Annotated in this window: 64 protein-coding genes and 1 tRNA gene (1 of these 65 cut by a window edge); 21 read left to right on the top strand and 44 right to left on the bottom strand. The window is 65.6% G+C overall.

The annotated features are described in order from the left end of the window. From BHE75_RS09830 to BHE75_RS09790, 9 genes are all read right to left on the bottom strand, one after another. Positions 1-222, bottom strand: the 5' portion of a protein-coding gene (locus tag BHE75_RS09830) for a PepSY-associated TM helix domain-containing protein (protein WP_015460384.1). 825 nt of this gene lie to the left of the window's left edge; 222 of the gene's 1,047 nt are visible here — the first part of the coding sequence; its start codon is at positions 220-222; its stop codon lies beyond the left edge, outside the window. Continuing rightward, positions 219-614 carry a cupin domain-containing protein gene (locus BHE75_RS09825; RefSeq protein WP_015460385.1) on the bottom strand — a complete coding sequence of 132 codons (396 nt, stop codon included), beginning with the start codon at positions 612-614 and terminating at the stop codon, positions 219-221. The genes BHE75_RS09830 and BHE75_RS09825 overlap by 4 nt, the downstream gene beginning before the upstream one ends. 1 nt (position 615) lies before the next feature. Next, a complete protein-coding gene (locus BHE75_RS09820; RefSeq protein ID WP_438830618.1) occupies positions 616-2,625 on the bottom strand; it encodes a TonB-dependent siderophore receptor in 2,010 nt (669 codons plus the stop codon). Between the two features lie 236 nt (positions 2,626-2,861). Continuing rightward, entirely contained in the window at positions 2,862-3,668 is an 807-nt protein-coding gene (locus BHE75_RS23220; protein WP_188083566.1) for a helix-turn-helix transcriptional regulator, read from the bottom strand. Positions 3,669-3,819: 151 nt separating this feature from the next. Next, positions 3,820-4,419, bottom strand: a complete 600-nt coding sequence (locus BHE75_RS09805) for an AAA family ATPase (RefSeq protein ID WP_425506121.1) — start codon at positions 4,417-4,419, stop codon at positions 3,820-3,822. Then, on the bottom strand, positions 4,416-4,976 hold the full coding sequence (locus BHE75_RS09800) for a DUF1993 domain-containing protein (protein ID WP_070933750.1): 561 nt from the start codon (positions 4,974-4,976) through the stop codon (positions 4,416-4,418). Before BHE75_RS09800 ends, BHE75_RS09805 begins: the two co-directional genes overlap by 4 nt. A gap of 40 nt (positions 4,977-5,016) precedes the next feature. Then, positions 5,017-5,454, bottom strand: coding sequence for a GFA family protein (locus tag BHE75_RS23215; protein ID WP_084653076.1), 438 nt, complete (start codon positions 5,452-5,454; stop codon positions 5,017-5,019). After that, positions 5,448-6,131 carry a DJ-1/PfpI family protein gene (locus BHE75_RS09795; protein ID WP_084653073.1) on the bottom strand — a complete coding sequence of 228 codons (684 nt, stop codon included), beginning with the start codon at positions 6,129-6,131 and terminating at the stop codon, positions 5,448-5,450. Before BHE75_RS09795 ends, BHE75_RS23215 begins: the two co-directional genes overlap by 7 nt. Further along, positions 6,131-6,973, bottom strand: a complete 843-nt coding sequence (locus BHE75_RS09790; protein ID WP_070933749.1) for a PhzF family phenazine biosynthesis protein — start codon at positions 6,971-6,973, stop codon at positions 6,131-6,133. Before BHE75_RS09790 ends, BHE75_RS09795 begins: the two co-directional genes overlap by 1 nt. 107 nt (positions 6,974-7,080) lie before the next feature. Between BHE75_RS09790 and BHE75_RS09785 the strand changes: the two genes are divergently transcribed. The 3 genes from BHE75_RS09785 (at position 7,081) to BHE75_RS09775 (ending at position 9,330) form a co-directional block, all read left to right on the top strand. Further along, positions 7,081-8,469 carry a PLP-dependent aminotransferase family protein gene (locus BHE75_RS09785; protein ID WP_070933748.1) on the top strand — a complete coding sequence of 463 codons (1,389 nt, stop codon included), beginning with the start codon at positions 7,081-7,083 and terminating at the stop codon, positions 8,467-8,469. A gap of 70 nt (positions 8,470-8,539) precedes the next feature. Beyond that, complete coding sequence (locus BHE75_RS09780) at positions 8,540-8,800, top strand: HU family DNA-binding protein (RefSeq protein ID WP_070933747.1); 261 nt, start codon at positions 8,540-8,542, stop codon at positions 8,798-8,800. A 14-nt stretch (positions 8,801-8,814) separates the two neighbouring features. After that, a complete protein-coding gene (locus tag BHE75_RS09775; protein ID WP_084653071.1) occupies positions 8,815-9,330 on the top strand; it encodes a MucR family transcriptional regulator in 516 nt (171 codons plus the stop codon). Positions 9,331-9,437: 107 nt separating this feature from the next. On the opposite strand, the gene BHE75_RS09770 is transcribed toward BHE75_RS09775, so the two are convergent. From BHE75_RS09770 to BHE75_RS09750, 5 genes are all read right to left on the bottom strand, one after another. After that, a complete protein-coding gene (locus BHE75_RS09770; RefSeq protein WP_070933746.1) occupies positions 9,438-11,204 on the bottom strand; it encodes an ABC-three component system protein in 1,767 nt (588 codons plus the stop codon). Further along, on the bottom strand, positions 11,201-11,446 hold the full coding sequence (locus BHE75_RS09765; protein WP_015460380.1) for an ABC-three component system middle component 6: 246 nt from the start codon (positions 11,444-11,446) through the stop codon (positions 11,201-11,203). Before BHE75_RS09765 ends, BHE75_RS09770 begins: the two co-directional genes overlap by 4 nt. Then, positions 11,443-12,351: an ABC-three component system protein gene (locus BHE75_RS09760; protein ID WP_015460379.1), complete on the bottom strand. Its 909-nt coding sequence runs from the start codon at positions 12,349-12,351 to the stop codon at positions 11,443-11,445. The genes BHE75_RS09765 and BHE75_RS09760 overlap by 4 nt, the downstream gene beginning before the upstream one ends. Before the next feature lie 113 nt (positions 12,352-12,464). Continuing rightward, positions 12,465-13,832 carry a tyrosine-type recombinase/integrase gene (locus BHE75_RS09755; RefSeq protein ID WP_015460378.1) on the bottom strand — a complete coding sequence of 456 codons (1,368 nt, stop codon included), beginning with the start codon at positions 13,830-13,832 and terminating at the stop codon, positions 12,465-12,467. Between the two features lie 330 nt (positions 13,833-14,162). Further along, positions 14,163-15,056, bottom strand: coding sequence for a LysR family transcriptional regulator (locus BHE75_RS09750; protein ID WP_070933745.1), 894 nt, complete (start codon positions 15,054-15,056; stop codon positions 14,163-14,165). A gap of 108 nt (positions 15,057-15,164) precedes the next feature. Between BHE75_RS09750 and BHE75_RS09745 the strand changes: the two genes are divergently transcribed. After that, positions 15,165-16,277 carry an aldo/keto reductase gene (locus BHE75_RS09745; RefSeq protein WP_070933744.1) on the top strand — a complete coding sequence of 371 codons (1,113 nt, stop codon included), beginning with the start codon at positions 15,165-15,167 and terminating at the stop codon, positions 16,275-16,277. A 21-nt stretch (positions 16,278-16,298) separates the two neighbouring features. Here BHE75_RS09745 and BHE75_RS09740 read toward each other — a convergent pair whose 3' ends face one another. The 4 genes from BHE75_RS09740 to BHE75_RS09725 all read right to left on the bottom strand — a co-directional run bounded on the left by BHE75_RS09740 (position 16,299) and on the right by BHE75_RS09725 (position 22,320). Beyond that, positions 16,299-17,462, bottom strand: a complete 1,164-nt coding sequence (locus BHE75_RS09740) for a sulfotransferase family protein (RefSeq protein WP_070933743.1) — start codon at positions 17,460-17,462, stop codon at positions 16,299-16,301. Positions 17,463-17,475: 13 nt separating this feature from the next. Then, positions 17,476-18,510: an NADPH:quinone oxidoreductase family protein gene (locus tag BHE75_RS09735; protein WP_070933742.1), complete on the bottom strand. Its 1,035-nt coding sequence runs from the start codon at positions 18,508-18,510 to the stop codon at positions 17,476-17,478. Positions 18,511-18,538: 28 nt separating this feature from the next. Beyond that, positions 18,539-21,049, bottom strand: a complete 2,511-nt coding sequence (locus BHE75_RS24435) for a TonB-dependent receptor (protein ID WP_191225176.1) — start codon at positions 21,047-21,049, stop codon at positions 18,539-18,541. Between the two features lie 77 nt (positions 21,050-21,126). Next, positions 21,127-22,320, bottom strand: coding sequence for a cytochrome P450 (locus tag BHE75_RS09725; RefSeq protein WP_254684546.1), 1,194 nt, complete (start codon positions 22,318-22,320; stop codon positions 21,127-21,129). A 20-nt stretch (positions 22,321-22,340) separates the two neighbouring features. On the opposite strand from BHE75_RS09725, the gene BHE75_RS09720 reads away from it, so the two are divergent. The 4 genes from BHE75_RS09720 to BHE75_RS23205 all read left to right on the top strand — a co-directional run bounded on the left by BHE75_RS09720 (position 22,341) and on the right by BHE75_RS23205 (position 24,231). After that, positions 22,341-22,928, top strand: coding sequence for a TetR/AcrR family transcriptional regulator (locus BHE75_RS09720; protein WP_070935712.1), 588 nt, complete (start codon positions 22,341-22,343; stop codon positions 22,926-22,928). Between the two features lie 174 nt (positions 22,929-23,102). Further along, positions 23,103-23,405, top strand: a complete 303-nt coding sequence (locus BHE75_RS09715; protein ID WP_015460351.1) for a DUF1330 domain-containing protein — start codon at positions 23,103-23,105, stop codon at positions 23,403-23,405. 22 nt (positions 23,406-23,427) lie between these two features. Further along, positions 23,428-23,868, top strand: a complete 441-nt coding sequence (locus BHE75_RS09710; protein ID WP_070935710.1) for a MaoC family dehydratase — start codon at positions 23,428-23,430, stop codon at positions 23,866-23,868. A gap of 153 nt (positions 23,869-24,021) precedes the next feature. Then, on the top strand, positions 24,022-24,231 hold the full coding sequence (locus BHE75_RS23205) for a winged helix-turn-helix transcriptional regulator (RefSeq protein WP_254684410.1): 210 nt from the start codon (positions 24,022-24,024) through the stop codon (positions 24,229-24,231). Between the two features lie 28 nt (positions 24,232-24,259). Here the strand turns inward: BHE75_RS23205 and BHE75_RS09700 are convergent, their stop codons facing one another. The 7 genes from BHE75_RS09700 to BHE75_RS09670 are packed head-to-tail and all read right to left on the bottom strand — an operon-like array spanning position 24,260 to position 29,137. Continuing rightward, positions 24,260-24,715 carry a DUF1178 family protein gene (locus tag BHE75_RS09700; protein ID WP_070935708.1) on the bottom strand — a complete coding sequence of 152 codons (456 nt, stop codon included), beginning with the start codon at positions 24,713-24,715 and terminating at the stop codon, positions 24,260-24,262. 43 nt (positions 24,716-24,758) lie between these two features. Next, entirely contained in the window at positions 24,759-25,721 is a 963-nt protein-coding gene (cofD, locus tag BHE75_RS09695) for a 2-phospho-L-lactate transferase (protein ID WP_070933741.1), read from the bottom strand. Then, positions 25,718-26,494: a coenzyme F420-0:L-glutamate ligase gene (cofE, locus tag BHE75_RS09690; RefSeq protein WP_191225175.1), complete on the bottom strand. Its 777-nt coding sequence runs from the start codon at positions 26,492-26,494 to the stop codon at positions 25,718-25,720. The genes cofD and cofE overlap by 4 nt, the downstream gene beginning before the upstream one ends. After that, positions 26,494-27,162 (bottom strand): NADPH-dependent F420 reductase, encoded by a 669-nt coding sequence (gene npdG, locus BHE75_RS09685; RefSeq protein ID WP_070933740.1) that lies wholly within the window; start codon positions 27,160-27,162, stop codon positions 26,494-26,496. The genes cofE and npdG overlap by 1 nt, the downstream gene beginning before the upstream one ends. A gap of 42 nt (positions 27,163-27,204) precedes the next feature. Beyond that, entirely contained in the window at positions 27,205-28,032 is an 828-nt protein-coding gene (locus BHE75_RS09680; RefSeq protein ID WP_015460344.1) for a carbon-nitrogen hydrolase family protein, read from the bottom strand. Next, positions 28,032-28,289, bottom strand: coding sequence for a glutaredoxin 3 (gene grxC / locus BHE75_RS09675; protein WP_015460343.1), 258 nt, complete (start codon positions 28,287-28,289; stop codon positions 28,032-28,034). The genes BHE75_RS09680 and grxC overlap by 1 nt, the downstream gene beginning before the upstream one ends. Before the next feature lie 56 nt (positions 28,290-28,345). Then, entirely contained in the window at positions 28,346-29,137 is a 792-nt protein-coding gene (locus tag BHE75_RS09670; protein ID WP_070933739.1) for a ComF family protein, read from the bottom strand. 56 nt (positions 29,138-29,193) lie between these two features. On the opposite strand from BHE75_RS09670, the gene BHE75_RS09665 reads away from it, so the two are divergent. Then, entirely contained in the window at positions 29,194-30,081 is an 888-nt protein-coding gene (locus BHE75_RS09665; RefSeq protein WP_070935703.1) for a class I SAM-dependent methyltransferase, read from the top strand. Between the two features lie 74 nt (positions 30,082-30,155). Here the strand turns inward: BHE75_RS09665 and BHE75_RS09660 are convergent, their stop codons facing one another. Next, on the bottom strand, positions 30,156-30,779 hold the full coding sequence (locus BHE75_RS09660) for a PEPxxWA-CTERM sorting domain-containing protein (RefSeq protein ID WP_217494717.1): 624 nt from the start codon (positions 30,777-30,779) through the stop codon (positions 30,156-30,158). A gap of 235 nt (positions 30,780-31,014) precedes the next feature. On the opposite strand from BHE75_RS09660, the gene BHE75_RS09655 reads away from it, so the two are divergent. Continuing rightward, complete coding sequence (locus BHE75_RS09655) at positions 31,015-32,001, top strand: bile acid:sodium symporter family protein (protein ID WP_015460339.1); 987 nt, start codon at positions 31,015-31,017, stop codon at positions 31,999-32,001. Positions 32,002-32,069: 68 nt separating this feature from the next. Further along, positions 32,070-34,010 carry an acetate--CoA ligase gene (gene acs / locus BHE75_RS09650; protein WP_070933737.1) on the top strand — a complete coding sequence of 647 codons (1,941 nt, stop codon included), beginning with the start codon at positions 32,070-32,072 and terminating at the stop codon, positions 34,008-34,010. 31 nt (positions 34,011-34,041) lie between these two features. Here the strand turns inward: acs and BHE75_RS09645 are convergent, their stop codons facing one another. After that, entirely contained in the window at positions 34,042-34,332 is a 291-nt protein-coding gene (locus tag BHE75_RS09645; protein ID WP_070933736.1) for a plasmid stabilization protein, read from the bottom strand. Between the two features lie 85 nt (positions 34,333-34,417). Continuing rightward, positions 34,418-35,287 (bottom strand): alpha/beta fold hydrolase, encoded by an 870-nt coding sequence (locus BHE75_RS09640; protein ID WP_070933735.1) that lies wholly within the window; start codon positions 35,285-35,287, stop codon positions 34,418-34,420. Between the two features lie 37 nt (positions 35,288-35,324). Between BHE75_RS09640 and BHE75_RS09635 the strand changes: the two genes are divergently transcribed. The 7 genes from BHE75_RS09635 (at position 35,325) to BHE75_RS09605 (ending at position 42,212) form a co-directional block, all read left to right on the top strand. Further along, on the top strand, positions 35,325-36,722 hold the full coding sequence (locus BHE75_RS09635; RefSeq protein ID WP_070933734.1) for a protein adenylyltransferase SelO family protein: 1,398 nt from the start codon (positions 35,325-35,327) through the stop codon (positions 36,720-36,722). A gap of 102 nt (positions 36,723-36,824) precedes the next feature. Further along, the gene (gene astD / locus BHE75_RS09630) at positions 36,825-38,237 is read left to right on the top strand and encodes a succinylglutamate-semialdehyde dehydrogenase (protein WP_070933733.1); all 1,413 of its coding nucleotides are present in this window, start codon (positions 36,825-36,827) and stop codon (positions 38,235-38,237) included. An 84-nt stretch (positions 38,238-38,321) separates the two neighbouring features. After that, the gene (cobA, locus tag BHE75_RS09625; RefSeq protein WP_015460333.1) at positions 38,322-39,110 is read left to right on the top strand and encodes a uroporphyrinogen-III C-methyltransferase; all 789 of its coding nucleotides are present in this window, start codon (positions 38,322-38,324) and stop codon (positions 39,108-39,110) included. Then, on the top strand, positions 39,107-39,403 hold the full coding sequence (locus BHE75_RS09620) for a DUF2849 domain-containing protein (protein ID WP_070933732.1): 297 nt from the start codon (positions 39,107-39,109) through the stop codon (positions 39,401-39,403). Before cobA ends, BHE75_RS09620 begins: the two co-directional genes overlap by 4 nt. Next, entirely contained in the window at positions 39,403-41,037 is a 1,635-nt protein-coding gene (locus BHE75_RS09615) for a nitrite/sulfite reductase (RefSeq protein ID WP_070933731.1), read from the top strand. Before BHE75_RS09620 ends, BHE75_RS09615 begins: the two co-directional genes overlap by 1 nt. Then, on the top strand, positions 41,030-41,455 hold the full coding sequence (locus tag BHE75_RS09610; RefSeq protein ID WP_015460330.1) for a DUF934 domain-containing protein: 426 nt from the start codon (positions 41,030-41,032) through the stop codon (positions 41,453-41,455). The genes BHE75_RS09615 and BHE75_RS09610 overlap by 8 nt, the downstream gene beginning before the upstream one ends. After that, positions 41,448-42,212, top strand: a complete 765-nt coding sequence (locus tag BHE75_RS09605) for a phosphoadenylyl-sulfate reductase (protein WP_070933730.1) — start codon at positions 41,448-41,450, stop codon at positions 42,210-42,212. Before BHE75_RS09610 ends, BHE75_RS09605 begins: the two co-directional genes overlap by 8 nt. Positions 42,213-42,355: 143 nt before the next feature. Here the strand turns inward: BHE75_RS09605 and BHE75_RS09600 are convergent, their stop codons facing one another. The 7 genes from BHE75_RS09600 to BHE75_RS09570 all read right to left on the bottom strand — a co-directional run bounded on the left by BHE75_RS09600 (position 42,356) and on the right by BHE75_RS09570 (position 48,721). After that, positions 42,356-42,829: a nuclear transport factor 2 family protein gene (locus tag BHE75_RS09600; protein ID WP_070933729.1), complete on the bottom strand. Its 474-nt coding sequence runs from the start codon at positions 42,827-42,829 to the stop codon at positions 42,356-42,358. Then, positions 42,826-43,908, bottom strand: coding sequence for a DUF1214 domain-containing protein (locus BHE75_RS09595; RefSeq protein WP_070933728.1), 1,083 nt, complete (start codon positions 43,906-43,908; stop codon positions 42,826-42,828). The genes BHE75_RS09600 and BHE75_RS09595 overlap by 4 nt, the downstream gene beginning before the upstream one ends. Before the next feature lie 134 nt (positions 43,909-44,042). Then, complete coding sequence (locus BHE75_RS09590) at positions 44,043-44,822, bottom strand: SDR family oxidoreductase (RefSeq protein ID WP_070933727.1); 780 nt, start codon at positions 44,820-44,822, stop codon at positions 44,043-44,045. Next, positions 44,812-46,068 carry an NADH:flavin oxidoreductase gene (locus BHE75_RS09585; protein WP_015460325.1) on the bottom strand — a complete coding sequence of 419 codons (1,257 nt, stop codon included), beginning with the start codon at positions 46,066-46,068 and terminating at the stop codon, positions 44,812-44,814. Before BHE75_RS09585 ends, BHE75_RS09590 begins: the two co-directional genes overlap by 11 nt. Before the next feature lie 12 nt (positions 46,069-46,080). Beyond that, the gene (locus tag BHE75_RS09580; RefSeq protein WP_070933726.1) at positions 46,081-46,839 is read right to left on the bottom strand and encodes an SDR family NAD(P)-dependent oxidoreductase; all 759 of its coding nucleotides are present in this window, start codon (positions 46,837-46,839) and stop codon (positions 46,081-46,083) included. Next, entirely contained in the window at positions 46,836-47,624 is a 789-nt protein-coding gene (locus BHE75_RS09575) for an SDR family NAD(P)-dependent oxidoreductase (RefSeq protein WP_070933725.1), read from the bottom strand. The genes BHE75_RS09580 and BHE75_RS09575 overlap by 4 nt, the downstream gene beginning before the upstream one ends. 164 nt (positions 47,625-47,788) lie before the next feature. Beyond that, positions 47,789-48,721, bottom strand: coding sequence for an alpha/beta hydrolase (locus BHE75_RS09570; protein ID WP_015460322.1), 933 nt, complete (start codon positions 48,719-48,721; stop codon positions 47,789-47,791). Positions 48,722-48,838: 117 nt separating this feature from the next. On the opposite strand from BHE75_RS09570, the gene BHE75_RS09565 reads away from it, so the two are divergent. The 3 genes from BHE75_RS09565 to BHE75_RS09555 all read left to right on the top strand — a co-directional run bounded on the left by BHE75_RS09565 (position 48,839) and on the right by BHE75_RS09555 (position 51,594). Next, a complete protein-coding gene (locus BHE75_RS09565; RefSeq protein ID WP_084653061.1) occupies positions 48,839-49,984 on the top strand; it encodes a helix-turn-helix transcriptional regulator in 1,146 nt (381 codons plus the stop codon). A gap of 84 nt (positions 49,985-50,068) precedes the next feature. After that, positions 50,069-50,144: transfer RNA gene (locus tag BHE75_RS09560), tRNA-Lys, on the top strand. A 157-nt stretch (positions 50,145-50,301) separates the two neighbouring features. After that, on the top strand, positions 50,302-51,594 hold the full coding sequence (locus BHE75_RS09555) for a tyrosine-type recombinase/integrase (RefSeq protein WP_070933723.1): 1,293 nt from the start codon (positions 50,302-50,304) through the stop codon (positions 51,592-51,594). Here the strand turns inward: BHE75_RS09555 and BHE75_RS09550 are convergent, their stop codons facing one another. The 9 genes from BHE75_RS09550 to BHE75_RS24430 all read right to left on the bottom strand — a co-directional run. Beyond that, positions 51,595-51,789: a helix-turn-helix transcriptional regulator gene (locus BHE75_RS09550; RefSeq protein ID WP_368073072.1), complete on the bottom strand. Its 195-nt coding sequence runs from the start codon at positions 51,787-51,789 to the stop codon at positions 51,595-51,597. It abuts the gene before it with no gap. Further along, positions 51,789-52,040 carry a hypothetical protein gene (locus BHE75_RS09545; RefSeq protein ID WP_070933721.1) on the bottom strand — a complete coding sequence of 84 codons (252 nt, stop codon included), beginning with the start codon at positions 52,038-52,040 and terminating at the stop codon, positions 51,789-51,791. The genes BHE75_RS09550 and BHE75_RS09545 overlap by 1 nt, the downstream gene beginning before the upstream one ends. Before the next feature lie 125 nt (positions 52,041-52,165). Next, the gene (locus BHE75_RS09540; protein ID WP_070933720.1) at positions 52,166-52,375 is read right to left on the bottom strand and encodes a hypothetical protein; all 210 of its coding nucleotides are present in this window, start codon (positions 52,373-52,375) and stop codon (positions 52,166-52,168) included. Continuing rightward, positions 52,375-53,085 carry a Lar family restriction alleviation protein gene (locus BHE75_RS09535; RefSeq protein ID WP_070933719.1) on the bottom strand — a complete coding sequence of 237 codons (711 nt, stop codon included), beginning with the start codon at positions 53,083-53,085 and terminating at the stop codon, positions 52,375-52,377. Before BHE75_RS09535 ends, BHE75_RS09540 begins: the two co-directional genes overlap by 1 nt. After that, positions 53,085-53,297: a hypothetical protein gene (locus BHE75_RS09530; RefSeq protein WP_202192025.1), complete on the bottom strand. Its 213-nt coding sequence runs from the start codon at positions 53,295-53,297 to the stop codon at positions 53,085-53,087. Before BHE75_RS09530 ends, BHE75_RS09535 begins: the two co-directional genes overlap by 1 nt. A gap of 28 nt (positions 53,298-53,325) precedes the next feature. Beyond that, the gene (locus BHE75_RS09525; protein ID WP_070933717.1) at positions 53,326-53,556 is read right to left on the bottom strand and encodes an Acb2/Tad1 domain-containing protein; all 231 of its coding nucleotides are present in this window, start codon (positions 53,554-53,556) and stop codon (positions 53,326-53,328) included. Continuing rightward, positions 53,546-53,860, bottom strand: coding sequence for a hypothetical protein (locus tag BHE75_RS24030; protein ID WP_139181691.1), 315 nt, complete (start codon positions 53,858-53,860; stop codon positions 53,546-53,548). The genes BHE75_RS09525 and BHE75_RS24030 overlap by 11 nt, the downstream gene beginning before the upstream one ends. Next, entirely contained in the window at positions 53,857-54,234 is a 378-nt protein-coding gene (locus BHE75_RS09520) for a hypothetical protein (RefSeq protein ID WP_139181690.1), read from the bottom strand. Before BHE75_RS09520 ends, BHE75_RS24030 begins: the two co-directional genes overlap by 4 nt. Positions 54,235-54,290: 56 nt before the next feature. Next, positions 54,291-54,508: hypothetical protein (locus BHE75_RS24430; protein WP_191225174.1), on the bottom strand; the 218-nt coding region annotated here is incomplete at its 5' end.

Raw genomic sequence — 54,508 nt, 5'->3', positions numbered from 1 at the left:
CAGGCCCAGTGAGGTATCGCCGTAGCGCGCCCGAAGCGCTGAAATCGCCACATCGACTCCGGCCAGAGTGGTAACGGGACGATCAAGCCGTGGTCCCGCGGCCGTTTCGGTCGCATGACAGATGAGCAGGCCAAGTCCCGTGACGGCCAGGAGCGCAAACGGCATGGCGCAGGCGAGCCCGATCCATCGGTGCAGCTTCCAGAGCAGGATGCGCGTTTTCATACTTCATGCGGACGCATGCGCGTGCCGCCGGCCGGGGTCAGGAACATCAGCCGTGAGGGCGCGCGCAGCAGGAGGCGGTGCCAGGTCCCACGCTCGACCACGCAGCTCTGTCCGCGCGCGAGCGGCAGCAGGATTTCGCCGCTTTCATCCTCGACGACGAGATCGATATCGCCTTCGACGAGATGCAGGATCTCGTCGCCGTCGGGATGCATTTCCCAGTTGTCCGGATGCAGGTCCTCGGGCCGTTTCGGTTCGCTCATGCCCAGAACGCGCGAGGCTTTCGCCCGATTGACCTGCCGCCAGGCGTCCGGCGAGCGCGGCAAGGCATCGGCACGGCCGTCGACATCGAGCCGGACGAGCGTGCCCAGCGGATCGAACAGGGTGACGCCCATGTCAGTAGCGCGCGCGGAGCGTGGCCATGACGCTGCGCGGCTCACCATACCAGTTGTTCCAGCTGGTGCCGCCGATCGACGCGAAATAGCGCTTGTCGAACAGGTTGTTGGCGTTGAGCCCGACGTCGATCCGTGGCGTGATGGCATAATCGGCGCGCAAATTGACCACGGCATAGCTGCCCTGCGTCATGCGAACGGCGCCCTGCTGGCTGTAGAAGCTGCTCTGCCAGTTGACCCCAGCGCCGAGTCCGAGCTTTCCGTCGAGCACGGGCGGTCGATAATGGGTCCACAGCTTCACCATATGTTTTGGCGTGAAGCTGGAGAACGGCTGGCCCTCGTTACCGCTGGGCACGCCGGTGGCGGTGCGGTCCCGCAGATTTTCGGTGTCGACATAAGTATAGCCGGCCTGGATGGACCAGCCCTCTGTCAGGTCGCCCTGGACCTCGGCATCGAAGCCTTTGCTCTCCACCTTGCCGTCGGCGATATAGGCGCATACCGATCCGGGCATGCAGGGATGATCGGGGTCGAGCTGTGCCCGGTTGTTCTGCCGGATACGGAAGGCGGCGAGCGATGCGTTGAGTTTTCCGCCGAACCATTCACCCTTGATGCCGGCCTCGATATTGCTGCCGGTCATCGGATCGAGCACCTCGCCGTCGTAAGTCAGGTTGTTCTGCGGTGTGAAGATCGAGGCATAGCTCGCATAAAGCGAGAAAGGGCCGCCCACCTTCCAGACGAGACCGCCATAAGGTGTGAACTCGCGGTTGATCCGGTATTTGCCGGTGGGCGTCTGCGGCCCGCCGATCGTGGCGCGGCGAACCGTCTCCGTACGCCACCAGCTGAGCCGCCCGCCCGCGATCAGCGTCAGGGGCTCGGCGAGACTCAGGCGAAGCACCGCATAGCCGCCATATTGGGTGGTATCCGTCGTCTGCTCGCCGCCCCAGCTTTGCGTCGTCGGCTCCGGCGTGGTGACGGGCGTGTCGGAGAAAAGGTCGACGGGCTGCATCAGCCCCGGCAGGTTGTATGAAATCTGCCTGGTGTGGCCGTCCCAGTAATTGGCCCCGGCCAAAATCTGGTGTCGACGGCCGAGCAGGTCGAAGCCGCCCGAGACATAGCCGTCGAGATCGGTCTCGCGATTCCTGAAATCATAGGCCCCGCCATAAAGGATCGGTCCCATGCCGGTCGCACGATCCACCGCGCCCATCGCGCTGGCATAGGTCATGTCGCTGTCGCCGGAGATGCGGCTCACGGCGACCTTGGCTTCCCAGTCGCCGCCGAACTCATGGCGTAGCTCCGCGAACATCTGCACATTGTTCCAGTTGCGGCTCGACCAGGGCGCGCCGGGATAGCGCGAGCGCGGGATCGGAAGTTCGCCGCCATCCGTATAGCGCGGCACACCCATCAGCGTGCCGTCATCGGCGACGTCCTGCCATTTGATCGTGGCGGCCACCACCGTGCGCGGCGCGAGATTCCATTCGATTGTGCCATAGGCGAGATATTTGCGCCGATGGCCTTCATCGTAGAAATAGTCCCGATCCTCGAAGATGCCGACAAGGCGAGCGCGCAGATCGCCGGATGCGACCAGCGGAACGCTGATGTCGCCCTCCGCCCGATAATTGTTCCAGCTTCCGGCGCTCAGCGTCGCTTCCGCCGCGAAATCGCTGCCCGGGCGCTTGCGGACGAGATTGATCGTGCCCGAAGGGTTGCCGGTCCCCTGAAGAAGGCCGCTCGCGCCGCGCAGAAGCTCCACGCGATCATAGATCGCCATGTCCTCGGTGTTGACCGCCTCGTTCCAGCCCGAGGTCGGAATGCCGTCGAAGTTCAACGTATCGATGACGAAGCCGCGCGAATAATATGCCGTCCGCAACCGCGTGCCCGGCTGAACGGTAACGCCGGGCGCATTGGTCATCACGTCGTCGAGCGTGATANGCCGCTGTTCGTCGAGCCGGTCGCGATCAATGATGCTAATCGTCTGCGGGGTCTCGGAAAGTGTCAAAGGCAGCTTGGTGCCCACGCCCACACCTTCGGCGAACGCGGCCGTGACGATGATCTCGTCGGTTTTCGAGTCTGTCTCTTCCGCCCGCGCGGTTCCGGCGGTGGCCCAGCCAATGGCGAGGCAAGCCACGCCCGCGGTCAATCGCACGATAATCTTCCGATCCACTCTTTGCCCGATCTTCGCTAATTACTCGCAATAGCGGAGCGAATAGGAGCTGAGTGGCGATCTGTCTTTCCGATCGCCGGACGGAAATTTCAGATTCCGGGCGGCTCGAGACCGGAACGGTTAAGGGTGCTCGGCAGGATACCGAAACGCTGTCGGAAGGCCGTGGTGAAATGCGGCAGCGTATAGCCGACCTGTTCTGCCGTCAGCGTGACGCTAAGCCCGGATTCGAGCAGCCGCCATGCCTCGCGCAGCCGAGCCTCGCGCAGATATTCCCCGATGCTTTGACCGAAGAGGCGCCGGAACCCGGCCGTCATCCGACGTACGTTCATGCCACAGTCGCGGGCCAGGCGATCCAGCCCCGGCATGTTGGCGGGGTCGCGGTTCAGGCGATCGCGTAATTCGTGCAGCCGCCTGACTTCGAGCGGCGTTGCCAGACTTACCGAGCTGTTGGTGGATGGTCGCGCCAGCGTGTCGAGCGCCAGTGCTGCCAGTTCGAGCGCCTTGCCGGCCAGGTGAAGCCTCCGGGCCACGCCCACATAGGGCGCGTTCAGAATTTGCTCCGCAATAGCCTGCATCGCGACGGGGCACGTCGCTCGATGATGGGCCATGCCCTCCGGCAGAAGAGCATCGGCATCACCGAGCAACTCGTCGGCAGCCTCTGCGTCCAGATGCAGGGTCAGATATTGCAGCGAGCTGAGGCTGGAGAAGCGATGGTGAAGCTGCCATTCGTGACGGCTGACAAACAAGTTCACGCTCGGGCCGGACTCGCTGGCGTGTGTCTGACCAGCAATTCCCACTTCGATCGCCCCTTTGAGCAATAAAGCCAGCTTGATCCCCGGGCGCAAATTCTCGATCGCCTCGGCTTCTTCCCTGAAGCTGCGGGAACCCGCGCCCACCGACAGCCCTCGCGCCGCATTGCACGACCAGAATGTCGGTGTGAGTGAACCCGCTTGCACAGTGTCATGAAACCCCTTGCAACGCGTCATGTATACTATTGAGAATTAATTGCAATATACTCAACGGCAGTCGAAGCCTATGCCGGCAAGGTCAGCGCGTGGAGATGTGCTGGCGAACGAACGATACACGCTCGGAAACGCTGGCAAGGGGTAGCGGCACGAGATCATATTCCAAGGCAGCATAGGTCTCTGTCATCACCTGATGCGTTGCTCTCGCCTCCGCCATGCTTTGCTTTCGTTCAGCATCCTGGATGAAAATCTCCGGCCAATGGGGGGCGATGAATACGGTACGGTTATACCGGAAGAGCTCCGCAGCCCGGCATATGTGGGCCGGTGCATCAAGTCCGCACAAAGCCAGATAGCCTAACACGTCCGGAATGCCCCGATCACACAGCACAGGTCCGGCCCGCCTGCTTGCCTCGCGATAGGATCTCAGATCCCAGGTCAGCATCAGTTCCGCGAACGCCTGTCGGTCGATCCATGGAAGCGCGCTACCGCCGATGGTGACCTGATCCTGAATGATTGCGCGGCCTGCTTCCGGCGTGTGCCGGAAACCCTCCAGAGCAAGAGCCTCGATGAGAGAGGTCTTTCCCGATCCCGGTCCTCCGGTAACGATGAACAGGTGATCCGCATGTTCCGGGGATCGATCGAAGCTCTTGCCGACTGTCGGCCGGGGAACCGGTATCCTCACGCCGCGGTCGGGGAACGAAGATAGTTGAACATATGCGGCACATAGTCGGCCTTGCCGATCTCGATCCCCCGGCTTCTGAGGATCGCGTAAGCGGTTACGACGTGAAAATAGAATTGGGGCAGCGCCCAGTCCCTGACATAGTCCTGGCCGGTCATATCGAACGTTGGACCGCCCGGCAGTTCAAGGATCACTCGCCTATCCTCGGTTCCGTCAAAAGCGTCTGGCTCAAGGCTGCCGAGAAACGATAGGGCGTCACCGATGCGGGTTTGCGCTTCGACCATCGATCCTGGTTCTTCACCGGCCGCATGCCCTTCCTGTCCGAGTTGCTCCAGAGCTTGCGGCAATAGTTGACCTTTGAGGCGGAATACGGCTTCCTGCGCCTGCAGACAGGCGAACCGCACCTGCGCTGACAGGGGGAGCATGTCGGGCGCGAGGCGTTGGGCAAGGAGCGCTTCGGCTTCTGACTCCGACGATTGCTGGCGCGCCTTTTCCAGCAATCCTGCGAGCGTTTGCAACATATGCGTATATGTCGGCACGAGAAGATCGGTCGGGGACATGGAAGCTCCTGTAGATGCAAGGAAGCAAGGATGATCGCGTCTAGCACCGACGGGATACAGCGGGCTTTTCTGATCGCATGGCCGGAACTCGCGGGCCAGGCCATTCAGGTCGCGGATCGTCACAGACAAGGTTCATCCCCGCGCCCTCGGTGGCCCGGACGGGAAGTGCGGTCGCGTCGAATCCGTCGAGGCAGAAGATGTTGACCCCGAAGTGATCGGGCGCCGCGCGCTTGCGGTGGAAGACGTAGATGCCGCAACGCCGGCAGAAATAATGTTTCGCGCGGCCGCTGTTCCATACGTAGAGCGAGAGCAGTTGCTCTCCCTGTTCGATATGCAGCGCTACTTCGGGCACTTTCACCATCAATGCGTTGCGCTTCACGCATAATGAGCAATCGCATGTCGTCAATTCGATCGGATCGCTGTCTAGGGTGAAGCGGACCCCGCCGCAGTGGCAGGAACCGGGATGACGGCTTACCATCGGCTCGCTTCTTCCGCGCCGAATGGGTCGAGCATCCTAGCGCCTGAACCGACGCCGGCCGTCTCGTGCTGCGCTGCCGCCAATATGGCCGGTTCGATCACCCGCAGCGCATGATCGACATAGAAGCTCTTCTCGCCCACCGGAGCGACATAATGCATCGCTTCGTGCGTGATGTCGATCGACGCGCCGCGCGCGATGATCCACGCGGCGAGATAAGGCGCGGCAAGGCAGCCGCCCGCTGTCGCGACATTGCCATGAGCGGCGAACGGCGCGTCGATAACGTTGACGCCCGCCTCCACGACACACGGCTTCGTCGTCAGGTCGGTGCAGGCCGGCAGGTCGCCGATCAGACCGAGCCTGGCCAACAGCAACGTGCCGGAACATTGCGCGGCGATCAGCTGACGGGTGGGATAGAGCTGCAGGCGAGCCAGCAAGGCGGTGTCCTCGGCAATCTCGCGCGTCCGAATACCGCTGCCGATCAACACTGCATCCGCCTCACAGGCAAATTCCAGCGGGCGCTGGCGCTGCACGGTCACGCCATTCATGGACGTGACCTGTTTTGACGGGGCAGTGATATGGGCCTGCCAGCCTCGCGGCCGGAGACGGTTGAGGATGGCAGCGCCAATGAAGGAATCGAGTTCATTGAAGCCGTCGAAGGTCAGGACCGCGATTTGCATCAACTGGCACTCCGGCCGCTAAAGAGCGTACGGGTGGCACCGGCAACCCATATCTGTCCGGCATCATCCTGTTCGACGTGGATGCGACCGCTCCTTCCCAGCCGCGTGCCTTGTGCTGCAATGTAGGCATCGTTCACGCGGCCGCTCGCGAACAGCCATTGGCCGAGCGCGGCGTTGAGGCTGCCCGTCACCGGGTCCTCGATCAGCGCGCCATGGGCGTCGCTGAAAAAGGCGCGGACCTCGAATGCTGCGTCACCGCCTGCCGCATAGGGGCCGAGAATGCCGATATCGATTCGCTGGCTCTGATTCCTTTTCGGTTCCACCGCCAGCACGGCATCGGCCGATTCCAGCATCACCGCGATCCAGCCGGGACCATTATCCGCCCACGTCGCACCCATGATTGCGCCACGCTCGATACGCAAAACCTCCGCCACCCGGGCGATGTCTGCTTCCGTGGGAGTGCCGCCGCGCAGCAGGGGCGGCGCAGCGAAGGCAAGGCGTTCGCCGTCGTTCCGGATCTTCACCAGACCTGCGCCGCATTCCTGCACGATCATGTTCCGATCCCTCGGTTGTCCGCCCGCCTCCATCCAAGCATGAGCGCTGCCCAGCGTCGGATGTCCGGCGAAGGTCAGTTCATGCGCAAGCGTGAAGATGCGCACCCTGTAGTCCGCTCCAGGGTCGGTCGGCGGCAGAAGGAAGGTAGTCTCCGACAGGTTCAGCCAGCGGGTGATGGCCTGCATCTCCTCGGTCGAGAGAGCTTCGGCATCGGACAGCACGGCGACTGGGTTGCCGGTAAAAGGGTCGACGCCGAACACGTCGACGAGGTGGAAGGGATTGTTCACGCTGTAACTCCTGTTGCGCAGACGGCTTTTCTAACTGGCGGCACCGGCATCGACAGGCACGGATCGATACGATATCGTCAAACTGTACTGGTCATGAAAGCAGGACGGTGGCGGCAAACCCCAATGAAACGCGGACAGGACGTATCGTCCGCCATATTCGCGACCGGATCGAAGCCCGCACGCTGACGCCCGGCGCGCGGCTGCCATCCATCCGCGCGATGGCGGACACGATGAGCGTCGCGCGCTCGACCGTGGTCGAAGCTTATGAGCGTCTTGCAAGCGAGGGTATGATCCGCTCGCGGCCCGGATCGGGCTTTTATGTCGCGGCTCCGCTGGCTCCGCTGACGCTTGAACGGTTGACGCAAACCGCCGAGCGGGAGGTCGATCCGTTATGGATGCTCCGTCAGTCGCTGGGGGAACGGCGCGCGGAACGGATGCCGGGGTGCGGCTGGTTGCCGGATGACTGGCTCGCAGGCGAGGCGCTGCGCAAGGCCATGCGCGCAATGGCGCGTACAAAGGATGCGGGCGCTCTCGCGAGCTATGCCTCGCCGTTCGGTTCACCTGCGCTGCGCTCGCTGCTCGCTCGCCGCCTCGCCGAACAGGGCGTGGCGGCCTCGCCCGACCAAATTCTTCTCACCGACAGCGGCACCCACGCGCTCGATCTGGTCTGCCGCTTCCTTCTCCAGCCCGGTGACACGGTGCTGGTCGATGATCCATGCTACTTCAATTTCCTTGCCTTGCTGCGAGCGCATCGGGCCAAGGTAATCGGTGTGCCGATGACGCCCAGCGGCCCCGATCTCGCCGCGTTCGCGGAGGTGGCCGTCACGCACAGGCCGCGCCTGTATCTGACCAATTCGGCCGTCCATAATCCGACGGGTGCGATGCTTTCCGCACCTGCGGCGCATCGGCTGCTCCGCATCGCCGAAGCCCATGACATGGTCATCGTCGAGGACGATATTTTCGCCGATTTCGAGCATGTCCCGGCTCCGCGCCTCGCCGCCTTCGACGGGCTGGAAAGAGTGATCCGGATCGGCAGCTTTTCCAAGTCCCTGTCCGCAGCCGTGAGATGCGGCAACATTGCCGCGCGCGGCGACTGGATCGAGGCACTGGCCGATCTGCGCATCGCGACCTCCATGGCTGGTAGCCCCTTGTCGGCAGGCTTGCTCCACACGGTCCTGACGGATGGAAGTTATCGCAGGCACCTTGAATCCGTCCGCTCCCGCCTTGCCCGCGCCATGCCGCGCGTGGCGAAGCGGCTGCGCGACCTCGGTATTGAGCCTTGGGCTGAACCGGGTGCGGGCATTTTTCTGTGGGCACGATTACCGGATGGCGTCGATGCGGTCGCTCTCGCCCGCTCTGCGTTGGCCAAGCAGATCGTCCTTGCACCGGGTGCGGTGTTCAGCGCCAGTGGCGGCTGGCGCGATCATATGCGCTTCAACGTGGCGATGAGCGATGATGATCGCCTGTTCGGTTATTTACGTATGGTGCTACAGTAGGGATTTGCGAGATTTCGGCCGCACACTACAGTCACTTCCATATGTCAGGCTACGATAAGACGCTGCTGACATCGTTGACGCCCTTGCAGCATCGCAGGGCATTTCGAAGGCTGATGCGAAGAAATCTCTCGATACCGTCCTCAGCCTTATCGGCGATGCGCTGGTGAAGGGCGACGAGGTCTCCTTGAACGGCTTTGGCAAGTTCCGCGCAAAGGACAGCGCCGCCCGTGAAGGCCGCAATCCTCAGACCGGCGAGACGATCGTGATCCGCGCTTCCAAGCGCGTTGGCTTCACCGCCGCGAAGGCCCTGAAGGACAAGGTCAACGGATGAACGGGCAGGCAGCAATGACCGACAACCACAACGTCGATGAGTCCACATTGCTGTCGCTCACCGCAGAGATCGTGGCCGCCCACCTCGGCGCCAACCAGGTCACGGCCGCCGACGTTCCGCAGCTGATCGCATCCGTTCATGGCGCCCTCGCTGGCCTGGGCGCGCCCGATACCACGGAGCCTGCGCCGCAACCCGCTGTCTCGGTGCGCGCGTCGGTCAAGTCTGACCATCTGGTCTGCCTGGAGGATGGCAGGAAGCTGAAGACGCTCCGGCGTCACCTCATGACCGCCTATGGCATGACGCCGGACCAGTATCGCGCAAAGTGGAACCTGCCTGCGGACTACCCAATGGTGGCGCCGGCTTACTCAGCTAGGCGCAGCGAACTCGCCAAGGCGGGCGGCCTCGGAAGACGGAAGGGCGCTGCGCCTGCCCACAACCAGATCGCGAAAGACCAGGCTCTGATTTCAGCAAGCAGCGAGGAAAAAACACCGCGCCGCACCCGGCGGAAGCTGGGGATTGCCGTTTCGTAATCTCTGAGTGCCGAAAGCGGTTGGATCGCCGTTCGATCAGCTCAATGCCTCACCCTCAAGATAGCCCTTCCGAGTGTTGCGGTGGGCGTCTCTTGACCCTGAACAACTCAATTAAAGCGCATCCCGAACAATCCGCCGGAATCGGTCGCATCGGTGAGCTTCACGTCAATGACATGCGCGCTGACATCGAAGCCTTCCCGGAAGCCGTCCCTTGGCAACGCGTCCGAGTTCATCGTCACGATGTATTGAAAACCGACACTCGCTGCGTGATCCGCGCCCAATTGCAGCGCCTTCGCCACCTGGCGTTCATCAACACCGTCGAAAAGATGGCTGTCATGCACTAGGAAGCCAGGACCGATACCTCGACGCGCGGCGAGTTCGGCAATCATCAGATCAAAGCAGAATATCTGCATGTTCGTGATGCCCTTACTGCGCTGCCCGTCGATACGAACATCGACTTGGGGGCCGTTGGTGGTTGCGCTGATCGTGAGGCTTCCTGCTTTCTCGTAGAGAGCGTTCGAGAGGTCCTCGAAAACGAGGATGGCCTCTTCAATCAGGCTTTCGCGCTCATGGTGATCGTCCTGGAGCGTCTTGAGCAGCCGGGCGCGCTCGATGTCGAGTTCGGCCTTGGTGCTCTCGATCTCCTCCGCAGTCTTCAGCCGCTGCCGCAGACCCTCGGCATCCGCTTCGGCTCGGCCAGCTTCCTGCTGGAGGAGTGCATAGTGCTCCAGCGCACCGCCAGATTGCAAAATGCCCATCAGTTCGCGGCGTCGCTGGTCCAAGCTCTCGCGGGTCCGATCCCGCTTGCTGATGCGATCTTCGGCAGCCTGTACTTCCGAAGTCAGATGTGAGCGGCGGTTCTGCACGATCGCCTGATGGAATTCTTCCACCTCTTCGAACCGCTTTCCGACCGAACCCGGCAGAACCACGCCTGCCTCACGATAAAGCCGATCGAGGCTGGTAGAAGCCGGCGGAGCCTCGCTGTCGATCGCAGCCTGCAACTGAAGGATTAGCTCTCGGTCGGCGGTATTGTCATCGTTCAGAGTGGAAATCTCGCGTGTTATCCGCGAGGCCTCCTTTTCCATCTCGGTATACTCGGGAACGACGGTGAAAGTGCTGACCTGATCCCGCAGACGCCGGGCGCGTGCCTCCGCAACGGTCATTTTCGTCCGCAAGTCGGCAGCGGTACCAAAATAACGGCCCAGCCCGCCGTCCTTCGCTGCCTTCCGCAACTCGCCCATCGCGCGCTCGCGCGTCCGAACTTCCTGAAATTGCTGCGGGACGGCCGCATCCAGGCCCAGCAGGAAGCTGATGGCGACCTGCTGGTCCCATCCTTGCTGCTTGGATGATTGCTGGGTTGGCGACAGGAAACCATCGCTGTTCTGTCGGCGCACGAAATAGGAAAACAGGGAACGAAACGAGGGCCGGTAACGGACGTTCTCGTCTCCATCGGAATCGGCGTTTAGGCCGAACATCAACGCCCCGAGGACACTCCGCCAGTTCTCGTTGCTGATGATCTGGTCGCCAGTTTTCACGTCCAGCGACGGCGGGATGGGCCAGCTTGCAGCGTCGCCCTGGATCACGACGCGCGATGGCTTGGCTCCGGAGCGGGCCACGTCGACGAGGGTGGTGCCAACGTCGACCCTCGCCTCGAATGTGTGCCCCACCAAAGCACTGGATCGAAAGATGCTGTCCTTCCCGGCATTCGCCCCGAACAGAAAGTGGATCAGCTCGACGAGACTGGTCTTGCCCGCTCCGTTGCGCGATTGCCGATCAGTCGCCCCGGCGCTCTTGTCCGCGAGCAGGATATTAAGGCCGGGACGGAAGGTTAGGCTCTTGAACGTCGGAAGATCACTGCTGAGGCCGTGGATCATGACGCGGTCTTCTGGAGCAGGCCGCGATCGAAATGCACGGCTTTCACCATGAACAGCAGATCGAGAGCCAGCACGAACCAGTCATAGCTGATCGGTGCGGACACCGCCCGATCGGCCCGCGCCGACCTGATCTCATCCCACAACCGCGACACTGTCATCGGCTCGCGCAGACAGCCAAGTACGTCGGCGCCAACCGCGAGAAGCGCCCGATCCGGACGGATATGTTTGGTCGGCAGTATCATGTCACATCGACTCGAATCACATCCTCGAAAATGTCGCAACGCTCAAAAAAATAGGACAGCACGGCAAGAACCGCGCCTTGCCGGGCCGGTTCTCCCGTCATCCCGCCGGCAAACGCTTGAAGCTCGCCGAAGATTTCGTCTGCCGGCAAGCCGGCACCCTTGAGCGCCTGATAGCGCAGTCGGAAGCCCTGCGCGATCTCTTCTCCAAAATCAGGGTCGGGCCATGCCGCGAAGAACGCCTCGACCAGTTGTTCCCGCCGCCGGCCCTGCCGGAGCAGCCCGGCAGCATCCTGCGACAACGCATTGTAATCGAGTTTGGCAGCCGACGGAGCGGCCAGCGGTGGATGGGTGTCTGGCTCCTTGCGTTGAATTGCGAGCAGGACCGGCCGCAAAGCAGCAAAGTCTAGTCGTTCCAACGTCCGATCTGACGGGACAGCTCCGAAAAGATCTTCGAGCTGGTGAAGGGCCAAGCTCATCACGATGGCACGCAATTCCGCTTCGCCGCAGACCGCGAGGACCACGTTCGGGTTCGCCGTCCCTAAATCGGCCAGTTTCTGGACCGCTTGAGCAGCAAGGCCCCGCTGATCGTTGTGGACGAACTCCCACCGCTGCATCCTCGCAGCCCAGTGCTGAATGGCGCCATTGAAGTCTTCGTCAATCTTCGCGAGGAGTGGATCGACTCTCATGGCATCCGGCGCGTAGCATTGGAAAACCGTTCCATCGCTGGCCCGATAGCCGTCACATTTCAAATCGCCGCGCGGACCGTAGGGGCGAACTGGCTGGAAATCGCCGGGGTGGGCGTGGGCCATGATACGGGCGAACAGCGTTTCAAACGCCTTACCCCGCTCCCGCAAGAAGGCATTCTCAAACTTCAGCCCGTACCCAAAGCGTTGCGTGTTATCCAAAACATCCCCCCGTCACCGCCATAGCCGTCCACGGCGCGGTCGATCAATTCGAATTGCAGTCGACCAGACTGGCTATGTGTCGCCGTCCATACTGCGCCTGCAGAAATCGAGCCTCAGGCCGCCATCTGCGCCGCTGCCGCATCATTCGCACCGAACGCATTCTCCCCATCGTCAAACCCGAGGAATCGCGACAGCGCAGCTTGCCGCGACTGGCGATCGAGCGCGTAGGACGTGTGCTTGAACGCCATGCCGTGCAGCAAGCCCTGAATGTAGCCCGAGATCGTATCGGCCGCCATGATGAGCGCGGTGTCGAGCGTGTGGATGTATTTACTCGTCACGCTGTGGCGCGAGTGCCCAACGATCGCGGAGATTGTCGCCTCGGTGAAACCGAGATCATTGCCAAGGCTGGCGAAGCTGTGGCGCAGGACATGGGGCGTCATCCATTCCAGCTCGGTGCCCTTGAAGATCGCCTTCCACTGGCGCGGAAAACCGCCGAATGCCTGATCGTGCTTTCGAATTCCTGGGAACACGAAAGTCTGTTCTTCAACCGGGCGCAGGCTCTCAAGCCTTTCCACGACGCACAGGCCAATCGGGCGAACCGACGCGCCCTCCTTGCTGTCGTTGAGCCGCAGGCAGCTACTATCCGCATCGAACTCGCTCCATTCCAGACCGATGATCTCGCTGCGCCGCGCTCCGGTCAGGGCGATATTGCGAGCGATCTCTACCGTCATGGCGTAGTTGGGATTCCGCCCAGCTTCTTCGAGTATCTCGCCGAAGATTCGATATTCGGCTTCGGTCAGGCGCCGGGTTCGGACCTGGTCTTTCGGTTTCTTCACACCGGCGGCAGGGTTGACGTCGATGATCCCCGCGTCCTTCGCATAGGTCAGGATACCACCGAGCAGACCGACCGTGCGGTTCGCCGTACCGGCCCCGCCCTTGACGATAGAACGGCCACGCAAATTCTTGGTCTTCACGTTTCGCCGGGTCTTACCCGCCATCACATCTTTCAGAACCTTGGTGACGTCGGCCTTGGTCAGATCCTTTACCCGGCGCGTCCCGATCAACGGTACGATATGGCGGAGGATGCGCCCCTTGTCGGAAACGATGGTTCCTGGGCGCTTGGGCCGACCGCCTTTGCCAAGGATCAGACCGGACTCCAGATCCTTGAGATAGAGGTCGCAAAGCTCCTTGACCGTGATTGCCTTATGGTCGAGCTGCCGTTCCTCGGCGGGATTCTCGCCCTGCGCGATGCGCCCCAGAAGCACCTTCGCTTCCTTGCGAGCAAGCTCGGGCGTCCACACGCCATGCAATCCAATCGTGAACCGGCGCGTCCGCCCGAGGGCGCGATACTGGACGAGATAGCTGCGCTTTCCTGATGCGAAGACCCTCAGCCCAAAGCCGGGCAGTTCATCGTCCCAAAGAAAATAGTCCTTTTCCTGGGTCGGTGCGGCATCCACATTGCGCTTGTTGATCTTTGCCATTGCGACGAATCTCCGGCATCTGGTCCTGCTTCCGCGGAAGCACCACGGAAGCAGGTGGGAGCGAACTCCCGGTTAGAATAGCGTACCCACGGCGTATCCTAACTGTAGAAAAAGCTAATGAATATAGAGCATTAGCGCGTATCAGCGTAGATCAAGGTAGATTAGGGAGCCGTGGCGTGGCCCCTGTTTTAATTCTCCGAAGGCAGAGGCCACAGGTTCGAATCCTGTCGGGTGCGCCATTCCCGGACAAAACAGAGAAGTACGGCCGATAGGTGTCGTATTCTGCCCGCCTGGCCCCTGGATTCAAATCACTTATCCGCGAGGGGAGGATTATGATCCCTTCCAGCGGAGCGCATCGACCAGCGCCCGCAGCGCCGGCGTGACTTGGCGGTTCGGATAATAAAGGTGGCATCCCGGAAAGCTCGGGCACCATTCGTCGAGCACCTGGACGAGCCTGCCGTCCACGATCTCTTCCGCCACTTCATGTTCCATCAAGATGCCGAGCCCCGCACCTGCACGGACAGCGGCGGCGGCAAGCACGCCATCGTTGACGATCAGTTGGCCCTTGGCGCGGATGTTCACTTCGCGCCCATCGCGCTCGAACTCCCATGGAAGCAGCCCGCNGCCGCCGACGAGACGGTAGTTGATGCAGATATGCCCTTCCAGATCCCGGGGTGTGTCCGGCCTCCCATGCCGCTCGAAATATTCAGGCGTGCCGACCACGAGGGCTCGGAGGTCCGGCTCGAGGCGAACCGCCACCATGTCGCTGTCCACCGTCTCGCCGAGACGGATGCCGGCATCGAAACCGTCGGCGACGATATCCACAAGCCGGTCATCGACGATCACCTCGACCGATACGTCCGGGTGCCCCAACAGAAAGGCAGGCAATCTGGGAGCGAGGATCGTGCGTGCTGCGTAGTGGAAGGTCGTAATACGGAGGGCACCGGACGGCGCGCCGCGCCAATCCGCGAGCGCCGCAAGCCCTTCCGCAACCTCGGCAAGCGCGGGATCGAGCGAGCGCAACAGCCGCTTTCCAGCGGCTGTCGGGGCGACCGATCGCGTCGTTCGGGCGAGCAACACGACCCCGAGCCGCTTTTCCAGGCTGCGGATCGCGTGACTGAGCGCGGACGGGGAAAGATCCATCTCGGCCGCTGCGCGGGTGAAGCTGCGGGTTCTGGCAACGGTGGCGAATGCGGCGAGATCGTCCAGATCACCGCGCCTCATTGCTGCAATCCATTCACAAGGCCTTACGGAGATACGGGGCTAATTCTCATAGTCTATCATCTTATATCCGGTTCCATCAGGACGATTTTCTCGGGAGATGCGGCAATCATGGATCTGACCAGCTATCGCACGCTTGGCCGTTCGGGCCTTGCCGTCAGCCCGTTGGCGCTCGGCACCATGACATTCGGTGCGGGCCGCTGGGGCGCCGATGAGGCCGGCTCTCGCGCCATCTTCGATGCCTATGTCGACGCGGGCGGCAACTTTGCGGACACGGCCGATGTCTATTCGGGCGGAGAAAGCGAAACGATGCTGGGTCGTTTCCTCGCCGAGAAGGGCAATCGCGACAGAATGGTGATCGCGACCAAGTCCGGCTTTCCACGACGCCCGGATACGCCCCTTGCCGGCGGGAATTCGGCCCGGAACATTCGGGACGGGATTGAAGGATCGCTCAAGCGGCTCGGAACCGGATATATCGACCTCTACTGGACCCATGTCTGGGATCAGACCACTCCGCCCGAAGAGGTGCTGCGGGCTTTGACGGACGCTGTGCAGCGCGGCGACATCCTTTACTACGGCTTCTCCAACGCGCCTTCATGGTATGCAGCGCAGATCGCGACCCTGGCGCGGGCGCATGGCTTGCCTCAGCCCATCGGGCTGCAATACGCCTACTCGCTCATCGATCGCGGCGTCGAACTGGATATTCTGCCGGCCGGCAACGCCCTCGGCCTGGGCCTCGTCGCCTGGGGTCCACTCGGAGCGGGCCTGCTGACGGGTAAATATGGCCGGGAGAAGATCACCGAGGCCGGGCCGGCCGGAAGCCTTCCCAACCGCTCCGGGGCATCCAATACGGGCGGAAGCGATGGACGCCTCAACGGCGACAACCCCTATGGCGGTATGCTCTTTACGGAGACGAACTTCCGCATTGTCGATGCGCTTCGCGATATCGCCGGGGAGGTCGGCAGACCGATGGCACAAGTGGCGCTTGCCTGGGTCGCAAGCCGGCCCGGCGTGTCATCGGTCCTCATCGGCGCGAGCCGGGCGGAGCAGCTACGGGAGAATGTCGCCGCGCTCGATATTGCGCTGTCGGCCGAGCAGAAGTCGCGCCTGGAGGCTGTGGGAGCACCGCCCTTGCTCAATCCCTATTTCATCTTCGGCCTGCCCCCCAGTCGTATCTTCGGCGGGCATTCGGTCGAGCCCTGGGCGCGGCGCGGAACGAACTGACGATCCCGAGGGGCGCTTGGACTATCGCTCGCGCATCGTTTCCAGCGGGATGTCGTAACGCTCGACATAGGGACGGAAGCGTTCGGCGATGGCTTCGGCATCTAGGCCGAACTCTGCCGGATCGTAGCCATGCCGGCCGAAACGTCCTTTGGGATGGGAGGCGACGTGGGCTTCCATCGCGCTCAATGCCGGGCCATCGAGATCGCTGTCGAACGCGGCATAGATCCGCCGCATCGTGGCGATCGGATCGGTAGCGAGATCGGCATAACGGACGTCGACGATCCGGCACTGCGGATTGGCATCCCGGAACGCATCGATCGCCGCGACCGACCGGGCGAGCATGTCGGTCCAGTGATCGGCGATGTAGCGGCGGTGATCGGCATCCGAGAATGTTCCGGTCAGCGTCGTGATCAGGCTGCAGACCGAGGCGCAGAGAACGACCGGATCGCGATGCATGATCAGCAGGCAGGCATCGGGATAGACGGCGGTGAGCGCGTCCAGATGCAGCGCGTGGGATGGCGACTTGAGCGACCAGCGCCCCCGCACGCCGCCGCTTTGCAGCGTCTGCAAGGTCCGCTTGTGATAATCATAGGCGGATTGATGATCGGTCGCCGCCAGCCATTCGCCATAGGCCGGGACGTTCGCCATCGCCTCCCACAGGAGGCTTTTGAAATCCTGGTTCATGACCGCGATGCACTCGGTCGGTCCGTCCGGCTCCTCGCTTTGCACGACGCGGATGCGCGGATTAATCTGGTCCACCATCGCCGATGCGGTGCGCGCCGCGTCGATGCGGGGATCTGCATGCAGGGTCGCCGGCGTGGGCGGCGGCACGCTGGCACCGGCTTCCCAGCCGAGCAGCGGGCGGTGGCGCGGGTCCTTTTCCAGCAGATAGGTCAGGAAAGTGGTGCCGGCGCGGAACAGGCCGGCTACGACGATCGGCGCTTCGATCCGCTCATCGGACACGTCCGGATGCCGTTTCGCCCAGTCGGCGATCTGCAGGCGGTTGGACAGGGCGGAATGGATGGCACCGGAAAGGGCCATCTGTCCGAACGGGTTGAGCTGCGCTTCGGACGACAGGGATTGGCAAAGGATCTCAAGTCCTTCGCGAAAGCCGTCGCCGCCGAAATCGTCAAGGCCGGTCTGCTCGCAGGCTGCGGCGATCAGCGCATCGGGATGGAATTGCATCAGCGAGGCTCCCTCACGATCCCGCGACATCGACGACGGTTCGGCCGGATGTCCTGCGCCCTTCATGGTCCGCGAGCGCCGCGCCCACCTGGTCCATGCGGATACGGCGCCCGATGGCGGGCCTGATCCTGCCGCCCGCGACAAGATCGCGCAGCGCGGCATGAACCTGCTGCCCGATCTCCGGCGGATTCGGGTTCATCCCCATGCGGCGCATCGGGCCGATCGGCGTGCCATAAGCCAGCATCACGCCCAGCACCGAGAAATTGCCCATCGCGATCTTGCGCAGCGGCCTGCCGCCCAGGCCGCCCTGCGTATCGCCGTTGAAGCCGATGGGCAGGTAGCGCCCCTCGCGCGCCATGCAGGCCCAGATCTGCTCGGTAAGGTCGCCGCCGACGAGATCGAATGCAACCTCCGCGCCGCGCCCGCCGGTCAGGTCCATCACATGATCGAAGACGTCATCCTGCCGGTAATCGATCGTCGCCGCGGCGCCGAGGCTTTCACAATAGCGCCCCTTCTCGGCGCCACCCGCGAGCGCGATGACCTTTGCGCCGGCCGCGGCGCCAAGCTGCACGGCCGCCGTGCCGACGCCGCTGGCCGCACCGGTCACGAGAAGGGCTTCGCCGGGCTGCAGCTTCGCGCGCATGTGCAGCGCCAGATAGCCGGTGTGGAACGGGAGCAGGAATGCAGCGGCCTCGGCATCGTCCAGCTCGGGCGGCGCATCGAACAGGCTCGTCACCGGGACGATCGCCTGTTCGGCGATGCCGCCGAACGCCATCTTCGTCATCCCAACGACGCGGCGGCCCAGCCAGGCCTCGCCCCCCGCCCCCGCCGACTCGACGATACCGCACACGTCCATGCCGAGCGTGAACGGGGGTTGCGCCATTACCGTCGCCACGCCGCCCCGCGCTCGCGCGATATCACCGAAGTTGAGCGACGCCGCAGATACGGAAACACGAACCTCGCCCGGCCCGACATCCGGCGCGGCGATATCGACGACGGCGACGACATCGGCCGGATCGCCGTGCCGAAGCACCTGAACTGCCTTCATTTTCTATCCCCATCCTGAGAGTGCTGTTTCAAAGCTCGAAGCGATACTTCGCCGACACTCCATACATCCGCGGCTCGCCGGCCAGGATCGCGTCCGTGCCCAGATCGGTCGCGACCGAATAGCCGCCGACAAGATAGTCCTTGTTGGTCAGGTTGGTGCCGAACAGGGCCAGGTCTATGCCTCTCGCGATCGCATCGTGCCATTCGATCCGCGCATCGAACGTGCCGTAACCTGGGAAGCTATCCTTCAGGCCGACCGCGCTTGCGTTGGAGTCTGAGGTGTTGACCTTGCCGGTGAAGGAATAGCTAGCGAACAGGGTGACGTCGGTCTCGCCCGTCAATGGCAGCCGATATTGGCCGTTGATCGAATATTTCCAATGCGGCTGATAGGCGATCTGCCGGCCCAGGCGGCATGCCGCGCCCGCATTGACCTGGCATTTGGCATCGAGATACGAAACGAAGCCCGACAAGGAGAAGCCCTGGAACGGGACGATCGTGCCTTCGAACTCGAAGCCCTTGTTGATCGCGCGTCCAGCATTCTGCACGGCCGAAACGAACGTGCCGCCGCTGATAACGCCCTGCGCAATCTGGATATCCTTATATTTATCCCGGAATAGCGAGATATTGGTGCGCAGCGGGATGCCGATATCCCAGTCGGCCTTCACCCCCAGCTCGATATCGTCGACCGTTTCCGGCGCGAAGGTCCGCGTGTCCGCCGTCGGGGCCGGCAGATTGAAGCCGCCGCTCTTATAACCGTGGCGATAGGCGGCATAAGCGAGGATCCGCTGCGTGATATTATACTGGATGGTCGCATCGCCCGTGGCCGCGCTGAAATGCGCCCTTGCCGATTGGGGGCAGACATTCGGCGCCATGCCGGTGGCGGGATCGAACTGGCTCGGATCGGGCTGATTGCACGTCCCGTCATCCAGAAGCTTCGAAGAGGAGGCAAAGCGGCTATCCCACGTATAGCGCACGCCGCCGCTGAACTGCAGGCCCTCGGCGATATCGAACTCGATATGGCCGAACACCGCATCGCTCTTGTCGTCATAGTCCTGGATCGTGCTGACGACCGAGCCGAAGCTGTAGGACCGATATGCCTGCCGGATGCCGGGCTTGGCCTGCTCATGATAATAACCCAGGATATAGCTGAGCCCGATGTCGGGCGCCTTGCCCTGGATCTGGAATTCCTCGGTATATTGCTCGAATCCGCGGACATAGGGTTTCGTCCCGGCCGGATAGAAGCTGTAAAGATAAGATAGCGGCCCCGACAGCTCCAGCGTTTCCGCCGTCTTCTCCTTACGGAAGGAGAAGATGTTCTTCAGCGTGATGTCGTCGGAGAGTTGCCAGGTCGTCTTGTTGGTGACGCCGAGATCGCGCGTGCGCCGATATTGATAACGCGGGTTGGCGATGCGGCGGATGCCCAGCGCCTCCTGTTGCGCCTGTGCGGCCGCGAACTGCTCCGGCGTCAGCCCGGACAGGCCCAGGCCGCCATTCACCACCGCGGCCTGAAGCGCGGCGACGGCATTGCCGAACGGCCCCGTCGCGCAACCGGGCAAGGCGACCTGAAGGCAGGCGATATAGCTGGAGGAAGGGCTGCCGGCCGTCAGGTTGAAACTTGGCGGAAGCCCAAGAAACTCGCTGAGGCCGATCGTTTCCGGCGTGGCCGTCGGGCCGAAGAGCAGCGGGTTCGGCAATATGCCCAGGTTCGCGGCCGGATAGACCTGACGCAGAAGCTGTCCCGAGCCGCTATTGTCGCGATAATTGCTGTCGACGATCGTAACATTCTCAATGTCCGGCGTCGGGGTCAGCAGGACGGAGATGCGGTAGGAATCGTTGTTGCGGCTGTCGAGGCGCTGGCCGGTCAGCACGTTCCGGGTGAAGCCGTGGCGGCGCCCGTAATCGCCCGCCAGCCGTATCGCGAGCAGATCCTCCACGATCGGCAGGTTCAGCACGCCCTCCAGCTCGTGATAATCATAATTGCCGTAGCTGCCTTTCACATAGCCGCCCAGATCGAAGGTCGGCTTGGTCGGCTCGAACAGCACCGCCCCGCCCGTCGTGTTGCGGCCGAACAGCGTTCCCAGCGGCCCTTTCAGGACCTGGACGTTGGCAAGGTCATAGAACATGCCCGATCCGGCGATCGGTGTCGGCACCTCGGCGAAATAGGTGGCGACGCTGGTGAAATTGCGCTGGCCGCCGCCGAGGACGCCCGGCCCCTGGCCGCGGATGTAGAATGTCGCGTCGCCGCGATCCTGGCCGGAGACGTTCAGCGCCGGGGCGAAGTTGCGCAACTGATCGACCGATACGACGCTCCGCTCCGCCAGCGCATCGCCTGACAGCGCGGTGATCGCGACCGGGACCTCCTGAAGCACTTCCTCATGGCGGCGCGCGGTGACGACGATATCGCCTATCTCGGCCTCGGCGACGCCGCGCCGCGTGTCGGCCGTATCGGCCGGGCCTGTCTGCGCCATCACCGGAATGGCCGCGCCCATGAACGAGATCACGCTTGCCGAAAGGCAAAGCCCGGAAGCCAATTTCCCCATACTTTCCTCCCCGGAATATTATTTTGTTTTGGATTGTTGTATTTTATACTTACGCAACTATCAGGAATGCGACGGATTCAACTGCAGATGATAACCGCATTGCGTAATTCGTAACTTGTCACCAACCGGTTCCAGCTGAGGTCCGGCGCGTGTTCCAGCTTCAGCCCCGGCACCCGCAGCAGCCGGTCCAGGAACAAGCAGCTTTCGTGCAGCGCGACCTGCGCTCCGGGGCAGCGATGCTCGCCATCCCCGAACGACATGCCGGCATTGCCATATTTGGCGCTGACCTTGCGCCCGGCCATTATCTCGCGCGGACGGGTTCCGAAGGCGGTCTCGTCGGTATTGGCGGCACGCACGTCCACGGCCACCGCGTGGCCGGCACGCACGTCCGCCGCCGGCAGATCGGTTCGCATCCGGCGGAAAATATAGCCCACGACCGGCTCAAGGCGCAGTATCTCCTCGAGAATGGCGATCTTGCCGGCTTCATCCGCCTGCTGGAATGCGGTCCGAAGCTCGTCCCGCTCCAGCATGTGCCAGGCCGCCATCACGATGAACTCGCGCGTCGTCGCCATGCCGGCGGCACCGTAGAGGAGGCATTCGGTCAGAATCTCCCGGTCGGTATATCCCTCGTCGATCAGATGGGAGATGACGTCGTCCTGCCGCTTCTTCTTTCGCGCCCTGATCGCCGGCACCACGTCGCGATAATGAAAGGACAGCACCCGATATTGGGACCGCAGGAACTTCACCAACGCCCGGAACCGGCCGCGGGGCGGATCGAAATTGCCGGTGAAGAAGATGTCGAGCCGCCTTGCCAGCCCGTTGGGATTGCTTGCCGTGAGGCCGACGATATCGCCCGCCACGGCGACCGCGAGTTCCAGGCTGAGATCGTCGAGCCTGGCCCGCTTCTGCTGCCGGAAACGCTCCACCAGCTCGTCGCTCAGGCGGATCATCAGTTCCCGGTAGCGGGTGGCAACGATCCTGGGCGTGAAGAAGCGCGCGGTCGCGCCGCGCCGCACGCGATGCGCCTCGCCTTCCAGGAACAGGATCGGCTGCCGCGTGGCCCTGCCGATCTTGCCGACCTGCTCCGCCAGGAAACCGGCCTGCTTCGCGCCGTCGCTGCGCAGGATGGCGCGCGCGCGATCGAACGTGTCCGTCCATATATCCGCGTCGATGATGCCGCCGCCTGCCGATGCACGTGCGGACTTGCGGTGATCGTCCCCGCTGTGGAATGGGCAGTCCGCCTCAGAATGGGCTTGAGCGTTCACGAGCATCATCCCACATATGATATATGATGGATCATAAGTTATCCTTTACTGAGCAGCCGTCAAGCGCGGTCGACGTGCGCATCCTGAAATCGCGCGCGGCGCTTCGCGATGCGCTGATCGCCCTGGCCGGCGAAAAGCCGTTCGTGGACCTGACGGTCGCGGAGATCGCCCGGCGGGCATCGGTGGGCTACGCCACCTTTTTCCGCCACTTCCCCAGCAAGGAGGCGTTGCTGGCGGATATCGCCGAGGCGTTGATCCGCGATATGCTGGGCCTGATGGGTCCGCTGATGCAGCAGACCGAAACCCGCGCGGCATCGCTGGAGCTGGCACGCTTCGTCGATGCGCGGCGGCCGATCTGCCACGCATTGCTGGTCGGCGCGGGCGATACGCTGCGCCGCGAGATCACGGTGCGGGCGATCCAGCTCGCCGCGGAGAATCGCGTCGAGATCGCGGACGGGCTGCCGACCGAATTGCTGAGCGTCCATTCGGTCGGCGCCACGCTCAACATCATCGCCTGGTGGCTGGAGCGCGGCGGGGAAATCGGGCCAGAGGCGATGGCCGCCATCCTCGACTGGCTCGTGTTCAAGCCGCTTTCGGCCCGCCCGGAGCAATAGGCGGCCCGCGCCCGCTCGCCACTTGGATTTGCGCCGCCCAATGCAGGCGGCCCGCGCTCCGCGATCCCACGCCGGATTTGCGGCCATGATTTTCCCGCTGCCACTGGCGGCGGCCGGCGCCGTGCGGCACTGGTCGTTCCCGATTGCCCGATTCCGAAGCCCAAGGGGAATGCGATGACCGCTTATGTCGTGCTGATCAAGGAACAGACCCGGGATGCCGAGGCGCTCGCCGTCTATGCCGGGAAGGCCACGGCGGCGCGGGCCGGGCATGCGCTGACGCCGCTCGCCCTTTATGGCCGATATGAGCAGCTTGAGGGCGAAGCGGCCGAAGGCGCCGTCATCATCTCCTTCCCGACGATGGCCGAGGCGCGCGCCTGGTATGACAGCCCAGCCTATCAGGAGGCGCTGGCCCACCGGCAGGCGGGCGGAGACTATCGGGTGTTCCTTATCGAAGGCGTGGATGCGGCCGCCGCCTGACGCCGAACCGGAGGGACCCGACATGCAGGATTTCCTGGCCGCGATCGAAATCGACGCGACCATAGCCTTCTCCAGGACGGTGACGGAGAGCGACATATCCCTGTTCGCGGGGATCAGCGGCGATTTCGCGCGCAACCATATCGACGAAGCCTATATGCGCGGCACGCCCTTCGGCGGGCGCATCGCCCACGGGCTACTGCTGCTCGGCTATACGTCGCGCGCCTCGACGCTGATGTGCGAGGCGTGCCTGAAGGGATCGGACGCCTTCGTGCCGCTGGCGCTGGGTTTCGACAGGGTGCGCTTCCTCCGGCCCGTGCGGATCGGCGAGACGATCACCATCCGCTACGCGATCGAAGGCGTGGATGTCGCGCGCGGGCGGGTGACGAGCGCGGTGACGATTGAGAATGAGGCGGCCGAGGCCGTGCTCGCGGCGACGCACATCGTGAAGTGGGTGCCGGCATAAGGAACGGCGCCGGCTTCACCCCCTCTTTCCATCGCCCGATCGGGGCTGTCGGCCGATCTCCAGCTCCGCAATGCGGCCATTGCCGAGGCGGAAGTGGAAAGTGAGCGTGATCAGGCTGCCCGCCAACGCGCCGGAGACAACCGCAGTGACATGATGGCCGTCGCCTTCCAATGCGCCGCCTGCGGCGTGGTCCGGCGTATCGCTTATCATGAAGTGCCGCCAAGGGTGGAATATCGGTTTAACGACCGGGGTCAGGCGCTGCGCCCGGCGCTCGATGCGCTGCTGGCCGGGGCCGAGGACGCGCCCATCGAAACGCGGGCGCGGTTGCTGGACGAAGCAAGCCCGCCGTCCGCCGAGGCATGAAGGGCCGGCCCGTCAGCCCCGGCTCACTTCAATTGTCCGTGCCCGGCGGACGGACCGGGAATGGCAGCGGGGCCACCGCCACGCCTTCCTCGATCAACGCCTTGGCTTCTTCCACGCTGGCCTGGCCATGGATCGCGCGGTGATCGGATTCGCCCAGGTGCATGGCGCGAGCCTCGTCGGCAAAGCGTTCGCCGACATAATCGGAACCTTCCAGCGCCTTTGCCTGCGCTTCGGCCAGGGCCTGCATCATCCACCGCAACGCCTCCGGCGCTTCGTTGGCAACCGGCACCGGCGCCGCCTCGCCCCGCTGGTTGCCCTTGGCGCCCACGCGCGGCGCCATCACGGCCTTGGCCACGTCGGTCGATCCGCACATCGGGCAGGCAATCCAGCCCCGCGTGCGCTGCGTCTCATAATCCCCGGTCGAGCCGAACCAGCCTTCGAAGACGTGTCCGCCCTCCGCGCAGGCAAGATCGAAAACGATCATCGCGCCGCCCGTTCCATCGAAAACCAACTCCAGCTTGCCATCGTCACGCCTTCGCAACCGATATGGGGCCGGCCGGGTGGGAATCCCACTGCCGTACCCATGTCAGCACATCGGCGGCCAGCCGCGCGCGATCGCCGGCCGATTTCATGATCGTGCCGGTCAGCAGCGTCCGCACCCCCGCGATCGCCTCCATATCGCCCGCATCCGCCATGTCCAGCACCAGCCCGTCGACGAAGCCGCGATAGTGCGCGGCGATCCCGGCGGAGGAGACGGGGATGCCAAGCTCCGCCATGATCTTCGCCGCCGGCCCCTTCACCGCCTTGCCCCCCACGATCGGCGATATGGCGACGATCGGCACGCCCCGCGCGCGCAGCCGATCGCGCACGCCGGAAAGCGCCAGGATCGGATCGATGCTGAGCCACGGGTTGGACGGGCAGATGATGACCGCCTCGATCGCCGGATCGTCGATCAGCGCGTCGAAGGCGGCGCTCGGCCGCACATTGGGGGCAAGCTCCAGCCGCTCTACCCTGGGCCGGCACTGCCGCCGCACGAAATAATCCTGGAAGGCCAGCCGCCCCTCGTCGCTATGGACGATGGTGGGGGCCGGATCGTCCGCCATCGGCACGATGCGGTGGGCGATGCCGTGCGCGCGGGCCAGCGCCTCGGTCACGACCGTCAGCCTCTCGCCGTCGCGCAGCCGCCGGGTGCGCTCGACATGGGTGGCGAGATCGCGGTCGCCCAGCCGGAACCAGCTTTCCCCGCCCAGCTTCGCCACCTGTTCCATGAAAGCCCAGCTTTCGCCGGCAATGCCCCACCCCAGCTCGGGATTGGCGATGCCCGCCAGCGTGTAGGTGACGGTATCGATGTCGGGGCAGATGTTGAGGCCCAGATGCTCGAAATCGTCGCCGGTGTTGACGACGATGGCCAGTTCCTCGGGCGGCAGGATCGCCGCCAGCCCGGCCGCCAGCTTCGCGCCGCCCACGCCGCCCGCAAGCGCCAGGATCACCGGAAAAGGTCCATATGCCGGGGCCGCACGAGATCGCGCGCCGTGCCCGCCGGCGCTTCTTCCATCGCGATGCCGCGCACCAGCACCACCGGGCATCCCTCGTTCGCCTGCCCCATCAGCAGCGATGCCGCAGACGCCACCTCGTCGGCAAATCCCAGCTCGCTGGTCTGGAGCGCGCGGCCGAACAGGTCGGGCCGGCCGCGCAGGTCGAGCAAGGCGGGCAGGCCATGCACGCCGATCGCCTGGCCGATCGTCCCCATCCGCCAGGCCCGGCCCAGGCTGTCCGCCACGATCACGGCCGGCTGCACGCCCGTCAGCCGCCCCAGCCCTTCCGCCAGCGCCCGCGCGCTCGCATCGGGATCGGCGGGCAGCAGCAGCGCGGCCTCGCCGCCATCATGGGCAACGTTGGACTGGTCGATCCCGGCATTGGCCAGCACCAGCCCGCGCCGGTCCCGCACGATCAGCGCCCCCGGCTGCTTGCGGACCACCTCGTCGGTTTCGGACAGGATCAGCTCGACGAGGCGGGGGTCCTTCTCCACCTCGGCCGCCAGCGCGACGGCTTCGGGCGAAGGCGCCACATCGGCCAGCGGCACCAGCCGCCCCTCGGCCTTGGAAACGATCTTCTGCGCCGCCACCAGCACGTCGCCCGTGGCGATGCGCATCCCGGCGGCGGCTAGCGCCCCGGCGATGATCGCCGCCAGATCGTCGCCCGCGGCCACCATCGGCAAGCCGGGAACGGCCCGGATCGATATCTCGCGCGCGGCTTGCGCCATCAGCCGGGAAGGCCGGTGATGCGGATGCCGGCGGACGGCACCTTGTATCGCTGGTTGATGGAAATCAGCACCGACGTCAGCGCCTCGGTCACCACCGAATTGCATAAGGGGCCGGCGTGGAAACCGCGCAGCTTCGCGGCCTCGGCCAGCGCGATCACCGCCTCGCGCGCGGCGATGTCGTCGCCCGCCACCAGCACGTCGCAATCCAGCTCATGATCCAGATCGTGCAGATGGTGGGCGGAGATGTTCTGGAAGGCGGAAACCACGCGCACGCCCTCGCCCAGCGCCGCCTGCAACGCCATCGCCGCCGATCCGCCCTCGGGCAGTTGCACGCGGTTCACCTTGGGCGGCACCAGCGGCACCGTCACGTCCACCAATATCTTGCCGGCCAGCGCGTCCTTCACCGCCAGCGCCGTCGCCTGCTGCGCGGCATAAGGCACGGTCAGCACCACGATCTCGCCGGCCGCCGCCGCCGCCGCATTGTCGGCGCCCCGGACGTTCGCGCCGGGGATCGCCGCCGCCAGCTCGGCCGCCGCCGCCTCGGCCTTCCCCGCATCGCGGCCGCCGATCACCACTTCATAGCCTGCGGCCGCCCAGCGCGCGGCGAGGCCGCTGCCTTCCTTGCCCGTGCCGCCCAGCACCGCGAGCGTCGGTTTCCCGTCAGCCATGATCTCTCCTGTGATTGCCGGCCTGTAACCCGTCCGGCTCTGTCAGGCGAGCGTCGCCGGGGCAATCGGCCGCCGGTGCTGAAGCGCCGGAATGCGCGATCGCACGTCCGCCACGCGCTTCGCGTCCATTTCGGCAAAGCCGATGCCGTTATCGCCCCCCATGTCCAGCAGCACATCCCCCCAGGGATCGATCACCAGCGAATGGCCGTAGGTCGCGCGCCCGTCCTCATGCGCGCCCGCTTGGGCGGCGGCGACCACGAAGGCCCCCGCCTCAATCGCGCGGGCGCGCAGCAGGACGTGCCAGTGCGCGCGGCCCGTGGGCACGGTGAAGGCGGCCGGCACGGAAAGGATGGTCGCGCCGGCATCGCTCAGGCTGCGGAAGAGATCGGGAAAGCGCAGGTCGTAACAGATGGCCAGCCCCATCCGCCCCCACGGCGTATCGACCACCACCGCCTGCGATCCCGGCGCATAAGCGGCCGATTCCCGCCAGCTTTCGCCGGTCGGCAGATCGACGTCGAACAGGTGGATCTTGTCATATCGCGCGCGGATGGCGCCGGCATCGTCGATCAGGAAGCCCCGGTTGACGAGCCGGCCGTCGCGCCGCTCGCCGGCCAGCGCCAGCGAACCGACATGCACCCACAGCCCCGCCTTCGCCGCGGCTTCGCGCACGGCGGCCAGCACCGTGTCATGCGCCTCATCGGCCAGATGATCGGCCGCCCGCGTCCTGTCGCGGTCCAGCAGGCCGCTCATCTCGGGCGTGAAGAGCATGTCGGCCCCGCCCGCCTTGGCCTCCTCGATCGCCGCGACCAGCGCGGCGGCGTTGGCGGCGGGATCGATGCCGGTGCGGCTCTGGAACAGCGCGGCGCGCATCAGGCGGCCAGCAGCGGGTCCAGCTTGCCGGCGCGGTCCAGCGCGGCCAGATCGTCCGATCCGCCGACATGATGGCCGTTGATGAAGATCTGGGGCACCGTCGTGCCGCCATTGGCGCGGCTCAGCATCTCGGCGCGCTTCGGCCCGCCCATGGTGATGTCATATTCCTCGAACGCAACCCCTTTGTCCGCCAGCAATTTCTTCGCTCGGACGCAATAAGGGCAAAGCAGCTTGGTGTAGATTTCGACCTTGGGCATCACGGCCCTTTCTTCTCGCATAAGGGAAATTACGTAAAAACCTGTGGTGCGGTGCGTCACTTGTCAACATCGCCGGTGGCATCGCCCAGTGCCAGCTCGACACGGGCCAGATCGACACGCGCCCAGCTGATCAGCCGCACCTCGGCCGCCCCGGCCCGCTTGAGCGCGCGGGCGCAGGCATTGGCGGTCGCGCCGGTCGTATGGACATCGTCCACCAGCAGCACCCGCCGCCCCTTCAACTCCGCCACCCGGCGCGGATTGGCGGCGAAGGCGCCCCGCACGGCCCTCGCCCGGGCGTTGCGGCCCAGCCCGCGCAGGATGGGCGTCGCCCGCCTGCGCTCCAGCATGTCGACGGCCAGCGCCAGCCCCCGCCGCCGGGCCAGCACGCCCGCGATCAACGCCGACTGGTTGTAGCCCCGCCGCCAGATCCGCCAGCGGTGGAGCGGCACCGGCACCAATATCGCGTCCGCTTCCTGCTCGATCAGCCGTTCCATCAACAGGCCGATCGTCCGGGCATGGCCGGGCCGGCCGCCATGCTTCAGCCGCATCACCACATGGCGGGCGAGGGGGCCATAGGATACGGCGGCGCGCACGCCATCCAGCGCCGGCGGATCGACCATGCAGCCCGCGCATATCGTGCCCGGCGGCGCGAAGGGCAGCGCCACGCCGCACCTGGCGCAGCCGTCGTCGCCAAGGAAATCCAGGCTCTGCCAGCAATCGCGGCAGAAACCATGATCGTCAGGCGTCACCGCGCCGCAGCCGGGGCAGCGCGGCGGCAGCACCAGCGCGATCGCGCCGCCCGCGATTCGCGCCGCGATCCGCCCCCCGGTCGCGATCAACTCCCTCATGCGCCCCCCCAATGTTCCCCTTGTTCCAGCGGCGCGGGCGCGGCACAAGCCCGGCGATGATCCAGCCCCCCGCCCCATCCTCGGCGGTGCCCGAGATATTCGATCGCCGCATCCGCCGCATCCGCCGCGATCGGGCGGCCCGCACCTTCGCCGATCACGCCTTCCTGCGGGATCGGATGGTGGAGGATATGCTCGATCGGCTGGATTCGGTGAAACGCAGCTTCACCCGCGCGCTCGATCTCGGCACGGCGGACGGCTCGCTCGCCGCCGCGCTCCGCCAGCGCGGCATCGAGACGATCGCCGCCGATGCCGGCTTCGCCTTCGCGCAGGCAGCGGGCGGCGTGCAGTGCGACGAGGATCGCCTGCCCTTCGCCGCCGGCAGCTTCGATCTGGTGGTTTCGGCCGGCGCGCTCGATTCGGTGAACGACCTGCCGGGCGCGCTCACCCTCATCCGCCGGGCGCTCAGGCCCGACGGTCTGTTCCTCGCCGCCTTCTTCGGCGCGGGATCGCTTCCCCGGCTGCGCGCGGCGCTGATGGCGGCGGACGAGGCCGTCGGCGGCGGCACCGTCGCCCGCATCCACCCACAGATCGACGTGCGCGCGGCGGGCGACCTCCTTTCGCGCGCCGGCTTCACCCTGCCGGTGGCCGACGTGGATCACGCCCGCATCCGCTATGCCGATCCGCTGCGGCTGGTCGGCGATCTCCGGGGCATGGCCGCCACCAACATCCTCCGCGATCGCCGGCACACGGCGCTCACCCGCGCCCATCTGCCGCATCTGTTCGAAGCGTTCGCCGCCCAGGCCGATGGCGATGGCCGGGTGACGGAGCTTGTGGAGATCATCCACCTCACCGCCTGGTCCCCCGGCCCGGATCAGCCCAGGCCGGCGCGCCGCGGCAGCGGGCGCGCCTCGCTTGCCGACGCGCTGAAGCCCCGCCCGCAATAGGCGCCCGCGGAAAGCAAAAAGGCCCGGCGGAAACCCACCGGGCCTTTTCTCGGGGCAAGAGGTTCAGGCAGCCGCTAGACGGTCTGCACCCTGCGGCCGCGCCGGGTGCCGCGCTGGCGCAGCACATGGCCTACCGCCATGAAGCCCACCAGCATCATCGCCCACGTCCGGGGTTCGGGCACCGTCGGCGCACCGACTTCGCCGACATTATAGGCCGGCAGTCCGGTGGCGGTGCCATTGTTGGTTACCGCCCTCGCGCTGTAGCCTGTCAGCTTGACGCCGCTATAGGTGGACAGCGCGCTGAGACCGGCGAACTCGAGGTCGGGGAATGGCCCGCCGGAAGCCTGGAACGGCGGTCCCACCCAGGTGAAGACGAGGTTGAGGATGTTGGGGTCATCCGGATATCCCGGCACCGGCAGCACCCCACCGGGATCGGGGTATACGGACGACACAAGCTCCGTCGATGCGATGATGTTGGGCGACGGCGTCATCACCCCACCGGCAAAGCCCGCGAAATCGAAGATGATCAACCTGGACCCTTCAAGGAATCCCTGATCACCCGACAACGTTCCTTCATAGGAGAAGCGAAATAAGCCCCCCTCTTCCGTAACGCTCGAAAGCACGGGAATAACAGATGCCTGGGCCGTTGACGTTATCCCGGCCAATACGCAGGCCGCGATCAGAAGCCGTTTTCTCATGCTTCCCTCCACTGTTCGTGGCCCTGTCGCCCGTTACAGCGCCGAGGTGGACAATAGACGGCCTCCCCTCCCGAATCCCCCTCTCATAAGGGGTATCCCTCAAAATGGTCCTGTTCTGGGACAGCTTTATGCGCAACAAGCCCTGCCCTTTGCCGTTCCGCCCGCGCACCGATCGGCGGGTTCAATGGGCTTCCGCCCTTGGCAGCGCCGAACCCTGCGCCTAAGCGCCAAGGCAATGTTGCGCCGGCTGATTCCCGATCCGTTCATCCTCGCCCTGCTCGCCACGGTGGCCCTCGCAACGATTCTGCCCGCCCACGGCGCCTTCGCCGGGGCCGTGGACGTGGCCGCCACCGCCGCGATCGTGCTGCTCTTCTTCTTTCACGGCGCGAAGCTGCCGCGCGAGGCGATCGTCGAGGCGCTGGGCCACTGGCGGCTGCACCTCACCATCCTCGCCTGCACCTTCGTGATGTTCCCACTGCTCGTGCTGCTGCTCCAATGGCTGGCGCCCGGCCTGCTGCCGTCGCGGCTGTGGACGGGGATGCTGTTCATGGCGGCCTTGCCGGGCACGGTGCAGTCAGCGGTAGCCTTCACCTCGATCGCGCGGGGCAACGTCGCCGCCGCCATCGCCTCCTCCTCCGCCTCGCAGCTGATCGGCATCTTCCTCACACCGCCGCTCGTCGGCCTGCTGGCCGATGCGCATGGCGGCACGGTGGATACGGCGGGCGTCGGCAGGATCTTCCTGGTCCTGTTCGCGCCCTTCGTGGTCGGCCACCTGCTCCGCCCCTGGATCGGCGCATGGGTGTCCCGCAACCGCAAGCTGATCGCGCTCAGCGATCGCAGCGCGATCCTGCTCGCGGTTTACGGCGCCTTCTCCGCCGCCGTGATCGAAGGGATATGGAGCCGCCTGCCGCTTCCGGTGCTGGGCATGCTGGTCGTCGTCTGCCTCGCCATCCTCGCCTTCGCGCTCGCCTTCACCAGCGGCGTCGCGCGGCTGCTCGGCTTTTCCCGCGCGGATCGCATCGCGATCATGTTCTGCGGCACCAAGAAATCGATCGTGCAGGGCGTGCCGATGGCGCGCGTGCTGTTCGCGCCGGCGGATGTCGGCCTGATCCTGATGCCGATCCTCCTGTTCCACCAGTTCCAGCTGATGGCCTGCGCCTGGATCGCGCGCCGCTACGCCGCCCAGGGGGAATCCGCCCAAACGGACGGGGCGCAAGCCTGACGATTCGGCTTCAACCTCCCCCGATCAGGCCCTAAGGATTGGCCGAGACATATAGGAGGAATGCCCGAGTGACCGATGCCTCGATCTACCCCGTCCCGGCTGAATGGAAGACGAAGGCCAAGGTGGATGCGGCACGCTATGCCCAGCTGCACGGCCGTTCGCTGGCCGATCCGGGCGGCTTCTGGCTGGAACAGGCCCGCCGGCTGGACTGGATCAAGCGGCCGGAGATCGCGGGCGACTGGTCGTTCGACGAGAAGGATTTCCACATCAACTGGTTCGCCGACGGCAAGCTCAACGTCGCGGCCAACTGCATTGATCGCCATCTGGCGACACGCGGCGACCAGACGGCGATCATCTGGGAACCGGATGATCCCGCCGAACAGCCCCGCCGCTACACCTACGCCCAGCTCCACAAGGAAGTCTGCCGCTTCGCCAACGTGCTGAAGGCGGCGGGCGCCAAGAAGGGCGATCGCGTCACCATCTACATGCCGATGATCCCGGAGGCCGCCTTCGCGCTGCTCGCCTGCGCGCGGATCGGGGCGATCCATTCGGTGGTGTTCGGCGGCTTCTCGCCCGATGCGCTCGCCGGGCGCATCCAGGATTGCGATTCCACCATCGTCGTCACCGCCGATGAAGGCCGGCGCGGCGGCAAGAAGGTGCCGCTGAAGGCCAATGTCGATCAGGCGGCCCCGCTCTGCCCGTCGCTGGAGAAGGTGGTCGTCGTCCGCGCCACAGGCGGCGGCGTGGACATGGAGCCCGGCCGCGACGCCTGGTATCACGATCTCGCCGGTATGGTGGCGGATGAATGCCCGCCCGAGCCGATGGGCGCGGAAGATCCACTGTTCATCCTCTACACCTCGGGATCGACCGGCAAGCCCAAGGGCGTGCTCCACACCTCGGGCGGCTACCTGCTCTGGGCCAGCCTCACCCATGAGATAGTGTTCGATTACCGGCCGGGCCAGATCTACTGGTGCGCGGCCGATATCGGCTGGGTCACGGGCCACAGCTATATCGTCTACGGCCCGCTCGCCAACGGCGCCACGACGCTGATGTATGAAGGCGTTCCCAACTGGCCCAGCGCCAGCCGCATCTGGGAAGTGGTCGATCGCCATCAGGTCGAAATCCTTTACACTGCCCCCACGGCGCTGCGCGCGCTGATGAAGGAAGGTGATGATTTCGTCGCAAAAACCAGTCGCAAGTCGCTGAAACTCCTGGGCACGGTCGGCGAGCCGATCAACCCGGAAGCCTGGCGCTGGTATCATGAGGTGGTGGGCGAAGGCCGCTGCCCGATCGTCGATACCTGGTGGCAGACGGAAACCGGCGGCGCGATGATCACCCCCCTGCCCGGCGCCGTCGATCTGAAGCCCGGATCGGCCACCAAGCCCTTCTTCGGGATCGAGCCGCAGCTCGTGGACGGCGAAGGCCACCTGCTTTCGGGCGCGACCGAGGGCAATCTCGTCATCGCGCGGAGCTGGCCCGGCCAGATGCGCACCGTCTGGGGCGATCATGCCCGCTTCTTCCAGACCTATTTCAGCACCTATCCCGGCAAATATTTCACCGGCGACGGCTGCCGGCGGGACGAGGACGGCTATTATTGGATCACCGGCCGGGTCGATGACGTCATCAACGTCTCCGGCCACCGCATGGGCACGGCCGAGGTCGAAAGCGCGCTGGTGCTGCACGGCAAGGTCGCCGAGGCCGCAGTCGTCGGCATGCCGCATGACATCAAGGGCCAGGGCATCTACGCCTATGTCACCCTCAACGCCAATTGCGAGGCGAGCGAGGATCTGCGCAGCGAGCTGAAGCAATGGGTCCGCACCGAAATCGGCCCCATCGCCACGCCCGATGCCATCCAGTTCGCGCCCGGCCTGCCCAAGACGAGGAGCGGCAAGATCATGCGCCGCATCCTGCGCAAGATCGCGGAAGGCGATGTCTCGTCGCTCGGCGATACATCGACGCTGGCCGATCCATCGGTGGTGGACGATCTCGTCGCCAACCGGGTGGCCTGACGCCGGATCGCAGGAGATGCGGCGGCCGGGCTCACCCGGCCTTGCGCCGCCGCGTCTCCCAGCCCTTCTTCGCGGCCGCCGATCGATCCGCGGCGCTGCGGCCGGCCGAAGCGCGGCCGCCCTTGCGCGACGACACATGCGTATCCTTGCGGCCCCGGCCGGACCCGGATTTGTTGCCGCCGCCCGATTCCTTGTTCACCGTCGCCCAGGCCCGCCGCTCGGCTTCCTTGTCGGACACGCCGCGCTGCTCATATCCTTCCTCGATATGCTCGGCCTTGCGCTTCTGCTTGTCGGTATATTTGTCCTTGTCGCCCTGGGGCATGGTTCGTCTCCAACGCCCCCCACACGATCCAACAACAATCCGGCGCCCGCGATGATCCCACCCCCGCCCTTGGCCGGGCCACGGTTCATCCCGCCAGCACGCGTCCCAGCAGGCGATCGATCGCCGCCGCGCATTCCGGCTCGTCCAGCACGGGGGCATGGCCGATGCCCGGCACCGTCACCAGATCCGTGCCCGGCACCCGCTTCGCCATCTCCTGCGCGGTAGCCTGGCTCAGCACGTCGGAATGCTCGCCCCGGATCAGCGTCACCGGCCGTCCGGCGAGCCCTTCGAAGGCCGGCCACATGTCCATGCCGCCGCCGTCGCCGCCCGGCAGCTTCATCGGCTCGGCGATCTTCATGTCGTAATCGTAGATGATGCGGCCCGCGGGCGTCAGCCGGCACAGCCTTTTGGCCATCGCCAGCCACTGCTCGATCTCATAATCGGGATAGACGGCGAAATTGCCCTGCTGGATGCCGCGCGCGGCGTGCAGCCATGTCGGCCAGTTCGCCTGCTTGCCCACATAGGTGCGGATGCGCGCGATGCCGCCCGGCTCCACCACCGGCCCGATATCGTTCAGCAGCGCGCCGGCGATCCGATCCCGGCTGGTGGCGGAAAGCAGCATGGCCAGCAGCCCGCCCAGCGAGGTGCCGAACGCCACGAAGCGATCGATCTTCAATTCCTCCAGCAGCGCCTCCAGGTCCTGCAGGTAGGTCAGCGGCACATAGGTCATCGGGTCCTTGGCATAGGCGCTCTCGCCGCGCCCGCGCAGATCGACGCAGATCAGCCGCCATTCCCCCGCCAGCCGGTCCGCCATCGGCGCGAAATCGCGCACGTTACGGGTCAGGCCGGGGATGCACAGGATCGGCGGCCGCCCGTCCGCGCCGCCCGCATAGTCGCGATAATGGAGCCTCAGGCCATCCTTCGACCACCAATAGCCGTCGCTCCATTCCGCCATGCTTGCGTCTCCCGATGTGCCGCCCCCATATCGCTGCATGACGAAGCGCCCGCAAGCAGCCCCCTATCGCCCCGATCCCGCAATTCTCGGGCTCGGCCCGGATTTCTACGATCCCGTCGCGCCGGCGGCGTTTCCTGCGGCGAAGCTGCGCTTCCGCAACGATCGCTGGGCCGCCGCCGTGGGCCTCGATACGCTGGACGATGCCGGCTGGATCGAACATTTCGCCCGCTTCCGCCCACTGGCCGATAACCTGCCGGAACCGCTGGCGCTGCGCTATCACGGCCATCAGTTCCGCGTTTACAACCCCAATATCGGCGACGGCCGCGGCTTCCTGTTCGCCCAGCTCCGCGATCGCGACGGCCGGCTGCTCGATCTCGGCACCAAGGGATCGGGGCAGACGCCCTACAGCCGCTTCGGCGACGGCCGCCTCACGCTCAAGGGCGGCGTGCGCGAGGTGCTGGCGACGGAGATGCTGGAGGCGCTGGGCGTCAACACCTCCAAAAGCTTCTCGCTCATCGAAACCGGCGAGGCGCTGGACCGGCATGACGAACCTTCGCCCACCCGCTCCTCCGTCCTCGTCCGCCTCAGCCACGGCCATATCCGCATCGGCAGCTTCCAGCGCCTCGCTTATCTGGGCGATGGCGATGCGATCCGCCGTCTCGTCGATTATTCGCTCCGCGCGCTTTATGGCGAGGAACCGGGCGAACGGCCGGAAATCCGCCTGCTCACCCTCGTCGTCGATCGCACCGCCCGGCTCACGGCCTCCTACATGGCGGCGGGCTTCGTCCATGGCGTGCTCAACAGCGACAATATCGCCATCACCGCCGAAAGCTTCGATTACGGCCCCTGGCGCTTCACCCCGCGCTGGGAACCGGGCTTCACCGCCGCTTATTTCGACGATAACGGCCTCTACGCCTTCGGCCGGCAGGCGCAGGCGATCCATTGGGATGTCGTCCAGCTCGCCACGGCGCTCCGCGCCATCGCCGAGGCGGAAGACCTGATCCCCCCGCTGGAGGCTTTCCCCGCCCTTTACGAGGCCGCCTTCCGCGACGCCGTCTTCGCCCGCCTCGGCATCGCGCCCCTCGATGAGGAACGCGACCTCGCCTTGCTCCAGGCCATGGAAAACGGCCTGATGGCCACCGGCGTGGAGATCGATCGCTTCTTCTTCGATTGGCGCGGCGGCGCTCGGCGCGGCCCTTCGCCCGCCGACGAGGCCTATCGCCAGGCCGGTTTCGCCCAATTCGCCGCCCTGCTTCCGAACTTCCGCAAGGTCGCCGAGACCCGCCACCGCTACTGGTCCGATATCGCGCCCTGCTCCATGCATATCGACGAGGTGGAGGCGATCTGGTCCCGCATCGCCGACGATGACGACTGGGCGCATTTCCACGCCAAGATCGGCGCGATCCGCCGCATGGGGGATGCGATGGCCGGCTAGCCGGGGGCACTGGCCCGAGTTGCGAAAAATCGCCATACCGGCCAAGATGGCCGCCATCATCCCGGCCGCAGCGCCGCCTCCATTTCCAGGATTTCCCTTTCCATGTCCGTTACCGAGATCATCTCCACCGAACCCGCCACCGGCGCGGAATTGTGGCGCGGCCAGATCGGCGATGCCGCCCGCGAGGTGGCGATCGCGCGGGACAGCTGGGCCGCGTGGGCCGCGCAGCCGCTGGCCGTGCGCGTGGAAACGCTGCGCCGCTTCGCCAATGTCGTGCGCGGCCGGCTGGAAGCCTTCGCCGATCTCATAGCGCGCGAAACCGGCAAGCCGCTGTGGGAGGCGCGGACCGAGGTCGAAAGCGTCATCAACAAGGTCGATATCTCGATCACGGCCTATTCGGATCGCACCGCCCAGCGCAGGTTCGAAGGCGCGCTGGGCGCCAAGAGCGCCGTCCGCCACAAGCCGCACGGGGTGCTCGCGGTGCTCGGGCCGTTCAACTTCCCGGCGCACCTGCCCAACGGCCACATCGTTCCCGCGCTGATCGCCGGCAATGCCGTGGTCTTCAAGCCGTCGGAAAAGACGCCCGCCTCCGGCGCCTTCCTCGTCGAATGCTTCCATGCCGCCGGCGTGCCCGAAGGCGTCGTCCGCCTGCTGATCGGCGGGCCGGATGAAGGCCGCGCGCTCGCATCCGATCCCGGCATCGATGGCCTGCTCTTCACCGGCTCCGCCCGCGCCGGCCAAGCCCTCCACCGCCAATTCGGCGATATGCCGCAGAAGATTCTCGCGCTGGAGCTCGGCGGCAACAACCCGCTGGTCGTCTGGGACACGCCCGACATCGCCTCGGCGGCGGTGATCGCCGTCCAGTCCGCCTACATGTCCGCCGGCCAGCGCTGCACCGCCGCCCGCCGCCTGATCGTGAAGGACGGCGCGCACGACGCGCTGGTGGAGGAGATCGGCCGCCTGATCGATCGCATCATCGTCGATCACCCCCATGCCGATCCGCAGCCGCTGATGGGCCCGGTGATCGATAATGCCACCGCCGATCAGGTGCAGGAACGCTTCCTCGATCTGATGCTGAAGGGTGGCCGCCCCATCAAGCAGATGGGCCGCCCCGATCCGGCGCTCCCATTCCTCACGCCCGCGCTGATCGACGTCACCGATATCGCGGCCCGCCCGGACGAGGAGATTTTCGGTCCTGTCCTCCAGCTCATCCGCGTCCCCGATTTCGAAGCCGCGCTGGCGGAGGCAAACAACACCCGCTTCGGCCTGTCCGCCTCGCTCGTCGCCGGCGATCCCGATCTCTACGATCGTTTCTGGGGCACGGTGCGCGCCGGCGTCATCAACTGGAACCGCCCCACCAACGGCGCCCCCTCCAACGCCCCCTTCGGCGGCGTCGGCCTGTCCGGCAACCACCGCCCCAGCGCCTATTACGCCGCCGATTACTGCGCCTACCCCGTCACCTCGTCCGAGGCGGACCAGCCCCGCGCCAGCATCGGCGTGGGTCTGCGGGAATAGCCGGGTGCGGGACAAGCTTTCCTAACCCCCGCAAAAGCATCCTTCGATTGCACGGTGCGGCGTTCGGGGCCATCTGCCGTGCCGATGTCATCGCTACTCGATCCCCACGCGCGCGGGCGCGTCATCCTTGTCGGTGCCGGCCCCGGCGATCCGGGGCTGCTGACACTGCGCGCGGTGGAAGCGCTGCGCCAGGCCGACGTCGTGGTGCATGACGGGCTGATCGACCCGCGCGTGCTGGATTTCGCGCCGGCCACGGCACAGCGCATCTCCGTCGCCAAGAGCCGCGCGCGCCACACCCTGCCGCAGGATGCGATCAACGCGCTCATCATCGCCCATGTGAAGACGGGCGCGATCGTCGTGCGCCTCAAGGGCGGCGACCCCTTCGTCTTCGGCCGTGGCGGCGAGGAGGTGGAGGCCGTCCGCGCCGCGGGCCTGCCGGTGGAGGTGATCCCCGGCGTATCCGCCGCGCTCGGCTGCGCCGCCGATGCGATGCTGCCGCTCACCCATCGCGACTGGTCGAGCGCGGTCAGCTTCGTCGCCGGCCAGTGCAAGGGGCTGACGGAGCAGGACTGGTCCGGCCTCGCCGGCCAGGGACGCACGCTCGTCATCTATATGGGCGTCGCCTGCGCCGGCCTGATCGCGGACAAGCTGATGGCCGATGGCGTGGCGCCGGACATGCCGGTCGCCGTGCTGGAACGCGGCACGCTGGAAGGCGCGCGCGCGCTCCGCACCCTGCTCGCCGATCTCGGCGGCATGGTGGAGCGCGAAAAGGTGGTCAGCCCCGCGATCATCGTGGTGGGCGAGGTGGTGTTGCTTTCGGATGCCGAAAACCGGCTCCAGGCGCTGGCGCAGCAGGCGGAGGCCATGTCTTGAGGATTTTGACGGGCAATGATCTGGCGACGGGGGACGTCGTCTGGTGGACGGGCAGCGACTGGTCCCGCCACGTCGCCGAAGCGGTCGATGTCGATAATCATGGCGAGGCGATCGGCGCGACGGAAGAAGCCGCCCGCCGCGTCAACGCGCCCTATGTGATCGATGCCGAGGCCACGCCGGAAGGCCCCCGCCCCGCCCATATCAAGGATCGCATCCGCGCGCTCGGCCCCACGGTCCGGCCCGATCTCTATATCAAGCCCGCCGATCCCGCGGCGGGAAGCTGGGTGATCTGATGTACAAGTACGATCAATATGATCAGGCGATCGTCGACGCCCGCGTCGATGAGTTCCGCGATCAGGTGCAGCGCCGCCTGGCGGGCGAGATCACCGAGGACCAGTTCAAGCCGCTGCGCCTGATGAACGGCCTCTACCTCCAACTCCACGCCTACATGCTGCGCGTGGCCATCCCCTATGGCACGCTCGACAGCCGCCAGATGCGGATGCTGGCCCATATCGCCCGCAAATATGACAAGGATTACGGGCACTTCACTACCCGCCAGAATATCCAGTATAATTGGATCAAGCTGGAGGACGCGCCCGATATCCTGGCCGATCTCGCCACGGTGGAGATGCACGCCATCCAGACCAGCGGCAATTGCATCCGCAACATCTCGTCGGACCAGTTCGCCGGCGCCGCCGCCGATGAGGTGACGGACCCGCGTCCCTGGGCCGAGCTGCTCCGCCAGTGGAGCACTTTCCACCCCGAATTCAGCTACCTGCCCCGCAAGTTCAAGATCGCGGTGATCGCGGTGGAGGAGGATCGCGCGGCGGTGAAGCTGCACGATATCGGCATCCAGATTCACCGCAATGCGGCGGGCGAGGTCGGCGCGCGCATCTTCGTGGGTGGCGGCATGGGCCGCACGCCGATGGTGGCGCCGGTGATCCGCGAGTTCGTGCCGATCGGCGACCTGCTGAGCTATGTCGAGGCGTGCCTGCGCGTCTACAATCGCTATGGCCGGCGCGACAATATCTACAAGGCCCGCATCAAGATCCTGGTGCATGAGATCGGCGCGGAGGAATATGCCCGCCAGGTCGAGGAGGAATGGGCGCATGTGAAGACGCTCGGCCTCGATCCCCCGCCGGGCGAGTTCGAACGCATCGCTGCCTTCTTCGCGCCGCCGGCCTTCGAAACCGGCCTTGCCGATACGGTCGATCGCTCCGATCCTGATTTCGCGCTCTGGCTCGACCAGAATGTGAAGGCGCACAAGCAGCCGGGCTATGCCATCGTCAATATCAGCCTGAAGCCGGTGGGCGGCATCCCCGGCGATGCCACGTCCGCGCAGATCGATCTGATGGCCGATCTCGCCGAACGCTACGGCCTCGATGAGCTGCGCGTCACCCATGCGCAGAACATCGTGCTGCCGCATGTGAAGAAGGCGGATCTCTACGCCGTCTGGCAGGCGCTGGATGCGGCGGGGCTGGCGTCCGCCAATCTCGATCTCATCAGCGATATCATCGCCTGCCCCGGCCTCGATTATTGCAGCCTCGCCAATGCGCGCTCGATCCCGGTCGCGCAGAAGATCGCCGAGCGCTTCGCCAGCCTCGATCGCCAGCGCGATCTGGGCGAGCTGAAGCTCAAGATATCCGGCTGCATCAACGCCTGCGGCCACCACCATGCCGGCCATATCGGCATATTGGGCGTCGATCGTAAGGGCGTGGAGAATTACCAGCTCCTCCTCGGCGGATCGGGCGCGGAGGATGCCAGCCTCGGCCGCATCACCGGCCCCGGCTTCAGCGAGGATGGCGTGGTCGATGCGGTCGAGCGCGCGGTCGAGAAATATCGCGAGCTGCGCGAGGATGGCGAACGCTTCCTCGATACCTATCGCCGCGTCGGCTTCGAACCGTTCAAGGAAGCGATCTATGGCTGATTTCCTGCGTTTCCGCGACGATGCCCCGCATGAGGAACCGGCCGTCACGCTGGATGCCTTTCTCGGCCAGTCCAACGCCACGGCCGTCCGTCTGGAATCGGATGAGGATGCGCGCAAGCTGATCCCCCAGCTCGGCCAGCTCGCGCTGATCGAGATCGCCTTTCCCAAGTTCCGCGACGGGCGCGGCTATTCGGCCGCCCGCATCCTGCGCGAGGCGGGCTATGCGGGCGAGCTGCGCGCGGCCGGCGACGTGCTGGTCGATCAGATCCCGCTCATGCGCCGCTGCGGGTTCGACAGCTTCGCGCCCGACGCCGCGATCGATCCGGATGCCCTCACCCGGGCGCTCGGCCGCTACGACCATGTCTATCAGAAGGCGGCGGATGGCCGCTCCCCGGTCTGGGCGCTCCGCCATGGCTGAGGCCGCGCGCAGCATCGATATGATCGACACCGCCCCGCCCTTCACGGCGGAGGATGCGGCGCGCCTCAACGCGCGCTTCGAAGGTGTGGATAGCGCCGATATGCTGCGCGAGCTGCTGACCGGCGAGCTGACCGGCCGCACGGCGGTGGTTTCCTCCTTCGGCGCGGAATCGGCGGTGCTGCTGCACCTCGTCGCCCAGGTCGATACCGAAACGCCGGTGATCTTCGTCAACACGCAGAAGATGTTCGGCGAGACGCTGGCCTATCGGGACGAGCTTTCCGAACGGCTCGGCTTCGTCGACCTGCGCGTCTTCCGCCCCGATCCCCGCATCCTCGCCGAACGGGACAAGACCGGCCTGCGCTGGTCCTACGATCCCGACGGCTGCTGCGGCATCCGCAAGGTGGAGCCGCTGCGCCGGGCGCTCGCGCCCTTTCAGGCGTGGATTTCGGGCCGCAAGGGCTTCCAGTCCGGCACCCGCACCGCGCTTCCCCGGTTCGAGATCGACGAGGGCCGGCTCAAGCTCAATCCGCTGGCCGATTGGCCGAAGGAACGGCTGGAAGCCTATTTCCACGAACATGATCTGCCTCGCCATCCGCTGGAGGCGCAGGGCTATCTCTCGATCGGCTGCGCGCCCTGCACCAGCGTGGTGAAGCCCGGCGAAGATCCCCGCGCCGGCCGCTGGCGCGGCTGGGACAAGGTGGAATGCGGCATCCACGGCGGCCGCACGCCCGGACCGGACGAAGAACCGGTATTCTGATATCTCCCTCCCCCCTTCAAAGGGGGGCAGAGGCGATGCGCGGGCGTGGCTCGCGGCGCGACGTTCCGGCGCCGGCCCGCAAAAAACCGGGCACCCACATGGGCGCCCGGCTCCTCGTTTCCGGCAATCCGTGATCGGGTGCCTTAGGCCCCCGGCAGCGGCACCCATTCGGCCTTCACGTCCTCCGCCAGCTTGCCCGTCACCACGGCGCGCTGGATCGCCCTGGAATAGCTGATCCGCCAGCCGTCCGCCGTCTTCACATATTTGTCGGCATAGAAGTTGGCGAGCAGGCGGAAGCTGCCCTCGCGCGGGTCATAGTTCACATAGCCCAGGTTCCAGCGCGCGCTGGCGGTGTCGCCGTCGATGTCGATCTCGCCATTATGGCCGTGATGCACGTCGGTGATCGGCGTGTTCACCGCCATCTGGGTGAAGATGCCGATCAGCCCGTCCACGTCGAACTCGCCCAGCGGCGGGAAATCGATCACGGCATCGGGCGTGAAGCAGCCGCGGATCTGATCCACATCCTTGGCATCGCACGCATTCAGGTAACGCGCCTTCAGCTTGCGGATCTCGCTTTCCGCTTCCAGGCGGGCAATGCGGGCTTCGAGGTCACTCATGGCAGCTTGATCACCTTCGTTGATGGAACGGGCTTGTCCTTGGCGTCGGTCCAGCGCCACAGCATCGTGCCGTGGCTGTGGCCGGCCGTGTCGATCCAGTTGCCGAATCCCGGATCGCGCGGCGCCACCACCAGCGTCACCGTGCCGTCGGGATTCAGCTTCGCGCTCGTATTGTTGTGGTGGATGCGGTGATACCGATAATCCAGCGATTCCATCCAGTAATTGTCGAGCTGGAAGTTCCACACCCGGCATTCGGGGATCGCCGTCTCGATCACCAGCGCCTCGTCCGGCCCCAATTCCCAGGCGCCGTGGAGATAATGGATCATGGGGTCGCCGCCGCCCTTGATGAACAGGCTCTGGTCGACGGTGTCGAGCTTGTTCATATGATCCTTGCGGAAGCCCTCGGTCCAGGCGGCAAAGGTTTTGGCCGTGCCCTCGACGAAGCCCGCCACCCGCTGCAGCGCCGCTTCCAGCCGCGCGGGCGTCATCGGCTCGGGCGTCGCCGGCCCGTCGACCGTCTCGATGCGGATGTCTACGCCCTTTTCCTTGCTCCGGTCGCCGAAGGTCTGGCGCACCAGGATCATGCTGGTGTCGTCGGCCATCGGCAGCCAGTTGCCGCTCGCCGGCTTTGTCTTGGAGACGATCAGCTCGAAGCTGCCGTCGGGGCCGATCTCCATCTCCTCGACGTCCAGCTCGCCGGTCGAAGCCATCGTGCCGTCAATGGCATAGCGGTTGGCCTTCGATCCGAATGTGAGGATCGGCACGGTGCCGCGATTGCCGCTGATGCGATAGGTGCGGTCGCCCGTAACGGTCGCGTTCAGATAATGATTGTCGGGATTGTCAGCGCCGATCTTCCCGGTCTGGTGGCTCGCCTGGTAGAAAGCGGGGAAATCCGGGTCGGCGAACTCCAGGTTCATCTCCAGCGCGATGCGCAGCAGGCGGGTGAGGTAGCGATAGCCCTCCGCCCGGTCGATCGGCGTCGCGGCGGCATCCGCCGCCAGCACCACATCGCCGGCCTTTTCCAGCTTGCGGCAGAAGTCCCGCCAGGCCTCGCCCGACATGACCTTGTCCTCGCTCATCACACTTTACTCCGATATTCCTGCCATCAAGGCGCCGCGCCTACCGGCGCATGGCCGGGGGCGTGCGGGCGCCACATCCTGCATGTGCGCCCCGCAGCCGCGACAGCCTAGCCCGCGAAGATGCCCTGTTGCGCTCAAGGCGCCATATATTGGCCGCCGTTGACGTCGAGCACCGCGCCGGTGACGACGCGGGCATAATCCGAAAGGAAGAACAGCACCGCCTTGGCGCAATCATCCTCGGGCGGGATGATGTCCAGCGGGATGCGGCCGGCGATCTCGGCGGTGATCTGGTCGCGATCGCCGCCGGCGGCCACGGCCCGGTCGATATAGTCATAGACCGGCTTGCCGCCGATCCAGCCCATGCGGGTATGGTTCACCCGCACGCCATATTTGCCGAAGTCGTTGGCCATGTGGCGGCTCAGCACGTTGAGGCCGCCCTTGCCGGTGGCATAGCCGCCCTCGCCGGTGAACGGGTTCACCGTCGACATGGTCGAAACGTTGATGATCGCGCCGTCATGCTTGGCCTTGAAGGTCGGGATCACCGCCTGCGCCATGCGCATCGCGCCCAGGCAGTTCACATCGAACACGCGGGCGTAATCCTCGGGGTCCGCCTCGTCCACGGGCAGCCAGGCGCCGTGGATATAGGCGGTGTTGACGAGGCCATCGATCGTGCCGAAGGCGTCGATCGTGGCCTGGGCCATCGCCTCGCACGCGGCCGCGCTGGAAATGTCGGTCGGCACCGCGATAGCCTGCCCGCCCTTGGCCTTGATGTCGGCGGCGACCTCCTCGATCAGGTCCTTGCTCCGCGCGCCCAGCGCCACCCTGGCGCCTTCGGCGGCGGCGATCCGGGCCAGCGCCTGGCCCATGCCGGGGCCGACGCCGCTGACGATGACGACCTTGTCCTTAAGCAGCATGGCGTGTTTCCTCCCCCGCATATATCTGATTCAACGCCGCATCGATGGCGTTGCCGGTTTCCGGGCAATAGGTGCCCGACGGGCCGTACATCACCGCCACGCAGCGATTGCATGCGGTGCAGCCCGATTTGTCGCGCGTGCCGGCCTTCCATTGGGCCACCAGCGTCGGATCGTGGATCAGCGCGCGGGCGACGGCGACGGCGTCGAAGCCCTCGTCCAGCGCCGCCCTGGCCGATGTCAGCGATTGCACGCCGCCCAGATAGCTGAGCTTCACCTTGCGATCGGGGCCGAGCGCCGCCTTCAGCGTCAGCGCATCCTCCATCAGGTAATTCTCATGGAAGGGCGGCATCTTGGGCGTGCTGCGCTTCAATATGGCGAATTGCAGCTTGGCCAGCAGGCTCTTCTGCATGCCGGCCATCTCGTCATAAGGCAGCGGGCTGCCGAACATCTTCCAGGTGGATTCGATGTTCCGGCCGGCGGAAAGCACCAGCATGTCGGCGCCCGCCGCCTCCAGCGCCTTCGCCGTCACGATGGTATCCTGGATCGTGGCGCCCTTGGGCACGCCATCCACCAGGTTGATCTTGGCGAGCACGGCCAGCCGGCCACCCACGGCGGCCTTCACCGCCGCCAATACCTCGGCGGGGAAGCGCACGCGGTTCTCGGCCGATCCCCCATATTCGTCGCGGCGGAAGTTGCTGAGCGGCGAGATATACTGGTTCAGCAGATAGCCGTGGCCCATGTGCAGCTCGACCGCGTCGAACCCCGCCTGCTCGGCGCGCAGTGCGGCAGTGGCGAACTCGTCGCGCACCATGTCCATGTCGGCGCGCGTCATTGCCCGCTGGAAGGGGCGGCCCATCATCACGCCCATCTTGTCGATCCCGCCGGAGGACGACATGCAGCGCGAGGTGGACAGATCCTTGATCTGGCAGAAGCTGCCGCCATGGGTGATCTGCGCGGAAGCCTTGCCGCCCGCCGCGTGGATCGCATCGGTGATCGCGCGATAATGCGGCACGCTCTCGTCGCTCAGCGTCCCCTGCCCCGGCAGCGTCCGCCCGTCCTTGGACACCGCGATATAGGCCAGCGTCGTCAGCGCCACCTCATTCTCGGCATAGGCGCGGTGGAATTCCAGCAACGCCTTGGTCGGGTTCATATTCTTGTTCTTCGTCTCGTTCGCGCCGGAACGGATGAAGCGGTTCTTGATCGTGATCGGTCCGATCTGGACGGGCGAGAAGGGGTCGGCGGCCATGGTCACATCACCTCAGTCGAAATTGGCCTGTCCGCCGTCGAGCGGGATGGTCGCCCCGGTCAGATAGCGGAAGCTCGGCCCGCACAGCGCCGCCACCGCCTCGCCGATATCCTCCTCGCAACGGCCGATGCGGCGCAGCGGGATGGTCTTGAAGAAGGCGGCCGCCTCCTCGGGCCGGCTTTCGATCCAGCCCTTCAGCGCGGGGCTGTCGGCATGGGGGGCGATCGTCAGCACGCGGATGCCGTCCGGTCCCCATTCCGCCGCCGCCGCGCGGCTCAGCGAACGGATGCCCTGCTTGATGGCGGCATAGGTGCCGTATCCCGCCATGTCCCAGCGCACCGTGGCGGAAGAGGTGAGGTTGATGATCACCCCGCCGCCCCGCTTCGCCATCAGCGGCTGGCAAGCCTTCATGAAGCGCATCGTCGCCAGGGGGCCGCTGTCGAAGCCCGCCTGGAACTGTTCGTCGGTCACATCCAGCAAGGTGCCCAGCGGCACTTCCTGGGCATTGTTGACGAGGATGTCGACGCCGCCGAAGGCATCCACCACCTTGGCGACCATATCCTCGATCGCGGCGCCATCCTTGATGTCGATGGCGAAGGCGCGGGCGCCGTTGCCGCATTCGGCGGCCACGGCTTCCAGCTTGTCGAGCGTGCGGCCGCCCAGCGCCACCGTCGCGCCGCGCCGGGCGAGCGACAGGGCGATGCCCCGCCCCACGCCCTGGCCACCGCCGGTGACGATGGCGACCTGGCCCTTCAGCTCGCCGTCGCTCACGCGCCCAGCCCCGCCGGCGCGCCCGGCAGCACCGGCTGGAAATAGCCGGAGGACCAGCCGCCATCCACGGCATATTCGGCCCCGGTGACGTAGCTCGCCTCGTCGCTGACGACGAAGGCGGTCACGCGCGCCACTTCCTCGGGCGCGGCGATGCGCTGCAGCGGCATCCGTTCCATGCCCTCATTCTCGGCGCCGCCGCTCTTGCCGCTTGGATTGCCCATCTCGGTGTTGATCGCGCCGGGATGGACGGAATTGACGCGCACGCCGCGCGGGCCAAGCTCATAGGCCAGGCTCTTGGAAAGCCCGCGCACCGCCCATTTCGACGCGGTGTAGACGGTCAGGCCGTTGCAGCCGCGCAGGCCATCGACCGAGGAGATGTTGACGACGCAGGCATTGCCGCTTGCCGTCAGCGCCGGGGCGCAATGCTTCACGCCCAGGATCACGCCCTTCACGTTGATCCCCAGCACGCGATCGATATCGTCGGGGGAAACCTGCTCGATGGCGGTATAGTGGACGACGGCGGCGTTGTTCACCAGCGTCGTCAGCTTGCCGAAATTGTCGGCGGCGGCCTTCACGGCAGCCTTCCAATCGTCCTCGTTGCGGACGTCCAGCTTCACGAACACCGCCGCGTCGCCCAACTCGCTCGCCAGCGCCTCGCCCTTTTCGACCAGGATGTCGCCGATCACCACCTTGGCGCCGCGCTCCACGAAAAGCCGTGCCGTCGCAGCACCCATGCCCTGCGATCCGCCGGTGACGATCGCCACCTTGCCCTCAAGCCTGCCCATGCCCTCTCCATGATATGCCGGCCGGGATCGGCCCCGGCTCTTGGGACCGATCCTTCCCGTCACGCACGGGCCTGTCAAGCGGGATGCGCGCGCAAAACCCGGCGAACGATCCGCAAAATGGCCCGTGGGATCACATCGATGTCGCTATTGCGTAATCGCTTCCGTCAGGCCGGCACGGCTTCGGCCAGCGACCGGCGCAGGCCCTCGGCTCCCACGGCAAGGGCTTCGGCGGCGGCCGGCAGCACGCCGACCATGCTGACGAAGCCGTGGATCATGCCGTCGGCGCGGCGCAGCGTCACCGCGACGCCCGCTTCCTCCAGCTTCTCGGCATAGGCCTCGCCCTCGTCGCGCAGCGGATCATGCTCGGCGGTGATGATGGTGGCGGGCGCCAGCCCCTTCAGGCTCGCGGCGCGGATGGGCGCCGCCAGCGGATCGGGGTTCGCCACATTCTCCTCGCCCACATATTGCTCCCAGAACCAGCGCATCATCGGCCCGGTCAGGAAGAAGTCCGCGCCCGATTCGGTGTAGGAAGCATTGCCGAAATCGGTATCGATCACCGGGTAGAGCAGCAGCTGGTGGGCGATCGCCACGCCCCGGTCGCGCGCCAGCAGGGCCACGGCCGCCGCCAGATTGCCGCCCGCGCTGTCGCCGCACAGCGCGATCCGGCCGCCGTCCACGCCGTCCACCTGGCCCTCCGCCACGGCGGCGACGGCCGCGAAGCATGCCTCCAGCGGCTCGGGGAAGCGTGCTTCCGGCGCGCGCGGATAATCGACGGAAACCACCGCGACATGCGCGGCCTCGGCGATGGCGCGGGCCAGCGGGTCATGCGTCTCCAGATTGCCCAGCACCCAGCCGCCGCCGTGGAAGAAGACCACCACCGGCAGCACCCGCCCCGGCTCGGGGTGATAGAGCCGTGCCGCCACCTCGCGCCCGCCATGGCTCAGGCGGATGTCGCGCACCTCGGCGATGTCGGCCCTGGGCAGCGGGATCGGCTGGTCGTCGCCGGCGCGCGCATTGGCCACCGTGAAGGGCGGCGTGCACAGCGGCGACTGCTTCATCATCTCCAATATCTGCTGGGTCATCGGGTCCAGGGCCATTCCGCTCTCCTCTCGATCGTTCATTTCCGGTCGTTTTCGGCCGTCCCGCCGCCTATGGGGCGGGCACGGGTGAAACGCCGCTTGCCGTGGTGTCGCCACAGGATAGAACAGCCCATCATGCCCAACCCCATCCAAATGGACGACGCGGCCGAAACGCTGCTCCCGTCCGCGCTACTCGAAACGCTTTATGGCAGCCTGCTCGATCCCACGCCGTGGGAACGGTTTCTGCGCGCCTTCGCCGATCATCTCAACAGCTCCTTCGCCACATTGCTGCTGACCGTGCCAGGTGCCAGCACGCCGGGCATGTCCGTAACGCCCGGCGCCAATCCCCAGGTGGAGGAGGACTATCAATCCTTCTTCACCGCCGATCCCTTCATCGGCCTGCCGGAGGGCGAGGTCGTCCATTTCGCGGAGTTCGTCGATCCCGAAACCGATCGCAGCGCCGAATTCCTCAGCGCCTTCCTGGATGCCGTGGGCGGCAACCAGATCCTCGGCGTCGATTTGCGCGCCGCGTCCGGCTTCGAGGCCCGTTTCCGCGCCACGCGCGATCGCAGCCGCCCGGATTTCGACAGGACGGAGCGCGATGCCTTCCAGGCTCTCGTCCCCCATCTGCGCACCGCCGTCCGCCTCTATGAGCGCCTGGCGACGATCGGCACCGAACAGGGCGTGTTCCAGGGCGCGATCGATCAGATGGCGGTGGCCACGATCATCCTCGATCATGGCGGCCGCATCCTGAGGACGAACGCGCGCGCCGATGTGCTGCTGGCCCGCAACGACGGCCTTTCCCGCACCGGCGCGGGCAGCGGGCGCGATCGCCTGATCGTCGGCAGCCGAGACGACCAGAAGGCGCTCGATGCGCTGCTCCGCACGCTCGACAGCGAAAGCGATCCCCACGTCATCCCGCCGCTCCGCCTCAGGATCGAGCGGCCGTCCGGCGAGCGGGATCTCGCCGTCGTCGCCCAGCCGGTCGCCGGGCCGGCCTTCATGCGCGGCGGCGCCGCGGCGGCGCTGGCGCTGTTCGTCACCGAACCGGGCAGCCGCACCGGCCCCAGCCCGGAGGCGATCCGCGACCTTTTCCAGCTCACGCCGGCCGAGGCCCAGCTCGCCGCCGCGCTCGCCAACGGCGTCTCGCTGATCGACGCCGCCGATCGCCTCGGCGTCACCCACAACACCGTGCGCGGCCACCTGCGCGCCATCTTCGCCAAGACGGGCGTGCGCCGGCAATCCCAGCTCGTCCACCTGCTCAACGCCCGCCTTCCCTGAACCCCGCCGTCGCGGATAGCGGGGCGGGACAAGCATGGTTGACCACCTGCCCGCCCACGCTTAGGAGGCCGCAACGATCGGTGCGGGTCCGTAGCTCAGTCGGTAGAGCAAGCGACTTTTAATCGAGAGGTCCCGGGTTCGAGTCCCGGCGGACCCACCAAGATCGCTTATCTTGCCATGGCATCACCTCTCAAAACGCTATAGAGACGGCCGCGTGGATCAACATCCGGCTTATCAGCGCTTCTCACGGTGATGCCCCCAAGGGCGACAAATCTGGGGGCATTTTGGGGGCACTGGCCGTATCGTTTGGGGGCATCGTGGCACTGACCGATTCGCAGGTGCGCAAGGCGCAGCCGAGGGATAAGGATTACAAGCTCGCCGACAGCGGCGGCCTCTACCTCTTCGTCACCAAGCGCGGTTTCAAATCCTGGCGCTTCAAATATCGCTTCGGGCCGAAGGAGAAGCGGCTCGTTTTTGGCCCCTACCCGGAGATCTCGCTGGCCAAGGCTCGCGAGGCTCGCGACGACGCGCGCCGGCTGCTGCGCGAGCATCGCGACCCGGCCACCGAGGAGCGGAAAAAGAAAATCGCCGCGCTGGCATCAGCCGGGGCGACGTTCGAGGTCGTCGCCCGACGCTGGTATGCCGACCAGGTGCCGCGCTGGTCGAAGGTCCAGACGCGAAAGGTGATCCAGGCGTTCGAGCGCGACGTGTTTCCCGATATCGGCCTTCTTCCCCTGCCGGATATCAGCGGCCCGACCATCCTCCACCTGCTCCGCAAGATCGAGCATCGCGGCGCGATCGACACGGCCAAGCGCATCCGCCAGCACATATCGGCGGTCTTTCAGTATGGCATGGCCGAGGGCCTAGCGGAGGCGGATCCGGCCGCCGGCATCAAGAAGGCGCTGAAACCCCTCCCCCCGAACAAGCGCCTGCCAGCGGTGAAGAGCTTCGCAGAGGCCCGCGAGTTGCTGAAGGCGATGGACGCCAGCACGTCGGGGCTGCTGACGAAATGCGCCTCGCGCCTGCTGGCCTTGACCGCTGTTCGGCCGGGGGTTGTTCGGGCGGCGGAATGGCGCGAATTCGAGGGCATCGACTGGGATGACGACGGAAGCCCGGTCGTTGACCCGCTCTGGCGCATCCCCCCGGAGCGGATGAAGCTGGATATGGGAGACAAGGGGGAAGAATCGTTCGAGCATGTCGTCCCGCTGCCCCGGCAGGCCGTCGAGTTGCTCAGGGTCGTGCGCCAGCACACTGGCACATACGACTATCTGTTCACCAGCGTGCGATCGACGCGCGAGCCGATGTCGGAAAACACGATCTGCTACCTGTATGCGCGGAACGGCTATAGCGGCCGGCATGTTCCGCACGGCTGGCGCGCAACCTTTTCGACGGTGATGAACGAGCGCGCCGTGGAGCAGGATCGTGAGGGCGATCGGGCGATCATCGACGCGATGCTGGCGCACAAGCCGAAGGGCATTTCGGCATCGGAGATGGCCTATAATCGCGCGCTCCACTGGAAACGGCGGCGCGAGATCGCCAACGAATGGGCCGATCTGATCATGGAAGGGCTGGCGCCAGCGGCCCATCTTATGGGTGACGGCGGCCGCTAGTTAAGCTGCCGCCCGCCATCCCGTCGGATTTTCTATCCAACGATCGATATCGCTTTCATACCATCCCACGACATTCATGCTGATCTGGACCTTGGGCGGAAAAACGCCGGCCGCGACCTTCCGATAAATCGTCGCGGTCGACAGCCCAGTGCGCAGGCGAACCTCCGGCAGGCGGATAAGACGCTCCTTTGACATCACCGCCCCTCCATCAGATGCGCCCGGACAGCTAGGCCGAATGGGTTGTTCCAATACATGTCGGCTATTGAAGCGCCATGCGTGTAATCCCCAACCCCGAGCGCCTGGAGACTACGGGCAGTGCGATACCGGCTACCGGAAATGTCGATACCGCATCCCTCTCGGCCGGTGATATCGTCCGGCTCCGACGCCAGCACCAACCGACGCTGCGCCTCGGTCAGCCCCGCCGCGATCTTCGCGATGTCAGTCATTGCCGGGCTCCCAATGCTTGGCGCAGCGCTTGCATACATAAGATGGCCCGATCTGGCCCAGGGCAACGAACCTGGACAATCGCCAGTCATGAAATCCCGTCAGGCAGCGCATCCAGCCGACCAGGTTAGCCATTTCCGTTGTCCTTGAGATGCGCGCCGCGCTCGTTGGGCTGGGTCATGGGTGCCGCCACTTCGCATGGATCTTTCAGCTTCTCCCCGTTCTCGACCGCGCCCAGCCGGCACTTCTGGCAGACCGGGTCGGTGATGAGGATGCCCTCTTCGCGGACGTCGTGGGACGGGTGGATCTCGGAGGGCTTGATGGCAGGATAAGACATCACCGCCCTCCTGCCGCAGCGAGGGCGGCGCGGGCGCGGATGATCTCCTTACGGCCGTTTTCGATGCAACGGGCAGGCCAATCCGAATTGTCTCGGCCGAACGTGGCTTCCCGCTCCCAATATTCGAGAGCATGGACCGCATTCTTCAGAGCCTCGACCAGCTCGGCATGATCGATGGCGATGAGGGCGGCGCGGGTGTCTTCCCGAAACAGTTCCGCCACATCATCCCAGGGCTCCATACGGAAATTTACCGGATGACCTTTTGCGGCGGACAGCACTTTGTCCGTATGGTCCGACCGTTCCTTTTCGCAGGCGTAGAGCGCCCTCGCCACCCGCTCGACCACATCGTCATCCGGGCGGGGCTGGTCAGGGCAAATTGCACTTTTCGCAAATTGCTCAACGATAGCGGCGGTGATCTTCTCGGCGCTGTCGGCAACCGCAGCTTTGGTGACGCGATCGAGGGCGGCATCCAGGCGGATACCACTGTCGGTCCGAACTGGCGCGCCATCCAACTGGTGCACAGATTGCGCAGGTTGGGCGCGTGTGTTCCATGCGGCGATGGCTTCGGATTCGGTGTCCGCCCATAGGCAGGCATTACAAGCATGGCATTCCACGTTGCCCATGACGATACCGGCTTGCACATAGCCATGCGAAAGCTCGTCGCCGCCACAAAACGGGCACGGCAGCAGCCTCTCGGTCTCATTGGTCATCAGGCCCGGCCTCCTTCCTGATATCGACCTTCGGCCCGCGCGATCCACTCCTTCATCATGCTGATGGTGTCAGCGCGATCAGCGTTGCTGATGTAGTTGACCCGACCACCGTCGATCTGGCCGAACTCCGCGACCAGCAGAACGAATGCGATCTTGCGCGGACGGGCGTCTCCGTTGAACTGCTGGTCGAGCGCCCCGGCTATCGCGTTCATGTCGGCCCGATAGCGCGCCTGGATGGGGTCAGGCCGTGACATGCTTCACCGCCCACATGACCGCTTCCTCGATCTTGGTCTTCGCGATCGACAGTTCACGGCTGGAGCCGATGCCGTCGAGATATTCCCAGAAGGCGAGCCCGTCATCCTTAAGGCGCTGCATCTGCGCCTTTTCGGCATCCGACAGGACGCGATATCCATGACGCATCACATTGTTGATGGTGCGGGCATCGCTGGTGGAATCGATGTTATCGGTCATCTGACTGTCCTTTCAGGGAGAGGATGGCGGCGGCGATGTCGCGGCACGCCGAAATGTCGTCGCAGACTTCACCGGGCCGAGCGTCGGCGGGGTGTGGCATCCGCCATTGTTCGTGCCGATCGCGGGCTGCTTCGGCGGCCGCTTCCAGCGCCGCGATGCGGTGGCGGGCGAAGGCCTGGACGATATCCCGGCCATCATATTCGCCAGCCATGACGTTGCCGCGGATGGCCGATGACACCAGCGATGCCGCCGCCTCGCGATCAGCCTGCGTCACTGGCGCTCGGTCGGATGGCGCGCGCGTCATGCTGCGATCCTTCGATCGGTGATGGCATGACCGGAGAGGCTCCGTGCCCATGCGAGGATCTTGCGTCCGACGGCATCGTCGTGCCGCTGGGCAAAGCGCTCGACCCGGTGAACGGCGATCTCCAGCGCAACCTCGCGGCCGTCATGGAATCCGCCACTGTGCCGCTCGCACAGCCCGTAACCGAACCCAGAGCCGCTCGGCGTCATCGCCTCGGCGGATTGCAGCCAGCCCTCCGGCAGATGCAGGAGCCGGATGCGGGCGATCGGCATGCCCAGCCATCCTTTCCTTTCGTATGGCAGGATGAAGAACTCGGCGGCCTCGTCGGGATAGACGCCATGCGCGTTCGGCTGGCTTGCTACTGACGGCAATTGCATGTTGAGAAGATCCCCAGTTCATGGCCGGCGGGGCAGGCCGCCGGCCCGGAGCCGCTTCATGCGGCGACCAGATCCCTGAGCGCGACGTGGCGCGCCTGCAGATCGATCGTCGGGCCAAAGCCTTCGTGGGGGCCGATCAGGATGGCCTGGCGCAGCCCTTCCACGGCAACATCCCACGCCGCCCACGCCGCCCACGCCGCCCACGCCGCCCGCGCCGCCCGCGCCGCCCACGCCGCCTCCCGCGCCGCCGCCCGCGCCGCCAGCGCCGCCGCCC

The organism is Edaphosphingomonas haloaromaticamans (assembly GCF_001853345.1).
Taxonomy (GTDB): Bacteria; Pseudomonadota; Alphaproteobacteria; order Sphingomonadales; family Sphingomonadaceae; genus Sphingomonas_E; species Sphingomonas_E fennica.
This window is presented reverse-complemented; position numbering and strand designations above follow the sequence as displayed.

Excerpts from the sequence above, each read along its gene's own strand:
- BHE75_RS09825 (WP_015460385.1), bottom strand. The coding sequence starts at position 614 with ATGGGCGTCACCCTGTTCGATCCGCTGGGCACGCTCGTCCGGCTCGAT.
- BHE75_RS09800 (WP_070933750.1), bottom strand. The coding sequence starts at position 4,976 with ATGTCCCCGACCGATCTTCTCGTGCCGACATATACGCATATGTTGCAA.
- BHE75_RS23215 (WP_084653076.1), bottom strand. The coding sequence starts at position 5,454 with ATGGTAAGCCGTCATCCCGGTTCCTGCCACTGCGGCGGGGTCCGCTTC.
- BHE75_RS09795 (WP_084653073.1), bottom strand. The coding sequence starts at position 6,131 with ATGCAAATCGCGGTCCTGACCTTCGACGGCTTCAATGAACTCGATTCC.
- BHE75_RS09775 (WP_084653071.1), top strand. The coding sequence starts at position 8,815 with ATGACCGACAACCACAACGTCGATGAGTCCACATTGCTGTCGCTCACC.
- BHE75_RS09770 (WP_070933746.1), bottom strand. The coding sequence starts at position 11,204 with ATGATCCACGGCCTCAGCAGTGATCTTCCGACGTTCAAGAGCCTAACC.
- BHE75_RS09765 (WP_015460380.1), bottom strand. The coding sequence starts at position 11,446 with ATGATACTGCCGACCAAACATATCCGTCCGGATCGGGCGCTTCTCGCG.
- BHE75_RS09755 (WP_015460378.1), bottom strand. The coding sequence starts at position 13,832 with ATGGCAAAGATCAACAAGCGCAATGTGGATGCCGCACCGACCCAGGAA.
- BHE75_RS09745 (WP_070933744.1), top strand. The coding sequence starts at position 15,165 with ATGGATCTGACCAGCTATCGCACGCTTGGCCGTTCGGGCCTTGCCGTC.
- BHE75_RS09740 (WP_070933743.1), bottom strand. The coding sequence starts at position 17,462 with ATGCAATTCCATCCCGATGCGCTGATCGCCGCAGCCTGCGAGCAGACC.
- BHE75_RS09735 (WP_070933742.1), bottom strand. The coding sequence starts at position 18,510 with ATGAAGGCAGTTCAGGTGCTTCGGCACGGCGATCCGGCCGATGTCGTC.
- BHE75_RS24435 (WP_191225176.1), bottom strand. The coding sequence starts at position 21,049 with ATGGGGAAATTGGCTTCCGGGCTTTGCCTTTCGGCAAGCGTGATCTCG.
- BHE75_RS09725 (WP_254684546.1), bottom strand. The coding sequence starts at position 22,320 with ATGCTCGTGAACGCTCAAGCCCATTCTGAGGCGGACTGCCCATTCCAC.
- BHE75_RS09720 (WP_070935712.1), top strand. The coding sequence starts at position 22,341 with ATGGATCATAAGTTATCCTTTACTGAGCAGCCGTCAAGCGCGGTCGAC.
- BHE75_RS09715 (WP_015460351.1), top strand. The coding sequence starts at position 23,103 with ATGACCGCTTATGTCGTGCTGATCAAGGAACAGACCCGGGATGCCGAG.
- BHE75_RS09710 (WP_070935710.1), top strand. The coding sequence starts at position 23,428 with ATGCAGGATTTCCTGGCCGCGATCGAAATCGACGCGACCATAGCCTTC.
- BHE75_RS23205 (WP_254684410.1), top strand. The coding sequence starts at position 24,022 with ATGGCCGTCGCCTTCCAATGCGCCGCCTGCGGCGTGGTCCGGCGTATC.
- BHE75_RS09700 (WP_070935708.1), bottom strand. The coding sequence starts at position 24,715 with ATGATCGTTTTCGATCTTGCCTGCGCGGAGGGCGGACACGTCTTCGAA.
- cofE (WP_191225175.1), bottom strand. The coding sequence starts at position 26,494 with ATGGCGCAAGCCGCGCGCGAGATATCGATCCGGGCCGTTCCCGGCTTG.
- npdG (WP_070933740.1), bottom strand. The coding sequence starts at position 27,162 with ATGGCTGACGGGAAACCGACGCTCGCGGTGCTGGGCGGCACGGGCAAG.
- BHE75_RS09680 (WP_015460344.1), bottom strand. The coding sequence starts at position 28,032 with ATGCGCGCCGCGCTGTTCCAGAGCCGCACCGGCATCGATCCCGCCGCC.
- grxC (WP_015460343.1), bottom strand. The coding sequence starts at position 28,289 with ATGCCCAAGGTCGAAATCTACACCAAGCTGCTTTGCCCTTATTGCGTC.
- BHE75_RS09670 (WP_070933739.1), bottom strand. The coding sequence starts at position 29,137 with ATGAGGGAGTTGATCGCGACCGGGGGGCGGATCGCGGCGCGAATCGCG.
- BHE75_RS09665 (WP_070935703.1), top strand. The coding sequence starts at position 29,194 with ATGATCCAGCCCCCCGCCCCATCCTCGGCGGTGCCCGAGATATTCGAT.
- BHE75_RS09660 (WP_217494717.1), bottom strand. The coding sequence starts at position 30,779 with ATGAGAAAACGGCTTCTGATCGCGGCCTGCGTATTGGCCGGGATAACG.
- BHE75_RS09655 (WP_015460339.1), top strand. The coding sequence starts at position 31,015 with ATGTTGCGCCGGCTGATTCCCGATCCGTTCATCCTCGCCCTGCTCGCC.
- BHE75_RS09645 (WP_070933736.1), bottom strand. The coding sequence starts at position 34,332 with ATGCCCCAGGGCGACAAGGACAAATATACCGACAAGCAGAAGCGCAAG.
- BHE75_RS09640 (WP_070933735.1), bottom strand. The coding sequence starts at position 35,287 with ATGGCGGAATGGAGCGACGGCTATTGGTGGTCGAAGGATGGCCTGAGG.
- BHE75_RS09635 (WP_070933734.1), top strand. The coding sequence starts at position 35,325 with ATGACGAAGCGCCCGCAAGCAGCCCCCTATCGCCCCGATCCCGCAATT.
- astD (WP_070933733.1), top strand. The coding sequence starts at position 36,825 with ATGTCCGTTACCGAGATCATCTCCACCGAACCCGCCACCGGCGCGGAA.
- cobA (WP_015460333.1), top strand. The coding sequence starts at position 38,322 with ATGTCATCGCTACTCGATCCCCACGCGCGCGGGCGCGTCATCCTTGTC.
- BHE75_RS09615 (WP_070933731.1), top strand. The coding sequence starts at position 39,403 with ATGTACAAGTACGATCAATATGATCAGGCGATCGTCGACGCCCGCGTC.
- BHE75_RS09610 (WP_015460330.1), top strand. The coding sequence starts at position 41,030 with ATGGCTGATTTCCTGCGTTTCCGCGACGATGCCCCGCATGAGGAACCG.
- BHE75_RS09605 (WP_070933730.1), top strand. The coding sequence starts at position 41,448 with ATGGCTGAGGCCGCGCGCAGCATCGATATGATCGACACCGCCCCGCCC.
- BHE75_RS09600 (WP_070933729.1), bottom strand. The coding sequence starts at position 42,829 with ATGAGTGACCTCGAAGCCCGCATTGCCCGCCTGGAAGCGGAAAGCGAG.
- BHE75_RS09595 (WP_070933728.1), bottom strand. The coding sequence starts at position 43,908 with ATGAGCGAGGACAAGGTCATGTCGGGCGAGGCCTGGCGGGACTTCTGC.
- BHE75_RS09590 (WP_070933727.1), bottom strand. The coding sequence starts at position 44,822 with ATGCTGCTTAAGGACAAGGTCGTCATCGTCAGCGGCGTCGGCCCCGGC.
- BHE75_RS09585 (WP_015460325.1), bottom strand. The coding sequence starts at position 46,068 with ATGGCCGCCGACCCCTTCTCGCCCGTCCAGATCGGACCGATCACGATC.
- BHE75_RS09575 (WP_070933725.1), bottom strand. The coding sequence starts at position 47,624 with ATGGGCAGGCTTGAGGGCAAGGTGGCGATCGTCACCGGCGGATCGCAG.
- BHE75_RS09570 (WP_015460322.1), bottom strand. The coding sequence starts at position 48,721 with ATGGCCCTGGACCCGATGACCCAGCAGATATTGGAGATGATGAAGCAG.
- BHE75_RS09565 (WP_084653061.1), top strand. The coding sequence starts at position 48,839 with ATGCCCAACCCCATCCAAATGGACGACGCGGCCGAAACGCTGCTCCCG.
- BHE75_RS09550 (WP_368073072.1), bottom strand. The coding sequence starts at position 51,789 with ATGTCAAAGGAGCGTCTTATCCGCCTGCCGGAGGTTCGCCTGCGCACT.
- BHE75_RS09545 (WP_070933721.1), bottom strand. The coding sequence starts at position 52,040 with ATGACTGACATCGCGAAGATCGCGGCGGGGCTGACCGAGGCGCAGCGT.
- BHE75_RS09540 (WP_070933720.1), bottom strand. The coding sequence starts at position 52,375 with ATGTCTTATCCTGCCATCAAGCCCTCCGAGATCCACCCGTCCCACGAC.
- BHE75_RS09535 (WP_070933719.1), bottom strand. The coding sequence starts at position 53,085 with ATGACCAATGAGACCGAGAGGCTGCTGCCGTGCCCGTTTTGTGGCGGC.
- BHE75_RS09530 (WP_202192025.1), bottom strand. The coding sequence starts at position 53,297 with ATGAACGCGATAGCCGGGGCGCTCGACCAGCAGTTCAACGGAGACGCC.
- BHE75_RS09525 (WP_070933717.1), bottom strand. The coding sequence starts at position 53,556 with ATGACCGATAACATCGATTCCACCAGCGATGCCCGCACCATCAACAAT.
- BHE75_RS24030 (WP_139181691.1), bottom strand. The coding sequence starts at position 53,860 with ATGACGCGCGCGCCATCCGACCGAGCGCCAGTGACGCAGGCTGATCGC.
- BHE75_RS09520 (WP_139181690.1), bottom strand. The coding sequence starts at position 54,234 with ATGCAATTGCCGTCAGTAGCAAGCCAGCCGAACGCGCATGGCGTCTAT.